The sequence below is a fragment of the Streptomyces pseudoechinosporeus genome (genome assembly GCF_054783935.1).
This window is the reverse complement of the sequence record NZ_BAAGPS010000024.1, coordinates 201762-258091: the sequence shown is the minus strand read 5'-3', so window position 1 is coordinate 258091 and position 56330 is coordinate 201762. Positions and strand designations below refer to the sequence as shown.

Genomic DNA, 56330 nt, shown 5'->3' with positions numbered 1-56330 from the left:
CCGTCAGCTACCAGAGGTGTGCGTCAGCGGCGGACGGTGGCGCGCGCCGCGACCAGCTCCAGCACGGTGCGCCAGTCCTCCAGAACGCCGGCGTTCAGCCCGGCGACCTTGCCCGCCTCGTCCGCCTGCCGCAGGGACAGCACGTCGTCGTCGAACGGGCCGTCGTCCCACGGGGCGGCATGCAGGCGTACGAGACGGGCCACCCGCTCGCCGAGCAGGGACCGCACGGCGTCCGCCGCGTGGTCCGCGTGACCGGCCTCGTCGCCAGGGTGCAGCAGCTGCCCTATGCCGTGCACCAGGCCGGCCACCTGGAGCTCCTTGTCACTGGGATGACCGCGCCGCAACAGGGCGGCGGTCTGCAGTGCGTGATCGTGCAGATCGAGCGAGCTCCCGGTGGGGAACCCTCCGCTGGGGCGTGGCCTCGAGTGGGGGAGGTCCGGGGTGCCCCAGGCCCCCCGGCAGGCGTGCAGCAGATCCATCAGCTCATCGACACTGCGCAGCTCCATGCGCCAGTCCTCCCTGCCCGCGAGAAAGGCCGTTGTCCCGCGCCAGCAGATCATGGCCAGCTTTCAACCGAACCAACAGGATCTGAATAGAGAACCGAGTACGCCCCACGGCCTTCCCAAGCGAGCGCCGCCTCAGTGGCCCCGGTCTATCCACTCCTTCAGGTGCGGGGCCTCGGCGCCGATCGTCGTGGAGTCGCCGTGGCCCGTGCGGACCTCCGTCTCGGGCGGCAGGGTCAGCAGCCGGTCCCGGATCGAGTCGATGATCGTCGGGAAGTGGGAGAAGGAACGTCCCGTCGCGCCCGGCCCGCCCTGGAAGAGCGTGTCGCCCGTGAAGACGGTGCCCAGCTGCGGGGCGTACAGGCAGACGGCGCCCGGGGCGTGACCTGGGGTGTGCAGCACGGTCAGCTCGGTGCCGGCCACCGACAGCCGCTGCCCGTCGGTCAGTTCACCGTCCGGTAGACGGTTCGGGTGGGTCTGCTTCCACAGCGGAAGGTCGTCGGTCTGGAGGAGGATCGGGGCGCCGGTGCGGGCGGCCAGGGCCGGGGCCGCGTCGATGTGGTCGTTGTGCGCGTGCGTACAGATGATGGCCACGAGCCGACGGTCGCCGAGTGCTTCGGCGATGGCGTCGGCGTCATGGGCGGCGTCGATCACCACGGCCTCGGAGTCGTCGCCCACGACCCATACGTTGTTGTCGACGTCCCACGTACCGCCGTCCAGGCTGAACGTGCCGGAGGTGACCAGGTGCTCGATACGGGCGCTCATCACAGCACCACCACCGAACGCAGCACATCGCCCTCATGCATCCGGTCGAAGGCCTGCTCCACCGCGCCCAGCTCGATCGTCTCGGTGACGAACGCCGCCAGGTCCAGACGCCCCTGCTGGTGCAGATCGATCAGCATCGGGAAGTCACGCGAGGGCAGACAGTCCCCGTACCAGGACGACTTGAGCGCGCCGCCCCGGCCGAAGACGTCCAGCAGCGGCAACTCCAGCTTCATGTCCGGTGTCGGGACGCCGACCAGGACCACCGTGCCCGCCAGATCGCGGGCGTAGAAGGCCTGCTTGTACGTCTCCGGGCGGCCCACCGCCTCGATGACCACGTCCGCCCCGAAGCCGCCGGTCAACTCGCGGATCGCCTCGACCGGGTCGGTCTCCTTCGAGTTCACCGTGTGGGTGGCGCCCATCGTGCGGGCCGTGGCCAGCTTCCGGTCGTCGATGTCGACGGCGATGATGCGCGCCGCGCCGGCCAGATTGGCCCCGGCGATCGCCGCGTCGCCCACGCCGCCGCAGCCGATGACGGCCACCGAGTCGCCACGTGTCACCGAACCGGTGTTGATGGCCGCGCCGATCCCGGCCATCACCCCGCAGCCGAGCAGACCCGCGACCGCGGGGGACACGGCCGGGTCCACCTTCGTGCACTGCCCGGCCGCGACCAGGGTCTTGTCCGCGAACGCGCCGATCCCGAGGGCGGGCGAGAGCTCTGTGCCGTCCTCCAGGGTCATCTTCTGCTTGGCGTTGTGCGTGTCGAAGCAATACCAGGGCCGCCCGCGCAGACAGGCGCGGCAACGGCCGCACACCGCACGCCAGTTGAGGATCACGAAGTCGCCGGGCGCCACCTCGGTCACGCCCTCGCCGACCGACTCCACGATCCCGGCGGCCTCGTGGCCGAGCAGGAACGGATACTCGTCGCTGATGCCGCCCTGCTTGTAGTGCAGGTCCGTGTGGCAGACCCCGCAGGCCTGCACCTGGACCACGGCCTCGCCCGGACCCGGATCCGGGATCAGGATCGTGCGGACCTCAACCGGCTCGTTCTTGCCGGGGGCGATAACCCCGCGTACCTGCTGGGCGGCCATGTCGGGCTCCTTTGCGTAAAAGTGGCGCGTTTGATCATGTTGGCACAGGGGCGGACGACTGGCTCCGTGCCTGTGGACAACCACGGGAAACCGGCGTACTCCAGGGCCGGTTTGTCGCGGAACGACTCGAGATAGTTACCTCGAGTTTTCAGCCCCATCGAGCGGACCTCCGCTCATCTGTGTACCCTGTACCGGACGGACAGCATATTTGGGTCCCACCCACACCCACCGTCCGTCCCGGGACAAGCCGGTCACCACGGCCTGCTCTCACTTGAGTTACCGGCGCCACCGCGTCCGTACTGCCTGTAATCCAGACCCGAGCGGGCGTCAGGCGACCGGTAGTAGACCGGCCTGCATGCCCTGAGGGTGATCCGACACATAAGGAGTGCGCGGTGACACCGGAGACGAAGAACAGCGATCAGCGCCCCAAGGAACGCACAGAGCGCGAAGGCAGCGGGCCCGAGGAGGCGCTCGGCAGTCTCGATGTGTGGTCCAGGTCTGCACCGATCCGCCTGGCGGGTTACGAGGACGATCTCGCGGAGCCGCACATCCTGCCCAGCGTGGACTGAGACGTTCACCGAGGAAACAGCGTGATCGCTGACGGCATGGGCGTGCCAGACTCACGCCCATGCTGATCAGAGAAGCCGCGGCCGACGACTGGCCGCGGATCTGGCCTTTCTGGCACCGCATCGTCGCTGCCGCCGAGACCTACGCCTGGGACCCGGACACCTCCGAAGAGGACGCCCGCGCCCTGTGGATGGCACCGGGCAAGCGCGTGTACGTCGCCGAGGACGCCACCGGAGCGGTCGTCGGCTCGGCCTACGTCACGCCCAACTACGGTGGGCCCGCGGCCCGTGTCGCCAACGCCGGGTTCATGGTCGACCCGGACCACGGGGGTCGCGGCATCGGCCGCCGCCTCGCCGAACATGTCCTGAGCACGGCGAAGGCCGAGGGGTACCGGGCCATGGTGTTCAACGCCGTTGTGGAGACGAATCCCGCTGTGCAGCTGTGGACGTCACTCGGCTTTACCATCCTGGGCACCGTTCCGGAGGCGTACGAGCATCCGCGGCACGGGCTGGTGGGGCTGCACATCATGTACCGGGCGCTGGACGCTCCGCTGGGTGCGGTTTGAAGCGGGTTCGCTCCGCTGGGGTGCGGTTTGAAGCTGCGGGTGCGTCGGGGCTGGTCGCGCCGTTCCCCGCGCCCCTGGGTGCGTGGTGGGTCGGGGCCGTGGGCCGGTGCGTCAGCCCGTCGCAGGGTGGGCATACGACCCGGAGCTGGTACAAGGTCCTGGTTCTCCGAGACAGAACCTACGCGACGGGCATACGACGCACCGGCCCACGGCCCCTCCCGCCGGTGGCAGGGTGCGGGTAGTTGGGGGTGCGGGCTTCTTGGTTAACCGTGGGGCCGGGCGAGGAACGTACCGACGGTCTCTGCGAAGTCATCCGCGTCGTCGAGCCACGGGAAGTGGCCGGCGCCCGGCTGGACGGTCACCTCGGCATTGGGGAACAGCCGTGCGATGGCGGTGGCGATTCGGGGGCGCGGACCGCTGTCCAGCTCACCGGCCATGAGTAGGACCGGTGCGCGCAACGCGGCGATGGCGGCGCGCGTGGTCGCGGGGTCGAAGGCGCCGGGCGAGGCGTAGATCTCCCCGGCCTTCTCGTTGCTCTGCGCCACGTCCAGCGCGGCATGTGCCTGAGCCGCCGCGTCCCAACGCCCGTAGAAGTACGGCGCGATGGCGTCCCAGTCGGCGTCGGTCGCGGTGCCGGTCAGGGCCGCCTCGAAGGAGTCGCGGGTGGCGGCGAACCACGGCTCGGCCGAGCGCAGGGCGGCAGCCTCCCGCCGGTGCTCCTCGGTGAAGTCGACACCGAGGGCGCGGGCACGGGCGGTGATCAGCGTGAGGGTCCGTACGTGCTCGGGGTGCCCGGCCGCGTAGAGCAGGGCGAGGTCTCCGGCCGCCGAGTGCGCGAGCACGTTGATGTGTTCCAGGCCGAGGTGGCGGCGCAGGGTCTCGACATCGGGTACCTGCCGGTCGCAGCGGTACGTGGACGGGTCGGCGGGGAGCGCGGAGTCACCCGTGCCCCGCAGGTCGAGCAGGACCAGTTGCCGATGCCTCGAAAGACCGCCGAGATCGCCCAGGTAGGCGGAGGCACGCATCGGGCCGCCGGGCAGGCAGAGCAGCGGTTCGCCCTCGCCCACGATGTGATAGGCGAGTTCGGTTCCGTCATCGGCGGCGAAGGCAGGCATGGCGTCATCCTGATCGGCAGGAGAGGACCACAGCAAGCCGTTAAGGCCCCCTTTCTATGCCACCGGCGCCGTACGCCGCCACGGCCGCAGCTCCTCCAACTGCCCCGCCAGCTCCAGGAGTTCGGCCTCCGAGCCGGGCAGCCCCACCAGCTGTACGGCGCACGGGGCACCCGAGGACAGGGTCCCGAACGGCACCGCCATCGCCGGCCAACCCGTCAGGTTCCACGGCGGAGTCAGCGGCGAGTAGTTCGTGTTGGCCAGCAGATTGCGCAGCCAGCCGCGCTCGTGCCAGTCCGCGGCGGCGGGCCCCCGCCGGGCCAGAGCCGGAGTGAGCAGTACATCGTGCTCCGCGAAGAACGGCTCCATGCGTGTGCGCAACTGCTCCCTGCGCGCACCCTCGCGCACCGAGCTCACGAAGCGGCGCCCCACAGCCGCGTGCACGCGCGTGCGTCGCGTGAGCTGTCGCGGGTCGAGGCCCTCCGCGTCCACCGCCGTCCCCGCCGTCCAGTGCGCGAGCGAGGTCGTGCCCAGCCACAGGGGGTACGGCGGGTCGGCCCGCCGTACCTGATGACCTGCCTCGGCCAGCAGTTGAGCCGCCTCTCTGGCCGCGGTCGCGTAGGGACGGCTGACCGTGACGCCGACCAGTGGGCTGCGTACGGAGACGGCGACCTTGCGCGTGACGGGCTCGGCCGCGCGTACGACATCGGTGGCGGCCAGCACCGAGAACATCAGCCGGGCGTCCTCGACCGTCGTCGCCAGCGGACCGTTCTCCGACATGCCGAACCAGTCGCCGTGGCCGATGCCCGCCGGGACCGTGCCGAAGCCCGGCTTGAGGCCTATCAGCCCGCAGTTGGCGGCCGGTATCCGCAGCGACCCCATCCCGTCGTTGCCCAGCGCGAGCGGCACCATCCCGGCGGCGACCGCGGCGGCGCTGCCGCCGGACGAGCCGCCCGCCGTGCGCGTGGTGTCCCAGGGATTGCGGGCGGTGCCGTGGACGCCCTCCGTGGTGCCGAAGACGCAGAGTTCCGGCACGTTCGTCAGACCCACGACGACCGCGCCCGCCGCACGCAGCCGGGCCACCGTGACATGGTCGTGGTCGGCCGGGGTCTCGTCAGTCGCGGCGGAACCGAGGCGTGTGGACTCGCCGCGTACGGCCAGGTTGTCCTTGACCGCCACCGGCACGCCCGCCAGCGGGAGTTCGGCCAGATCGGCGCGCGCCGCCACCTCGTCGGCCTCGGCGAGCGCCGCCGCCGCGCGCAGCTGACGGAAGGCGCTCACGCGGGCGTCGAGCAACTCGATCCGCGCGAGATGCTCGGCCACCACCTCACGCGGCGAGGCCCGCTTCTCGCGTACGGCTGCGGCGATCTCGGTGGCGGTCCGGCCGGCCCAGGGGGTCACGGGGGCTCCTTGTCGGTGGGTCAGTAGTACGGGTGACGCGTGAACTTACTCACTGGTATGAGGAGCACTGTGCCTGGGGCGGGGCTTCACGTCGAGGGGCTGTAGGCCCTGGACAGCCCAAGGCGTCGAGCAGTTGACCTGCGTCTACTTCCGGGGCTCGGTGCTGTCGGCAGGTGGAGGGGTCGTCATTGAGGCTCACAGCTGCGGCACTTGGCGGGGGTGGCGCCGGGGCCGCTGATTACGCCGTAGCGCGGGGCCATGCGTATCGTGCGGTTCGCGCTGTATCGCTCATAGGTCTTAAACGCGTGTGGCATGAATCACACGGCGGACGGCAAAATTTACTGGGTGCAATGATCGCTGTGCCTGGTTCGTCCGTACCTTCTGGCGTCAGCGCCAGTCACGCCAGGAGGATGTATGCGCATATCACGAAACGTAGCGGGAACTGTCTTCGTGGTCGGCGGCATGACGATGACGATCGCCGCACTCGCCTACCCGGCGATGCTGGGAATCGAGAACACGTCCACGAACACGGAGCGTGTCATCGCCAACACCCGCTACGGGCCGATAACCGAGGCGGACCGCGACTTCGTGGTGAAGGTGCGCGCGGCAGGCCTGTGGGAGTACCCCCTGGGCGAGTTGGCCATGGAGCGAGGCACGACCGCGGCGATGAAGGAGGCGGGCAAGCATCTGGTCGTCGGGCACGGCAACCTCGACGTGATGTGCCGCCAGATCGCCCCGGAGCTGGGCATCACGCTGCCCAACCAGGCGTCCCCGCAGCAGCAGCAGTTCGTGGCGTCCGTGGACGGGAGCAGCGGCAAGCAATTCGACTCCACCGCGGTCAGCATCATGCGCGTGACGCATGGTCAGATCTTCCCGGTCATCGCCAAGATCCGCGCCTCCACCCAGAACAGTCTGATTCGTCAGCTCGCCGACCTGGCCAATGCCACGGTCCTCGACCACATGACAATTCTGGAGAAGACCGAGCTGGTGAACTTCGAGCAGAACAACTTCCAGCAGACCGCCCCGCCGAAGCTCCCCAAGGACGACACCACCCCGCCCCCGCCGCAGCCGGGAGCGCCGGTTCTGGTCCTCAAGCCGCGTCCGGACCTGAACATCAAGACGCCTGGCCCGCCGACGCCCGGGACGTCGGCCAACTCGACGTCCAACCCGGCACTGGGGTAAGGCTGTTGGCCCGACCTCGGCCCGTACGGGGTCGGCCGCACACCGGCGGCACGGAGATCAGGCTCCGCGTTCCAGCTCGGCGTCCGCCCAGCCCAGCGGATGGCGCTCGGGATCGTCCGCCGGGCTGGGAGGTTCTCCACCGGCCTCGTTGAAGGCGGTGAGCGCCTCGATGAGCTCCACCCGCTGCCCGGGGTCGAGCCGTTTGACGATCTCGGCGAGGTCGGCGCGGCGCCGGGCCATGACCTCCCGCACCGTGCGCCGGCCCTCGCTGGTGAGCCGCAGCAGTGTCTCCCGGCGGTCGGCGGGATTGGTCTGCCGGTCGGCGAGACCGGCCGCGATCAGCCGGTCCACCATGCGCATGGCCGTCGACGGCGCCACATGGAGCAGTTCGGCCAGGGCGACCAGCTTGGTGGCGCCCCTCGTCGACAGCACCACCAGCATCCGGAACTGCGGGAGCGTCACCCGCTCCTCGACCACGGACAGTGAACGGGCGGACACCGCGACCAGCAACCGCGACGCGGTCAGCACCGCGCGGGTCACCGCGTCGACGTCGTCCCCACCCGACACGGGTGCCTCAGGCTCGGGCATGGGTCCTTTCTACCGCGTCGATCCACTTGAGTCCCGGGCGAGGCGAAACGATTTTCGTCTCCCTTGACCATCAAGGCCGCCGCAGCGCCACAGTCGTACCGCATCCGCAGCCCGGCTACTGGCTGAGCTGGGTCCGCAGCCACTCCTCCACCTCGCCCACATGCGCGGCGGCAGCCGCCCGGGCCGCCTCCGGATCATGGGCGACCAGTGCGCGATGGATGGCCACGTGCTCGCGGCGGGTGCGCGCGAAGGCGCCCTCCTCCTGATAGCCCCGCCAGACCCGGGCGCGGAACGTACGCGAGGACAGGCCTTCCAGGATCGCCGCCATCGTGTCGTTGCCCGCCGCCGCCACGATCGCGCGGTGGAACGCCAGGTCGTGGGAGAGGATCTCCTCCGGGTCGTCCGTCGCGTGCATGGCGGTCAAGTGCTTCTCGACCTCGGCGAGTTCACCGGGGGTGATCCGCGCGGCGGCCAGTGCGGTCGCCGTCGACTCCAGGATCCGACGCACCTCCAGCAGCTCCACCAGCTGGGGGCCGCGCGAGAGATCGGCGACCACACCGAAGGTCTCCAGCAGGTCACCGGCTTCCAACTGCGTGACGTAGATACCCGACCCGTGCCGGGCCTCCAGCACACCCAGGACGGTCAGCGCACGGATCGCCTCACGCATCGAGCTGCGCGAGATGCCCAGCTGGACCGCCAGCTCACGCTCGGTCGGCAGCCGCGCACCCGGCTCCAGCCGCCCCTCGCCGATCATCGCCTTGATCTGCTCGATGGCGCGCTGCGTCACGGTGCCCTTCTGCGGTGCGGGCTCCGTCTGCCTGGGCAGGGCCTCGTCCACGCCACTCCTCCTGTCACCGGGTGCGCCCGCAGTCTAATCAGCAGAGTGGTCCGACCACTACGCTCAAAACGGCGAGATATTGATGCTCGAGGGTGTTCTCAGGGGGAAGTGGTCTGATAAATATGCGGGCATCAGCTCGATCTCGCTCGATGAGGAGCCGACGGATGAGTCGACAGACAGCCGGTACGAGACTGCGGAAGAGGCGGATCCCCCTGCGAGCGGCGGCTGCGGCGGCCTGTGCCGGCCTCGTGCTCGCGGCATGCGGCAGCACCGAGGACAGCGTCGCCTCCGGTGGCGAGGGCGGCGGCGAAGGCAAGGTCGGGGTGATCCTGCCCCTGCTGACCTCGCCGTTCTGGCAGTCGTACAACGACTACGTGCCGAAGATGGCGAAGTCCGAGGACGTGGACGCCCTCAAGACCGTCAACTCCAACAGCGACCCCTCGCAGCAGATCACCGACATCAACAACCAGCTCAACCAGGGTGTGAAGGGCCTCGTCGTGGCCCCCTTGGACAGCGCGGCGATCTCCGCCGGGCTCGACCAGGCCGAGCGCAAGGGCGTGCCCGTGGTCGCCGTGGACGTGGCGCCCGAGAAGGGCAAGGTCGCGATGGTCGTCCGCGCCAACAACGTCGCGTACGGCGAGAAGGCCTGCGAGTACCTCGGCAAGCAGATCCCCTCCGGCAAGGTCGTGCAGATCATGGGCGACCTCGCTTCGGTCAACGGTCGCGACCGCTCCGAGGCGTTCCGCTCCTGCGTCAAGAAGAACTACCCGAAGCTGAAGGTCCTGGAGATCCCCGCAAAGTGGGAGTCCGACACCGCGGCCTCCAAGCTGGACACCCTGCTGAACGCCAACCCCGACATCAAGGGCATCTACATGCAGGCGGGCGGCGTCTACCTCGCACCGACGCTGCAGACCCTCAAGTCCAAGGGGATGCTGAAGACGGCGGGCCAGTCGGGCCACATCACGATCGTCTCGAACGACGGCATCCCGCAGGAGTACGACGCCATCCGCAAGGGCCAGATCGACGCCACCGTCTCACAGCCCGCCGACCTGTACGCCAAGTACGGCATGTACTACATCAAGGCGGCGATGCAGGGGAAGACGTTCAAGCCGGGCCCGACCGACCACGGCTCCACGATCGTCGAGCTGCCGAGCGGGATCCTCGAGGACCAGCTGCCCGCGCCGCTGGTCACCAAGGAGAACGTCGACGACCCGAAGCTGTGGGGGAACACGGTCGGATGAGCACCCCACTCGTGGAGGCGCGGGGGATCACCAAGCGATACGGTCCCACCGTCGCCCTCCAAGACGGCTCGCTCACCGTCCTCCCCGGCGAGTCCCACGCCCTCGTGGGCCGCAACGGCGCGGGCAAGTCCACGCTCGTCACCATCCTCACCGGACTCCAGGCCCCCGACGAGGGCACCGTCCGCTTCGACGGCGAGCCCGCGCCCCCGCTCGCCGACCGGGACGCCTGGCGGCGCAAGGTGGCCTGCGTCTATCAACGGCCCACGGTGGTCCCGGAGTTGACGGTCGCCGAGAACCTCTTCATCAACCGGCAGCCGGCCGGCCGCGGCGGCTTCATCAGCTGGCGCCGGCTGAAGGACCAGGCGGCCGAGGTCCTTCAGACCTGGGACGTGCACGTCGACCCGGAGGCACGTACCGCCGATCTCAAGGTCGAGGACCGTCAAATGGTCGAGATCGCCCGGGCGTTGAGCTTCGGCGCCCGGTTCATCGTCCTCGACGAGCCCACCGCGCAACTCGACAACCGGGAGATCGAGCGCCTCTTCACACGCATGCGCGCGCTCCAGGAGTCCGGCGTCACCTTCCTGTTCATCTCGCATCACCTCCAGGAGGTGTACGAGGTGTGCCAGACCGTCACGGTCCTGCGCGACGCCCGCTGGATCATCACGGCGCCGGTCGCCGAACTGCCGCGGGCCGCGCTGGTGGAGGCCATGGCGGGGGAGTCGATCACCGCCGAGGAGTCGTCCGCGCGTGCGGCGGTGCACCAGGAGGGACCCGTCGTCCTCGAAGCCGAGGGGCTCACGTCCCCGGCGTACGAGAAGGTGGACCTGACCGTCCGGCGCGGCGAGGTCGTCGGTCTCGCCGGATCAAGTGGCAGCGGCAAGATCGAGCTCGCCGAGTCCTTCACCGGACTGCATGCGCCGACCGGTGGCGCGGCCCGGATCGACGGCCGGCCGCTGCCGTTCGGCGATGTGAGTGCGGCCCTGCGGGCCGGAGTCGGCTGCGTCCCCCGCGACCGGCACGACCAGGGCCTGGTCTTCGGGATGACCATCGGTGACAACGCCACCATGAGCGTCCTGGACCGCCTCGGCCGGTACGGGTTCGTCGGCACCGAACGCAGACGCGGCGTGGCCACCGAGCTGATCGAACGCCTCGACATCCACACCGAGGGCCCCGACCAGCCCGTCTCCGACCTCTCTGGAGGCAACGCCCAGAAGGTCGTGATGGCCCGGGCCCTCGCCTCCGACCCACGGCTTCTCGTCCTCATCAACCCCACCGCGGGCGTCGACGTGAAGTCCAAGGAGTCCCTGCTCGCGCGCATGGACTCGGCCCGTGACGACGGGACCGCCGTCCTCGTCGTCTCCGACGAACTCGACGACCTGCGCCGCTGCGACCGCGTCCTCGTCCTCTTCCACGGCCGAGTGGTGGCCGAGCACGCGGCGGGCTGGGACGACCACGAGCTCATCGCTTCCATCGAAGGAGTGGACCAGGACCATGGCTGACACGAAGGCCCCGTCGGCCTCGCCCGCCACCTCCAAGCAGCCGTTGAAGAGCAGCGTCAACGCCAAGTCCGTACTTCTGCGACGGGCCCGCGAACTCGCCCTCGTACCGGCGCTGTTGCTGCTCCTCGTACTCGGCGCGTTCGTCAACGACTCGTTCCTCACCGAGCGCAACCTGATCTCGATCCTCGGGGCCTCCGCGGCGCTCGCGATGGTCGTGCTCGCCGAGTCGCTGGTCCTGATCACCGGGAAGTTCGACCTGTCGCTGGAGTCGGTGGTCGGCATCGCGCCCGCCGTCGGCGCGCTGCTCGTGCTGCCCGCCGCGGCCTCCGGCTGGGGCACGGACCTCCCGGCCGGGCTCGCCCTGCTGGCGATCCTTCTCGTGGGCGCGGTCATCGGCGCCTTCAACGGCGTACTCGTGGTGAAGTTCAAGCTCAACGCGTTCATCGTGACGCTCGCGATGCTGATCGTCCTGCGCGGTCTGCTGGTCGGCGCGACCAAGGGCAAGACGCTGTTCGGCATGCCCGACGCCTTCTACACGCTGGCCACCACCACCTTCCTGACGGTGCCCATCTCGGTGTGGCTGGCGGCGGCCGCGTTCGGTGCCGCGGGCCTCATGCTCAGGTACCACCGCTGGGGACGCGCCCTGTACGCGATCGGCGGCAACGCGGACGCGGCGCGCGCGGCCGGCATCCGGGTCGAGCGCGTGATGCTCGGCGTGTTCATCATCGCCGGGGCACTCGCCGCGGTCGGCGGGCTGATGCAGACCGGCTACGTCGGCGCGATCAACGCCAACCAGGGCCAGAACATGATCTTCACGGTGTTCGCCGCCGCGGTCATCGGCGGCATCAGCCTCGATGGCGGCAAAGGCACCATGTTCGGCGCCCTCACCGGCGTCCTGCTCCTGGGTGTCGTACAGAACCTGCTCACCCTCGCCCAGGTCCCGTCCTTCTGGATCCAGGCCATTTACGGAGGAATCATCCTGGTAGCCCTCATGATCGCCCGCGTGACGACCGGCCGTGCGCAGGACTAGAGCTCAGGACCAGAAGCACCCTGGCCGCCGCCGTTCCCGTACGACGCTGACGCACGACCTCTGTCCCGGACCGAAAGGCACTTCTGTGGCCTCACCTGCCGCCCCCCGCATCACCGCGGTCGACACCTTCGACATCCGCTTTCCCACCTCGCGCGAGCTCGACGGCTCCGACGCGATGAACCCGGACCCCGACTACTCGGCCGCGTACGTCGTGCTCCGCACGGACAGCGACGACGCAGCCGACGGCCTGGAGGGGCACGGGTTCACCTTCACCATCGGGCGGGGCAACGAGGTCCAGGTCGCCGCGATCGACGCGCTGCGCGCGCATGTCCTCGGGCGGCCGGTGGACGAACTGTGCGCGGATCCAGGGTCCTTGGCCCGGGAGCTGACCGGGGACAGTCAACTGCGCTGGCTCGGACCCGAGAAGGGTGTGATGCACATGGCGATCGGCGCCGTCCTGAACGCCGTCTGGGACCTCGCCGCCAAGCGCGCCCACAAGCCGCTGTGGCAGCTGCTCGCCGACGCCACCCCCGAGTTCCTCGTCTCCCAGGTCGACTTCCGCTACATCGCGGACGTCCTCACCCCCGAGGACGCGCTCCACCTGCTCAGACGCGGCAGAGAGGGGGCCGCGGAACGCACCGAACTGCTCAAGGAACGCGGCTTCCCCGGCTACACCACGTCGCCCGGCTGGCTGGGCTACTCCGACGAGAAGCTCACCCGGCTGGCCCGCCAGGCCGTCGACGACGGCTTCACCCAGATCAAGCTCAAGGTCGGCGCGGACCTTGCCGACGACGTACGCCGCTGCCGCGTGGCCCGCTCCGTCGTCGGCCCCGGCATCCGTATGGCCATCGACGCCAACCAGCGCTGGAACGTCGATGAGGCCATCGAGTGGACCAAGGCGCTCGCCGAGTTCGACCCGTACTGGATCGAGGAACCCACCAGCCCAGACGACATCCTCGGCCATGCCAAGATCCGCGAGGCCGTCGCACCGGTCAAGGTCGCCACCGGCGAGCACGTGCAGAACCGGATCATCTTCAAGCAGCTGCTCCAGGCCGGGGGCATCGACGTCCTGCAGATCGACGCGGCCCGCGTCGGCGGCGTCAACGAGAACCTCGCGATCCTGCTCCTCGCCGCCAAGTTCGGCGTCCCCGTCTGCCCGCACGCGGGCGGCGTCGGCCTGTGCGAACTCGTCCAGCACCTCTCGATGTTCGACTACGTGGCCCTCTCCGGCACCACCGAGGACCGCGTCATCGAATACGTGGACCATCTGCACGACCACTTCCTCGATCCGGTGGTGATCCGGGAGGGTCACTACATGGCACCCACCGCGCCGGGCTTCTCGGCCACCATGCGACCCGAGTCCCTGGCCGAGTTCACGTTCCCCGGCGGCACGTTCTGGGCCGCCGACCTCGCCCAGCAGGCATCCACCGATCAGAAGCTCACCGGCCAGAAGGGGGCAGCGGCATGACCGACACCCGGGACTTTGCGGGGCTCAAGGCGCTGGTGACGGGCGGCGCGTCCGGCATCGGCCGGGCCACCGCGGAACTCCTGGCCGCCCGCGGCGCCCAGGTCGCCGTCCTCGACCTGGACCCGTCGAGCGTCGACAAGCCCCTGCTCGGATACCAGGCGGACGTCACCGACGACACCTCCGTACGCCAGGCCGTCGCCGCCGCCGTCGCGGACCTGGGCGGACTGGACGTACTGGTCAACAACGCGGGCATCGGCGCCCAGGGCACCGTCGAGGACAACGACGACGCCCAGTGGCATCGCGTCCTGGACGTCAACGTCCTCGGCATGGTCCGTACGAGCCGCGCGGCCCTGCCCCATCTGCGCGCGTCCGCGCACGCGGCCATCGTGAACACCTGCTCCATCGCCGCCACCGCGGGCCTGCCGCAGCGCGCCCTGTACTCCGCTTCCAAGGGCGCCGTGCTGTCGCTGACCCTCGCCATGGCCGCCGACCACGTCCGCGAGGGCATCCGTGTCAACTGCGTGAACCCCGGCACCGTGGACACCCCGTGGGTCGGCCGCCTCCTGGACGCTGCGGCGGATCCCGCCGCCGAACGAGCCGCCCTGGAAGCCCGCCAGCCCACCGGGCGGCTCGTCTCCGCGCCCGAAGTCGCGGGCGCCATCGCCTACTTGGCGAGCCCGTTGTCCGGCGCGACCACCGGCACGGCACTCGCCGTGGACGGCGGCATGCAAGGGCTGCGACTACGCCCTGCGGGGCAGTGATGCGCACGCCGATGCGGTCCCGGGGCCTAGGGCGATCCGGCGTCCAGGTCACCGAGCTGGCCTTCGGCGCCGCGGGCATCGCGGGTCTGTTCACGCCGGTGAGCGACGAGCAGGCGTACGCCGCCCTGGACGCCGCCTGGGACGCGGGGATCCGCTACTTCGACACGGCGCCGCACTACGGGCTCGGGCTGTCCGAGCGGCGCGTCGGCGCGATGCTGCGCGGGCGGTCCGGGTACACGGTCTCCACCAAGGTCGGGCGACGTCTGGAGCGGGCTGACGAGGCGAACGGCGACGACCTCGCCAACGGCTTCGCCGTGCCCGCCACCCACCGCCGCGTCTGGGACTTCAGCGCCGACGGCGTACGCCGGGGCCTGGAGGAGAGCCTGGAGCGGCTTGGCCTCGACCGCGTCGACGTCGTCTACCTCCACGACCCGGACGACCACGCGGACGAAGCCTTCGGCCAGGCCTATCCTGCCCTGGAACGGCTGCGCTCCGAAGGCGTCGTCGGCGCGATCGGCGCCGGTATGAACCAGGCCGAGATGCTCACCCGCTTCGTCCGCGACACCGACGTCGACGTGGTGCTGTGCGCGGGCCGCTACACGCTCCTCGACCAGCGGGCCCTCACCGAACTGCTGCCGTTCGCCGCACAACGCGGCACGTCCGTCGTCATCGGCGGCGCCTTCAACTCCGGGCTCCTGGCGGACCCGAAGCCAGGAGCGACGTACAACTATGCTTCCGCGCCACAGGAGTTGCTGGACCAGGCCCTGGCGATCAAGGCGATCGCCGAACGCCACGGCACCACCCTGCGCGCCGCCGCCCTCGCCTTCCCGCTCGCCCACCCCGCCGTCGCGAGCGTCCTCGTCGGCACCCGCTCGGCGGACGAAGTCCGCGACACCGTACGGCAGTTCACCACGGACGTACCCGCCCAGTTCTGGCAGGAACTGCGGGCGGCCAAGCTGCTGCCCGAGGAAGCACCCGTCCCTGGAGAGGAGCCCGCGTGAGAATCGCCCTGCACACCAAGGTCCGCGCCGACCGCATCGCCGAGTACGAGGCCGCCCACCGCGAGGTGCCGGTCGAGCTCACGGACGCGATCCGCGCGGCCGACGCCACCTCCTGGACGATCTGGCGCAGCGGCACCGATCTCTTCCACGTCCTGGAGTGCGAGGACTACGGGCGGCTCCTCGCCGAGCTGGAGAAACTGCCGGTCAACATCGCCTGGCAGGCACGGATGGCCCAGCTCCTGGACGTGGTGCACGACTACTCGTCCGAGGGTGCGGAGGCGGGCCTGCCGGTCGTCTGGGAGCTGCCGTGACGGAACGTACGATCGTCGATGCGCATCACCACGTATGGGACCTCTCCGTACGCGACCAGGACTGGATCACCGGCCCCGAACTCCAGCCGCTCCGGCGGAACTTCACCCTCGCGGACCTCGAACCCGAGACGCGGGCCGCCGGAGTCGACCGCACCGTCCTCGTGCAGACGATCACCGTGCCCGAGGAGACCCCGGAGTTCCTGACCCTTGCGGCGGAGACCGAGCTGATCGGAGGAGTGGTCGGCTGGACCGACCTGACCCGGCCGGACGTGGCCGACGAGCTGGCACGGCTGGCGGAACTCCGGGGCGGCGCGTATCTGCGGGGCATCCGCCACCAGGTCCAGGGCGAGCCCGACCCCGAGTGGCTGCTGCGTCCGGACGTACGCCGAGGACTCACCGCCGTCGCCGCGGCGGGCCTCGTCTACGACCTGGTCGTCCTGCCGCACCAGCTACCCGCCTGCGTCAAGGCGGCCGAAACCCACCCCGAACTCACCTTCGTGCTCGACCACTTGGGCAAACCGCCCATCGCCTTGGGCGAGCTCGAACCCTGGGCCACCCAGGTCCGCGCGCTCGCCGCACAGCCCAACACCGTCTGCAAGCTGTCCGGCCTGGTGACGGAGGCGGACCCGAAGGGCTGGACGGCGAGCGATCTGGCACCCTACGCGAACACGGTGCTGGAGGCGTTCGGGCCGTCCCGGCTGATGTTCGGCTCGGACTGGCCGGTGTGCACACTGGCCGCGTCGTACGCCCAAGTCCTGGGCACCGCCGAGGAGTTGACGGCCGGGCTGAGCGACAGCGAGCGCGCCGAGGTCTTCTCGGGCACCGCGAGCCGCGTCTACGCCCTCTGAACGGAGACCTCAAGCCGTGTGGGCGGCAGGAACTCCCGTACGTACGTCCGCTGCCAGCAGGCACCCGTCTCCCGCAGCTCGCGCCAGGTCGTGTACCGGTAGCGGTAGAAGCTGGCGCGTACGTACCTGGGCGGCTCGTCGGCCGGGAACGGGGAGCGGCGCAGCAGCCGCAGGGTGTCCCGGTCGTTCTCCAGCAGCCGCTCCACCAGGGCACCGAACCAGGAGCCGGCGTACGCGGGGGAGAGCCCCACGAACCACATCAGCCAGTCGAGCCGCAGATGGTACGGGGCGAACTGGCGCGGCCAGCGCCGCGGATCACCCGGCTTGCCCTTGAACTCGTACTCCCGCCAGTCGGAGTCCGCGCGCGGCACCTCGTCCAGCGTGCCCTCGAGGACCACCTCGTACCTCAGGCGGCTGACGCTGCCGAACGCCCCGTAGGTGTTCACCAGGTGGAGCGGGTCGAAGGAGCGGTTCATGACCTGGCGGCGGGAGACCAGATTGCGGGCCGGACGGTAGCTGAGGGCGACCAGTCCGGCGGCGACGGCCAGGACCACGATCTCGTACCAGAGCGGAGCAGCCGACGGTCCCCGCGTCACTCCGTAGTCCACGGCCGACAGCGCGAGAACGATCGTGATCCAGTTCAGCCAGGCGAAGTTGCCCGACAGGACCAGCCATAGCTGGGTGACGATCATCAGGGACGCGGCGGTCGTCGCGATGGGCTGCGGGGCGAAGAGGAGAACGGGGACGACGAGCTGGGTGAAGTGGTTGGCCGCCACCTCCGCCCGATGGAAGGGCTTCGGGAGACGGTGGAAGAACCAGCTCAGCGGGCCTGGCATCGGCTGGGTCTCGTGGTGGTAGTCGAGGCAGGTCAGCTTCCGCCAGCAGGCGTCGCCGCGCATCTTGATCAGACCGGCCCCGAACTCGACGCGGAACAGGATCCAGCGCAGCAGGAAGAGCATCACGATCGGCGGGGCGACCTCGTCGTTGCCCAGGAAGACGGCGAGGAAGCCGGCCTCCAGGAGCAGGGACTCCCAGCCGAAGGAGTACCAGGTCTGCCCGACGTTCACGATCGACAGATACATCACCCAAGGGACGAGCCACAGCAACATGCCGCCCCAGAGCGGCAGTTGACCGTCCAGGCCCGCGATGAGCGCAACGGAGACCGCGCAGCCGGTCCAGGCCCAGGCCGCGAAGAAACGGTCGGAGTAGTGGAGGTGGAACACGCTCGGTGCCCGCCGGAACGGCACCTGCGCGACGAAACGGGGCACGGGCAGCATGCCGCGCTCGCCGATCAGCGCGCGGAACTGCAGCGCCGCGCTCAGGAAGGCGAAGAGATACACGACGGCCAGCGCCCGCTGGAAGACCAGCCGGCTCATCCAGTACTCGGGGGCGGTGAACCACTCCACGTCGCCTGCTCCCTTCTTTGCGCCTAAACCGGCGCCGCTCTCGCGGACCTGGTTGATCGCCGTCGTGGTTCCTCAATTGATGGTTGCGCTCTTCATCGCTTTCATCGTGGCTCCTTCCCCGGGGTGCGAGTCGAATCCGCTCAGATCTCGGTGGTGACAAGAAGTCGAAGATTTGGCCAATCCCTGGCAAGGTATGGCCCATGGTTGATCGGGGAGCGAGCGCCCTGTCACTCCCGGACGACTGGCCCGCCCACCCGGACCCGATCCTGGCGCTCAACCGTATGGGCAGCTTCGACTGGGACCTGGACACCGGGATCATGCAAATGGACCCCCAGGCCCACGAGATCTTCGACATGCCCCCCGGTGAGTACGACGGCCGTCTCGAGACCCTGTCCCCGCGGGTGCCACCGACTGAGGCCCACCGCCTGGACACCCATGTCTCCCAGGCCATCAAGGACGGCAGCGAGAACTACGGGGCGTACTTCCGCATCCGCCGCCGCGACGGCACGTTGCGCTGGACCCACACCCAGGGCTACATCCGGCGCGACGAGACGGGCCGGCCGCGCCGCGTCATCGGCATCATCCGTGACGCCACCCAGGAGCTGATCGAGAGCGAGGCCCAGCGCGAGCAGGCGGCCCTCGACGAGTTCCGCCGCCGGCAGACGAACGTCGTGCAGATCGCCACCGCCGCACTCGCGCACGCCCGCACCGTCCAGGACGTCATCGACGTCCTCACCGACACCCACGGACTGACCCACCTCGGTGCGACAAGCCTGGTCATGGGCCTGGTGGAGGCCGGCCGGATCCGCCTCGTCGCGGAGGGTCCCACGGGCAGCTTCGTACCCGGTACCCGGGTCACGCGCATAGACGAGCAGTACCCGATGAGCGAGGTCGTTCGCACCCTCACCCCGCGCTTCATCGAGTCCCCGGAGGACTTCGCCGAGTCGTACCCCCTGCTGTGGCCGCACATAACCGGCCTTCACATCACCTCGGCCGCCTATCTGCCGCTGATCGCGCAGGCCCGCCCCATCGGCGCACTCGGCCTGCTCTACCACGACAAGCGGGGCTTCACCGCAGAGGACCGTAACGTCCTCGTCGCCCTGGGCAGCAGCATCGCGCAGAGCCTCCAGCGGGCCATGCTCTACGAGCAGGAGAAGGACCTCGCCCAGGGCCTCCAGCAGGCCATGCTGCCGCGCTCCATTCCCAGCGTCCCCGGCGCCGACATCGCCGTCCGCTACCGTTCGGCCTCGCTCGGCCGCGACATCGGCGGCGACTGGTACGACGTCATCCCGCTGCCCGGCGGCCGGGTCGGCGCCGTCATCGGTGACGTGCAGGGCCACGACACCCATGCGGCGGCCGTCATGGGCCAGCTGCGCATCGTGCTGCGCGCCTACGCCGCCGAGGGGCACACGCCCGCCACCGTCATGGCGCGCGCCTCGGTGTTCCTCGACGAACTCGACACCGAACGCTTCGCGACCTGCACCTACGCGGAGGCCGACCTGTCCACCGGAGTGGTCCAGATCGTGCGGGCCGGCCATATCGACCCACTGATACGCGACCCGGACGGCAGCTGCCACCGGCTGACCGTCGAAGGGGGACTGCCGCTCGGTCTGTCCGCCGAGTTCGGGCGGCTGCACTACCAGGTCGACACCTTCGAACTCGACCCGGGCCAGACCCTGCTGCTGTACACCGACGGGCTTGTCGAACAGCCGGGAGTGGATCTCGACGAGGGGATGAAGACGCTCCAGGCACTCGTGCACACGGGCCCCGACGACGTACGCGACCTCGCCGACCGGCTCATCGACGTGGCCGAGGAACGCGGCGGCGACGACGATGTCGCGCTGCTCCTGCTGCGCCGCCTCGGCCATGATGTCGCGCAGCAGTCCGGCGGACGGCTCCAGCAGCACGTCGGGCCGGGCGATCCGGAGGCGCTCGCGGGCGCCCGGCACATGATCCGCGCCGCGGTGGCGGCCTGGGGTGCCGAGGACCGCGCCGACGAGGTCGAGCTGGTTGCCGACGAGCTGATCACCAACGCCCTGATGCACACCGAGGGCTCCGCGATCGTCACCCTGAGGGCCCTCACCGGCTCCGACCGCCGCCTGCGCGTCGAGGTCGAGGACGCCTCCAGCGCGCTGCCGCGCCGCCGCGAGGCGGGGGAGTGCGGAGTCTCGGGGCGCGGACTGCTGCTGGTGGACCGGCTCGCGGACGTGTGGGGCGTGGAGGCGCGCGGCGGCGGCAAATGCGTATGGTGCGAGTTCATCGTGCCGGAACGGAACTGACAACTGCCGCGCACGGCACCGTCGGCACCGGATGGCACTCTGGACGTATGCCGGAACTTCCCGAGGTCGAAGCGCTCAAAGGCTTCCTGACCGAGCATCTCGTCGGCCATGAGATCGTGCGCGTGCTGCCCGTCGCGATCAGCGTCCTGAAGACGTACGATCCGCCGCTCGCCGCCCTCGAGGGCCGTGAGGTCACGGCCGTGCACCGGCATGGCAAGTTCCTGGACCTCTCGACGGACGGCGGCCCGCACTTCGTGACGCATCTGGCCCGCGCGGGCTGGCTCCAGTGGAAGGACCGCCTGCCCGACGGCGCGCCCCGGCCGGGCAAGGGCCCGCTCGCGATACGCGTCGCCCTGGAGACGGGCGAAGGCTTCGACCTCACCGAGGCGGGCACGCAGAAGCGGCTGGCCGTGTACGTCGTACGGGAGGCCGGCGAGGTCCCGGGAGTCGCCCGGCTCGGCCCGGATCCGCTGTCCGACGACTTCGACGAGAGACGCTTCGCCAAACTGCTCGAGGGGGAGCGCCGCCAGCTCAAGGGCGCGCTGCGCGACCAGAGCCTGATCGCGGGCATCGGGAACGCCTACAGCGACGAGATCCTGCACGCGGCCCGGATGTCCCCCTTCAAACTGGCCGCCTCACTGACCGCCGAGGAGACCCACCGCCTGTACGAGGCGCTGCGCACCACCCTCACCGAGGCCGTCGAGCGCTCGCACGGGGTGGCCGCCGGGCGGCTGAAGAAGGAGAAGAAGAGCGGGCTGCGGGTGCACGGCCGCACCGGTCAGCCGTGCCCGGTGTGCGGCGACACCATCCGCGAGGTCTCCTTCAGCGACTCGTCCCTGCAGTACTGCCCGACCTGCCAGACGGGCGGCAAGCTCCTCGCGGACCGCAGGTTGTCCAAGTTCCTGAAGTAGCCCCGGGGACCAGGAGTGCCCCGAGGGATCAGGGGGCCTTGAGCTTCACCAGCGTCTCGTCGCCGGTGCGCACCTCGTACTGGACGATCTCGTCGGTGTGCATCGACGCGGAGGCCTGCATCGGGCTGGGTGTGCCGCCGCCCGCCTGCCAGTTCATCAGGGTCTCCTCCGAGCCGTCGCTGCCGATGGCGACGAACTGGCAGGGCTGGGGCTCGGAGATGCCCTTGACCATGAAATCCACCTCGCTGCCATAGGCCCGGTCATGGGTGGTGACCTCGGCCCACACACCCGTACCGGGGTCGGTCGCGGCGACCCGCTGTCCGTCCGCGTCGGATCCGCCGGACAGCACCGCCACCGCCGGCCCGCCCACCGCGATCACCACCGCGGCGGCGACGGCGAACAGCCAGCGCGTACGCCCTTTCCGGCGTGACTTGACCACATCCTCCAGCAGCCGGTCAAGGAGCGCCGGGCCGGGCCTGGTCATGGGATTGATCGTGCGCGGAGTCGCCTCAGCGTACGCCCGCAGGGACCGTGTCGTGGGGGCGAGTTCGCGTATCTGCATCGCGCACTGAGGGCACTCCATGAGGTGGTCCTCGAAGCGGAATGCATCCGCGGCGTCCAGCACGCCGAGCGCATAGGCGCCGACGTCGCGATGGCGTTCCAGGGACCTCATACCTCATCCTCGTGGCGATGGTGAGAGCTAGGAGTAGCTGCTTGCCCACCGGTACGCAGGAGAACGCCGAATCACTCAAGCCCCGTCGGAAACCAATCAGGGGATTCGGAGCCGGAGCGCCCGCGGATTGGTCGCGAACCAAAAAAGTCGCGGATCAGAAAAGGTCGGAGAACGGAAAGGTCACGGAGGTCACGGATCAGAAAAGGTGGATCGCGAGATGCCCCAGCGGCAGTCCCAGCCGCCAGGCCGGCGTCCACACCTTCGGGCCGTCGTCCTCGCCGGGCACCGGACCGCCGCCCGGCACCGCGTCCAGGTCCGGCGCGAGGAGTTCGGTCTCCTCCAGCCAGCGCCAGGCCGCCGTCGCCAGATCCAGGTCCGGTGCAGGACTGCCCGATTCGACCGCCTCGGCCGCCAGCCCCGCAAGCCGCTCACGCACCCAGTCCTGCCACGGCTGGTCGTACGCCGTCAGCGAAAGCCAGGTCTCCAGCTGCGAGACGACGCGGATGCCGGAAAGCTCACCGCTCGTGTCCGACAGGAAGATGGTCAGCGCCAGCGCATCGCGCCCGGCGCGGAACTCGAATGACGTCGGTGGCATCAGGTCCCCGGTACGCAACAGCTCATCGGCGATGTACTCGGCGTACAACCACGCCATGGGTACGACGAGTTCACCGCCGCCGGTGCCGTCCGTGCTCTCGTGGCCTCTGTGCAGCATCCCTTCCTGCCTTCCTCCGGTACATGCGCGTCGCCCGACCCCGGGCCCCATTCCGGAACACGGATGAGGACAGCCGATTACTCAACAGAGGGTCTCGGCAAGGCGCTTTACGGAGGTTTGACTCGACCATTGGTTTCACCGCAGGTCGGGTGCGTATCCCGGAAGTACCCGGCGCAGGGCGCGCAGCGCGTAGTACGCGCGGGACTTCACCGTACCGGGCGGGATACCGAGCTCCGCGGCGGCTTCCGCCACACTCGCACCGCGGAAATACACTTGCACCAGGACTTCCCTGTGCTCGGGAGTGAGTGTCTTCACAGCCTCGCGCACATCGAGGGTGGCCGCTGACCTTTCCGCGTGATCGGCACAGACCCGCGCGCTCTCCAGTACGGCGTCCCCGACCTCGGCGGGCCGCGCCTGACGGGCCCTGCGCGCGTCGATGGCGAGCCGTCGCCCCACGGTCAGCAGCCAGGGCCGTACGGAGTCGAAGTCGTCGGCCCGCAGCGCCTCGGGGTGCTGCCAGGCGCGTACCAGTGTTTCCTGCACCAGATCCTCGGCGCGCTGCCGGTCTCCGTCCGAGAGCCTCAGCAACAGGGCGAAGAGCGGTGCGCCGTGCTCCCGCTGCAACTCGGCCAGCTCGTGCTCGGCGGTCGTCCTGCTCGTGATGGTCGTGGCGGCCGTCATGGCCGTATGTCAGCGCAGGTCGCTCCGCCGGGACAGGCCATGCGCGCGGCTCGTCGGCGGACGGTCGAACCTGTCGACGAACGGTGCGATGAACGGTCGATCGGGGGTGGCCGGTGGCTGACGCCGGCAGTCTCCGACTGGCCGGAACGGCTCGTTCGCCAGGCCGGATGGGCCGGTGGGGTCCGTCTGAGCTACCTGGCCGGTATGGCTCCTTGACCCCTGTGTCGCCTCTGGGTGGATTCGTAGCTATTAATACTTAAATACGACCACACCGGAGCGGACTTGAAGACTTCACACAGGCGACCCACGACCCTGGCAGTCCTGCTCCTCACGGCGGCAGCCGTCGGCTGTCAGCAGGCGCAGGAGCCGCCCACACGGACCGGAGATCCCGCGCCGCACGCCCGAGACGCCCGCTTCACGCTCGTCGCCTCCGGCGACGTCCTGCCGCACAGCTCGATCATCCGCCAGGCGAACGCGGACGCGGGCGGCAGCGGATACGACTTCCGGCCTATGCTCGCGGGCGTCAAATCCGTGGTGGCCCGGGCCGATCTGGCGATCTGCCACATGGAGACGGTGTACGGCGCGGACGGCGACTACAGCGGCTACCCCCTCTTCAAGTCCCCGCCCGAGGTGGCTGCGGGCCTCGCCGCCACCGGCTACGACGCCTGCTCGACCGCCTCGAACCACACGCTCGACGACGGCCCCGCGGGCATCCACCGGACCCTCGACGCACTCGACCGGGCAGGCGTACGGCACGCCGGATCCGCCCGCACCGCCGCCGAAGCGAACACGCCCACCCTCCTGCAGGCGGGCCCCGCGAAGGTCGCCCACCTCGCGTACACGTACGGTACGAACGGCATCCCGCTCCCCGAGGGCAGGCCCTGGGCGGTGAACCTGATCGACCGCGACAAGATCCTCGCGGACGCCCGGGCCGCCCGGAAGGCGGGCGCCGACGTCGTGGTCCTCTCCCTGCACTGGGGCACCGAATGGCAGGACGCCCCCGACGCACAGCAGCTGCGGCTGAGCAAGGAGCTCACCGAAGCCCGCACGGACGGCCGCCCCGCCGTCGATCTGATCCTCGGCACCCACGCCCATGTCCCGCAGGCGTACGAGAAGGTCAATGGCACCTGGGTCATCTACGGCATGGGCGACCAGATCGCCGGAGCGATGGTCAACCACAGCGGTGCCCACGACCCGCGCGGCAACGAGAGCACCATCGGCCGCTTCACCTTCGCCCCGCCCGCCGAACCCGGCGGCCGGTGGAAGATCGAGAAGGCCGAGTTCGTACCGCAGTGGTTCGACACCGGCTCCCACCGCGTGGTGAACCTGAACGAGGCGTCGGCCCAGAGCGCCGTACGTGACCGGATCCGCCAGGTCGTCCTCAGCCGGGGTGCGGCCGAGGACGGGCTCGTCATGGGGAAGTAGGCCCAGTCGTCTGCGAATTCCCCTCCGCTTCCGCCTTGGCCAGCTCCGAGCGCCGGTACGAGTACGCGAAGTAGACGACGAGCCCGAGCAGGAACCACACGGCGAACCGCGCCCACGTCTGCCACTGCAGGAACGTGATCAGCCAGATCGAGAAGACGACGCCTACCGCGGACACGAACGGCATCCACAGGATGGCCCGGTGGCAGCCGTGCCGGAAAGGGCTACGCGTCGGTTACGGCACAACCGTCACGGGCCATCGCCCGGCCTTCACAAGGCGTACGGCCACGGAGCCGATGAAGCGGTGCCCCGCCTGCTCGGACGCTCCCACCACGACGGCGTCCGCCTTGAGTTCGTCCGCCGCGGTGACCAGACCGCTGTACGCGTCGCCGCGAAAGGTGTGGAACTCCCAGCGGACCTCGAATATGTCCTTGACCTGCTCAGCCGCCTCGCGCATGTCCCGGACGAGCCCCTGGGCGATCTCGTCGGTCGTATCGGCGACCGGAGCCCCGGCCGCGGTGCCCGCCGCCAGCACCGGCTGGACGTACACCACGGCGAGCAGCGCCCGCTGCCGCCGGGCCAGACCGGCGGCGTAGGCCACGGCACGCAGCGAGGAGTCGGAGCCGTCCACACCGGCCACGATGACCTTCGGCCCGTCCGTGCCCCGCTCGAAGCCCTGTGATTGCCCTGGTGAGTGCTGTTCCGTCACGGCGCCGAGGCTATCGGAACGCGCAGGTCCCGCCGCGGGCGGGGAACCGGCCGGGTGCACACGCTGACGGTGAGTGAGACGCGCTACCGTCCGTGCTTGTACATCGCGCCGAGCTGGTCCCAACGGGTGTTTTCGTGCGGCCGGACCGGTGGCGGTGCGCGTCTCAAGGCCTCGGCCGGGCGACTGATTAATCATGAAAAAGGATCAAATGCTCTCCCGGCGCGGGGCATTGCTCATCGGCGCCGCCGTCCTGGGAGCGGCCGGTACGGCACGCCTCCTCGCCGCCGATCCGGCCCAGCCACCGAGCCGACCTTCCACGGACCCCGCCGCGGGCTCCCCGCAGGGCCGCGCCCGGCGGGCCTCCGCCTACCGGCTCCAGCCCATCGCCGGATACGGCTCCGTGCCCAGGACGCCGGGGCGGACCCTCGTACGGCACGAACCGTTCCTGCGTATCGCGGGGCGCGGCCCCAGCATGGTGCTGACCTTCGACGACGGCCCCGACCCTCGCTACACCCCCCACGTCCTGCGCACCCTCAAGGCCCACGATGTGCGCGCGATGTTCTTCGTGTGCGGCTCGATGGTCGTCGAGAACAAGGACATGCTCCGGGAGATGGCCGACGAGGGACACATCGTCGGCAACCACACCTGGTCCCACCCGCTGCTGACCCGGCTGACCCGGTCCGCGATCCGCTCCGAGATGGAACGCACCAGCGAGATCATCGAGAAGGCGTACGGGGAACGGCCGGGCTGGTTCCGCGCACCGTACGGGGCTTGGAACCGGGCCGTCTTCGAGCTCGGCGCCGAACTCGGCATGGAACCGCTCGCCTGGACCGTCGACACCCTCGACTGGCAGTCACCCGGTGCCCGCACCATCGAACGCCGGGTCATGAACGGCGCGGCTCCGGGTGTCGTGGTCCTCGCGCACGACGCGGGCGGCGACCGTTCGCAGAGCGTCCGCGCGTTGCGCGACTATCTGCCGCGACTGCTGGACTCGGGCTATCACCTCACCGTGCCCCGGCGGCAGTTCACGTAGGCCGACGAGAATCCGCCGACTCAACGGGGGGCCGGCGGAATTCCACGGGACTTTCGCCCGCCTGGTCGGGGGAACGCTCAGCGAACCTCGATCAGGCGGGTGAACACGACGACGTTCCCGTCGTAGCCGTTCTGCTGGGAGAAACCGCCTCCGCAGGTGATGACGCGCAATTCGGGAACTCCGGTGTCGCCGTAGACGCGGTCGCCGGGGAAGTTGTTCTTCTCGAACACCTCGATGCCGTAGATCTCGAATACGGCGAGCTTTCCGTCCTTGCGCATGACCTCCACGCGCTGTCCCTTTTTCAGGGCCCCGAGAGCGTAGAAGACGGCGGGGCCCTGCTTGTTGTCCACATGACCGACCATGACGGCCGTGCCCTTTTCGCCGGGCGAGACCGCGCCGGTGAACCAGCCCGCGAGATTCGGGTCCTCCGGCGGGGGCGCGTCCACCCAGCCCGCCATGTCGAGCCCCACCGGCATGACGGGGGCATCGACCTGGATCGCGGGGATGCTGATGCGGTCGACCTCGGAGAACGGCAGCGGAGCCGGTCCGCTCAAGCGGGCCTTCGCGGGCGCGCGGCTCTCCGCGGCTGCGGCCGTCGCGGGCTGCGGAGGACCCACGTCGAACTCCCCCGAACCATTGCGAATAAGTGCGAGACCGGTCAGCAGAACAAGCGCCAGCACGCCCCAGGGAGCACGCTTCCTCTGCCGCTCCTCCTCTTCGGCCAGCTCGGACGCAGACATTCGCAAACCCCTCTCGACGCGGCCGTCGCCACGTCACTCGCGCATACGAGAACGCTAAGTCCAAGGCTCCCGGCAGGCGACGGTAGACGCGCGAACGGGTGGCTCTCCCAGAGGCCGTGCGCCATCCGAGTCGCCGCGGTCAGAGAAATTTCTGACAGTCGTGACCTGCGGCAATATCCGATTGTGATCCTTATCCGCGGCGTGTCCACTCACCAGGACGGAGCATTCTCGAAATGCGGCCCCGTGCACGGCATCTGAGAGTCTGTCTGGGAGGTGTTTTCTCGCCGATTCGACCCGGGGACGGTTCCCGGGGCGCCTTCCGCGGAGGATCACATGCGTATCACTCGTGCCCTGGCGGTCTCTGCGACAGTTGCCCTCACCCTCGGTCTCGCTGCCCCCTCGGCCGCGGCCCGGGATGCCTTTGACCACCCGAGCAACATCGTCGCCACACCCAGCGCCGTCGCCCCGGGTGGGCAATTGACGGTCACAGTCGACGGGTGCCCCAAGGGCGGCCACATGACGTCGGACGCGTTCCCGCGGACGGAACTCAGGCCGATCCACCACAGCAGCGACAGGTCCAAGGGGGTTGCGACCATCCACCGGAACGCCAGGCCCGGTGCCCACCACATCACGGTCGACTGCGACGGAAAGACGCTCACCAAGGACAACGCGTTCACCGTCATCGGTGGCGCCCAGGGCGGTATCGGCGGCAGCAGCTCCAGCGGTGCCACGCCCACCGACATGGCGATCGGCGGCGGACTGATGGGCCTCGCGCTCGTCGGCGGCGCGGTGTTCTGGATGCGCCGCCGCTCCGAGAGCAGGGCCTGATGAAGCAAGGCCTGACGACTTCCAGCCCTTCGCCCCGGACCGCGCGGTCCGGGGCGAAGGGCTGGAAGGTGACGGGCTGGAAGATGAGCCGTCAGTTGTGCTCGTCGGCGGTGCGGCGGTTCGACCAGTGGTACGCCGCGCCGACCGAGCCCGCAACGAGTGCGAGGCCGAGGCCGATGTCGCCCAGGTCGAAGCCGGCGATGGTGCCGCCGACACCGGCCTGGACGCCCTTGTTGGCGTACATGTACGACTGGCCCGGCTGCTGCCCGGCCGTGATGGTGAGGTCCTTGTGGCCGTACTCCTTCCCGCACTGGAAGGCCACCTGTTCCCCGGAGCCGGGCTCGGCGCCCCAGCCGACGGTGGCCGTGGCCGAGTGCTGCCCCTTGGGGATCACCACCGGGTCGAAGACACCCGAGAACACCTTGACCTCGGTCTCGCAGCCTCAGACGGACAGCGTGACGCGGTCACCCGCGGCGGCAGTCGTGGGGGAGACATCGAAACCGAACGAGGCGGTCCCGCGATGGCCACCATCCGCGGCGACGACCGCCGGCGCGGCCAGGGCCAGGGCGCCGGCGCCCAGCAGTGCGGCCGAAGCGAGGTGTGTCGCGCGCATGGTGAAACCTCCGGGTCCCGAGGAGCAGCCGCGGACCTTTTCCGCTTGCGCCGCACATGCACCTCGATGGTCGAAACGCCAAAAAGGTCCGGGACCGGGCGCGATCGCAGGAGTCCGAATGGGGCACCGGCTGCCCTCGCGACGCGGCCAGGGGCGAGAACAAGCCATTCCGGGGATGCCGAGTCACAGCCGAGTCACATACGGCGCAGGTTTCACGGGCGTTACTCAAAGAATCTTGCGAGCCGCTTGAACGCTCCCGGCCTTCTCGCCCGTACCTAGGGCCATACGCGGCGCGGTGGTGCGCCGCAACATCTGAGTGATTAGCGGGGAGTTACCCAAAATGAAGACCTCCTGGCGGAGCGCCTCCCTCGTAGCGGCCGCTGCGGCCCTGGCGCTGACGACTGCGTGCGGCTCGGACACCCCCCAGTCCACGGGAAGCCAGAACGTGGGGGCGGCGCCCGCCGCCAATGGGGTAGGCAATGACTACGGGGCCGGTACGAGCACGCCCACTGCAGGTGCGGGGCAGGCCGGTGCCGGTGCGCAGGCGCAGACCGCCGGCCAGCTTGCCGTGTCGAAGAACAAGGCCCTCGGCGAAGTGGTCACGGACGGCGCCGGTATGACGCTCTACCGTTTCGACAAGGACACCGCCTCACCGCCGAAGACGAACTGTGAAGGCGACTGCGCCACGGCCTGGCCCCCGGTCCCGGCCTCGGACGCCACCGCTGCGGCGGGCATGGACAAGACGCTGCTCGGTGAGGTCACCCGTGCCGACGGTACGAAGCAGCTGACCCTCGACGGCTGGCCGCTTTACCGGTACGCGAAGGACACGAAGGCCGGTGACACCAAGGGCCAGGGTGTGCAAGGTACTTGGTACGCATCGGCGCCCGACGGCAAGAAGGCGGCGGCGGACGCCGCAGAGGCCGGAGCCGGTGAAGACGCCGGGGCGGAGGCCGCCGACCTGCCCGGCCTTTCGACCCGACAGGACCCTGAGCTGGGCGAGGTCGTCGTCGACAAGAACGGCTACACGGTCTACCGCTTCGAGAAGGACGTCCCGTGGCCGATGAAGTCGAACTGCGTCGGTGAGTGCCTGGAGAAGTGGCCGGTCGTCGAGCCGGTCGACGCCGCCGACACCAAGGGCATCGACAACAAGGTCGACGGCCGCCGCGGCTACGTCGTCCTGAACCGCCCGGACGGACTCAAGCAGCAGAGCATCGACTGCTGGCCGATGTACACCTTCGCGGGCGACAAGAAGCCCGGCGACACCAACGGCCAAGGCGTGGGCGGCACTTGGTACGCCATGGCGCCCGACGGCAGCGCGATCAAGAAGTAGACATCACCCGAGCACGACGGACCACGCAACACACAACCCACGGAAGGGAGTGGTCGCCAGAAAGCAGACAACTGACACGCCGCAAGGACTGAGCAACCGCTCAACCCCCGGTCCACCCCCTCCGCACCGCACGGAGGGGGTTGGCCGTTTTTCACCGCTCTCAGGGCTTCAGAGCGATTTCGTACGACGTCAATTCCGCATGTGCCCCGGGCAGTGACCGGGAACGGATGGTCAATTTCCGTTTCCGCTCGCCTCGTTGGCAGGCGATCAGTAGCCTCAGCTCGAACACCGGATCGCCTACGGTTGGAGAGATAGATGGAGCGTCCCGCCTGGGCCCCACGTGGCATCGACATCTCGGTGCCGAGCGTGAGCCGCATCTACGACTACTACCTGGGCGGATCGCACAACTTCGACGTCGACCGGGAAGCAGCCCGCAAGGCGATGGAGTTCATGCCGGGCCTTCCGAAGATCATGCAGGCGAACCGCGCTTTCCTGCGCCGAGCCGTCCGTTTTGCGGTGGACGAGGGCATCACCCAGTTCCTGGACATCGGCTCCGGCATCCCCACCTTCGGCAATGTCCACGAGGTGGCCCAGAGCGCCAGTCCCTCAGCACGCGTCCTGTACGTCGACAACGACCCGGTCGCCGTCGCGCACAGCCAGGCCGTACTGGAGGGCAACGAGGACGCTGACGTCGTCGCCGCCGATCTGCGCAAGCCCCAGGAGATCCTGGCGAGTTCCCAATTTCAGCGCCTGATCGACCAGAATCGGCCAGTCGCCCTCCTTCTCGTTGCCATACTTCATTTCGTGGAGGACGAGGACGACCCGTACGAGGCGGTGGCGCAGCTGCGCGACGCGCTCGCGCCGGGCAGCCTGCTCGTCGTCACGCATGCCTCGTACGAGGGCATCCCGCTTCCCCCAGAGCGGGCTGAAGGTGCGGTCGACGTCTACAAGAACATTCGCAATCCGCTGATCATGCGCTCGCGCGACGACATAGCGCGGTTCTTCGAGGGGTACGACATGGTGGAACCCGGACTGGTGCCGATGCCGGAATGGCGGCCCGACACGGCACTCGAGGACGAGGATCCGTATGCCTATTCCGGGTTCGCCGGCGTGGGGCGCACGGCGTGACCGCGGAGCCGGACGGGCCGGAGGACAGACTCCGCAGGTTCGCGACGATCTGGAGCCGGGCTGTCTTCCCGGTCACGGCGACGTCGTTGACCCGCCCCGAGTTCGAGCTGGAACTGCTGCCGCTCGCCCGGCGGTTGAGCGAGGCGCTGCGGGCCAGGACGTTCGACGCGGCCGAAGGCCAGGCGGTCGGCGCCGCGCTGATCGACGCCCACTGCACCGAACCGGAGGCGCTCAGCCGCGCACTGGACTGCGTGGACGCCTACTTGGTGCTCTACTGCGGCGGAGATGGACCGCAGGAGGACCTGCGCAGCCGCTCGGCGCGGTTGCAGCACGCCATGGCCGCCGGGTTCGCGCAGGCGCTGCGGGAGCGGACGCTGGCCGAACAGGAAGCCATCGCGCGAGCGGCCCTCCAGGCTCAGGGGGTGGTCGCTCAGGCGCTGCACGACAGCGAGGCGCGGTTCCGCGCGGTGTTCGAGGGCGCGGCCATAGGAATCGGCATCGCGGACCTCGACGGCAACGTCCTGCAGGTGAACAAGGCACTGCTGCGGATGTTCGGCGGCACCGAGGAAGCCGTGCGCGGCCGCAGCGTGGTCGACTGGACGCACCCCGACGACGCTCCTCAAGTCTGGCGCCTGTACGAGGAGTTGGTGCGCGGTGATCGTGAGCACTACCACGTGGAGAAGGCCTTCTACCGACCCGACGGAACGGTTCTGTGGACCAATCTGACGGTCTCTCTGCTGCGTGATGCCGACGGCCGGCCCCAGTACCAGCTCGCCCTCATGGAGGACACCACCGAACGCCGGCTGCTCAATCTGCGGCTGCGGTACGAGGCGACCCATGACGCCCTCACCGGACTGCCCAACCGCACCCTGTTCTTCGAGCGGCTCGAAAAGGCGCTGTCCGCGGGTGAGGGCATGCGCTTCGGGCTCTGCTATCTCGACATCGACGGCTTCAAGACCATCAACGACAGCCTCGGGCACGCCGCCGGTGACCGGCTGCTCGTCGAGGTCGCCGACCGGCTGCAGTCCTGCGCGACCGCGCCAGGCGAGATGGTCGCCCGGCTCGGCGGCGACGAGTTCGTGGCGCTGACCACCGGGCCCGACACCGAGACCGAGGTCGACGCGCTCGCCGACCGCATCATGAACGCGCTCGTCACCCCGGTCCGTATCGACGGCCGGGAACTGACCGTCCGCGGCAGTATCGGCATCGTCGAGGGCCCGGCCGGCGAACGCGGCCCGGCGGAGGTGCTGCGCAGCGCCGACATCACGATGTACCGAGCAAAGTCGGCGGGCGGCAACCGCTACGAGCTCGCCGACCCCGAGGCCGACGCCCGCGCCATCACCCGCCACGGACTCACCACGGCACTGCCCGCGGCTCTGGACCGCAGCGAGTTCTTCATCGAGTACCAGCCGCTCGTCCATCTCGGCGACGGCAGCGTACGCGGCGCCGAGGCACTCGTCCGCTGGCTGCACCCGCAGCACGGTGTGCTCGGCCCCGACCGGTTCATCCCGCTCGCCGAGCACACCGGCCTCATCGTCCCGCTGGGCCGCTGGGTGCTGGAGCAGTCGGTCCGCCAGGCCTGCGCCTGGCAGGAACGTCACGGCGGACAGGTGGCCGCGGGCCCGTTCCGTATCAACGTGAACCTCTCGCCGTGCCAGCTGACCCACCCCGGTCTGGTCGCCGACACGGTCGACATCCTGGAGCGCGCCGGGCTCGAACCGAACTCCCTCTGCCTGGAAGTCACCGAGTCCGCCCTGATCGGCGCCGACGACGACCTCCTCAAGCCGCTGCGCCGCCTCGCCGAGATGGGCGTCGACATCGCCCTCGACGACTTCGGCACGGGCTACTCCAACCTCGCCAACCTGCGCCGCCTCCCGGTCAGCATCCTCAAGCTCGACCGCTCCTTCACCCAGAGCATGCAGCAGTTCCCGGCGGACCCGGTCGACCTGAAGATCGTCGAGGGCATCGTCTCCCTCGCCCACAGCCTCAATCTCACGGTCACGGTAGAGGGCGTGGAAACGGGCGCCCAGGCAGAGCAGCTGAGAATCCTGGGCTGCGACACGGCCCAGGGCTGGTACTACGCCCGCCCGGGTCCGCCGGACCGCCTGCACGAACTGGCACTGGTGGACGCGGCGGGCTGAACGGTACGAGGGGAGCGGCGGTCGCCGGGTGGCGTTGCGGCGACCGCAGCGCCCCGTCAGGGGCGCGGGGCTGTATCAATTTGCGGCTCCGCCGCGTGGGCGCGGCCAGCCACGACGGACCCGCAGACCTGGATGGCGCTTCAAACAACGGCGCTCCCAGGACCGGCTCCCCAGCGGAGCGGACCGTCACCGCTCAAGCAACATCCGCTGGAGTTCCCGAGCCGCCCGAGGCGGAGCCACGTCACTCCGGTGCGCCAGCGCGATCGTCCGATGCAGCCCCGGCCGTGCCAACGGAGTGACCCGTAGCCCGCGCCCCGCCCGAGTAGCCACCATCCGTGGCACCACAGCAACCCCGAGCCCCGCCCGCACAAAGCCCAACACCGCGTCCATCTCACCGCCCTCCACCGCGAAGTCAGGCTCGAACCCAGCGGAGCGACACGCGGCGACCGTCAGCTCCCGCAGGTCGTACCCGTGCCGGAACATGACCAGCCGCTCACCCTCCAGGTCCCCAATCCGCACCGTACGACCCCGCCCCGGCGCGGGTGCGTCCGGGGACGACACCACCACCAGGTCCTCCCGCAGCACCTCGACCGTGGTCAGCGCGGGTGACGGCGTGGGCAGGGGCAGGACAACGAGGGCGAGATCGAGCGCACCGCGAGCGAGTTCCCGTACGAGATCATGCGAACCGCCCTCCTCGATCAGCAGCTGGATGCCCGGATACCGGTCGTGGAAGGCGCGCAGCACGTCGGGCAGCAGCCCCGTGCACACGCTAGGAGTCGCACCGAGACGAACCCGCCCGCTGCGCAGCTGAACCAGTTCCCCCACCTCGTGCCGAGCCGTCTCCGCGTCGGCCAGGATGCGGCGGGCCAGCGGCAGCAGCGCCTCGCCCGCGTCCGTGAGCGTGATGTTGCCGCGTGCCCGCAGGAACAGATCCGCCCCCAACTCCCGCTCCAGTGCCTTGATCTGCTGGGAGAGGGACGGCTGCGCGACATGGACGAGGTCCGCGGCCCGGGTGAAGTGCCGGGTCTCGGCGACGGCCACGAAGTACTGGAGCTGCTGGAACTGCACCCCATCATCATAGGCTCTGGCTATCGAAACCAGCCAGACCATGTCTTGGACCGATCGGTGCTTCTGGTCCTACCGTGCGTGGCATGGCTCTGGCAACGCGGACGGACCGAAAACCGTCCATGACACGCACGATGTGGGACTCCTCCGTCGGCAAGAAGACGGTCATGGCCGTGAGCGGTCTGATCATGCTGGCGTACCTGGTCGTCCATATGCTGGGCAACCTGAAGATCTTCTTCGGATCCGACGAGTTCAACGAGTACGCGCACTGGCTGCGTACCCTCGGCGAGCCCTTCCTGCACTACGAATGGGCGCTGTGGATCATCCGCGTCGTCCTGGTCGCCGCCGTCGTCGCGCACGCCGTCTCCGCGTACCAGCTGAGCCGCCGCGACATCAAAGCGCGGCCGACCAAATACGTACACAAGAAGCCGCGGGCCGGCTACGCGACACGGACGATGCGCTGGGGCGGGATCATCCTCGGGCTGTTCATCGTCTGGCACATCCTCGACCTGACGACCGGCACCGTGCACCCGGACGGCTTCGAGGCCGGACACCCGTACCAGAACGTGATCGACACCTTTTCCACCTGGTACGGCAACGTCATCTATCTCGTCGCGGTGCTCGCGCTCGGCCTGCACATCCGGCACGGCTTCTGGAGCGCGGCGCAGACCCTCGGGGTCGGCAGCCGCACCCGCGACCGTGCCTTCAAGACCATCGCCAACATGCTCGCGCTGGTGCTGACGGTGGGCTTCGTCTCCGTACCCGTGGGCGTGATGACCGGAGTGGTGAGCTGACATGACCGCTGAGTACGCCGACTACACGACCGGGGAGCCGGTCGTCGACGCCAAGGCCCCCGAGGGGCCGGTGAACGAGCGCTGGGACACCCGCCGTTTCGAGGCCAAGCTGGTCAACCCCGCCAACCGCCGCAAGCACACGGTGATCGTCGTCGGCACCGGCCTCGCGGGCGGCTCCGCGGGGGCCACGCTCGCCGAACAGGGCTACCACGTCGTGCAGTTCTGCTATCAGGACTCGCCGCGCCGCGCCCACTCGATCGCCGCGCAGGGCGGCATCAACGCCGCCAAGAACTACCGCAACGACGGCGACTCCATCCACCGACTGTTCTACGACACCGTCAAGGGCGGCGACTTCAGGGCCCGCGAGTCCAACGTCCACCGCCTGGCGCAGATTTCGGTGGAGATCATCGACCAGTGCGTGGCCCAGGGCGTGCCCTTCGCCCGCGAGTACGGAGGCCTCCTCGACACCCGGTCCTTCGGCGGCGTACAGGTGTCCCGGACCTTCTACGCCCGCGGGCAGACGGGCCAGCAGCTGCTGCTCGGCGCGTACCAGGCGCTGTCCCGGCAGATCGCCGCCGGCAACATCGAGATGCATCCGCGGACCGAGATGCTGGACCTGATCGTCGTGGATGGCCGGGCGCGCGGGATCGTGGCCCGCGATCTGATCACGGGCCGTATCGACACCTACTTCGCGGACGCCGTCGTCCTGGCGAGCGGCGGCTACGGCAACGTCTTCTACCTGTCGACGAACGCCATGAACTCCAACGCCACCGCGATCTGGCGGGCGCACCGGCGCGGCGCGTACTTCGCGAACCCCTGCTTCACGCAGATCCACCCGACGTGCATTCCGCGCACCGGCGAACACCAGTCGAAGCTCACGCTGATGAGCGAGTCGCTGCGCAACGACGGCCGGATCTGGGTGCCGAAGGCGAAGGGCGACCAGCGGTCCGCGAACGAGATCCCCGAGGACGAGCGCGACTACTACCTGGAGCGCATCTACCCGTCCTTCGGCAACCTCGTGCCCCGCGACATCGCCTCCCGGGCCGCCAAGAACGTCTGCGACGAGGGCAGGGGGGTGGGCCCCGGCGGCCAGGGCGTGTACCTGGACTTCGCGGACGCCATCAGGCGCATGGGCCGCAAGGCCGTCGAGGCCAAGTACGGCAACCTCTTCGACATGTACCAGCGGATCACCGACGAGGATCCGTACGAGGTGCCGATGCGGATCTATCCCGCCGTCCACTACACGATGGGCGGACTGTGGGTCGACTACGACCTCCAGACCACCATCCCCGGCCTGTTCGCGATCGGCGAGGCCAACTTCTCGGACCACGGGGCGAACCGGCTCGGCGCCTCGGCGCTGATGCAGGGGCTGGCCGACGGCTATTTCGTACTGCCGTCGACGATCAACGACTACCTCGCCCGCAATCCGCACCACGAGAAGGTCTCGGCCGAACACCCCGTCGTCCAGGAGGTGCTGGCCGAGACCGAGGACCGGCTGAGCCTGCTCCTCGCCGTCGACGGCGACCGCACCCCCGACTCCTTCCACCGTGAACTCGGCGAACTTATGTGGGAGTTCTGCGGAATGGCGCGTACGGAGACGGGGCTGCGCAAGGCGCTGGAGCGTATCCCACAGATCCGTGAGGAGTTCTGGCGGCGCATCAAGGTCCCCGGCACCGGCGAGGAGTTCAACCAGTCGCTGGAGAAGGCGAACCGCGTCGTCGACTACCTGGAACTCGCCGAGCTGATGTGTCTCGACGCGCTGCACCGAAGCGAGTCCTGCGGCGGCCACTTCCGCGAGGAGTCCCAGACCCCGGACGGTGAGGCGGAGCGCAAGGACGAGGAGTTCTCGTACGCGGCGGCCTGGGAGTTCACCGCCACCGGCGATGCGCCGGTTCTCCACAAGGAAGACCTCGTCTTCGAGTACGTTCACCCCACTCAGCGGAGCTACGCATGAAGCTCACCCTGCGCGTCTGGCGGCAGCGGAACGCCGACGCCGACGGAGCGATGTCCACGTACGAAGTGGACGACATCTCGCCCGACATGTCCTTCCTGGAGATGCTCGACACCCTCAACGAGGAGCTCATCCTGGGTGGCGAGGACCCCGTCGCCTTCGACCACGACTGCCGTGAGGGCATCTGCGGCGCGTGCTCGCTCGTCATCAACGGCGACGCGCACGGTCCGGAGCGTACGACCACCTGTCAGTTGCACATGCGGTCCTTCAAGGACGGCGACACGATCGACATCGAGCCGTGGCGAGCCTCCGCCTTCCCAGTGGTGAAGGACCTGGTGGTCGACCGGTCGGCGTTCGACCGGATCATCCAGGCCGGCGGCTACATCACCGCGCCGACCGGCGCCGCGCCCGAGGCCCACGCCACACCCGTACCGAAGCCGGACGCGGACTTCGCGTTCGAGCACGCCGAGTGCATCGGCTGCGGGGCCTGCGTGGCGGCCTGCCCGAACGGGGCCGCGATGTTGTTCACCTCGGCGAAGATCAACCACCTGAACGTGCTGCCGCAGGGCGCTCCCGAGCGCGAGACCCGGGTGCTCGACATGGTGGCGCAGATGGACGAGGAGGGCTTCGGCGGCTGCACGCTCACCGGCGAATGCGCCACCGCCTGCCCGAAGGGCATCCCCCTGGTCTCCATCACCGGCATGAACAAGGAGTGGCTGCGCGCGACCCGTAAGTCGGGCAAGCGTTAGCCGTACGTCGTTCGCCGTCAAGGTGCGGACGGGCGGGGCCGGGAGTGGTGCTCCCCGGCCCCGCCAAGCCTTGTCAGGGCCGCCGCACCCGGGCATTCAACAAGCCCACATCCCACCTCTCTGCGTAGGTTACGCGCCGGTCAGCCGGCGTCGGGAGAACAGGAAGGAGCACGCCGTACCCAACCGGCCTGCTCACCCTCCGCTCCGCTCACCTCCCGCCGCACACCGGCCAACGTCCCCAGGAGAGAGCCAGCCATGACCGGCGTAACCACGCTCGCCAGCCCGCCGCAGGCGACCGCACCCACCCGCTACACCGTCACTCTGGCCCGCGACGAGGCGGACGTGCTGGCCGCGCAGCGGCTGCGCCACGACGTCTTCGCCGGGGAGATGGGCGCCCTGCTGTCCTCCCCGCAGCCGGGCCTCGACATCGACGCCTTCGACGCCTACTGCGACCACCTGCTCGTCCGCGACACGGTGAGCGGGCAGGTCGTCGGCACCTACCGGCTGCTGCCGCCGGAGCGCGCCGCGGTCGCCGGACGGTTGTACTCGGAGAGCGAGTTCGACCTCGGGCCGCTCGCCGGGATCCGCTCCGGGCTCGTCGAGGTCGGCCGCTCCTGCGTCCACCCCGACCACCGGGACGGCGCTGTCATCGGTCTCATCTGGGCCGGTATCGCCCGCTACATGGTGGAGGGCGGCCACGAGTGGCTCGCGGGCTGCTGCTCCATCCCGCTGGCCGACGGCGGCACGCTCGCCGCGGGCACCTGGGACCGCGTACAGGAGAAGTACCTGGCGCCCGAGGAGTACCGCGTACGCCCGCTGCTGCCCTGGAACCCGGAGGGCATCCAGCGCCCGGCCCGCACCGAACTCCCCGCGCTCCTGCGCGGCTACCTCCGCCTCGGCGCCTGGGTCTGCGCGGAACCCGCCCACGACCCCGACTTCGGCGTGGCCGACCTGTACGTGCTGCTCCCGATGCAGCGCGTCAACTCCCGCTATCTGCGGCACTTCCTGTCGCTCGTGCCGGCCTGATGAACGCCTCCCGTGTAAATGTGACGGGCGCGTTCCGCATCGGCGTGCTGCTTCGCCCGCGGCGCGGCGTGGCGGCCCTCGCGAGCCCAGGCGCGGGCACGGCCACGCTCCCGGGCCGCCGGCCGGTGCCCCGCGCACGCCGTGGCGGGACGCAGGTCGCGGACCGCCCCGGTGTGCCGTCCTCGGGCACCGCCCCGGCCAGTGCCTGGCTGCCCAGCGCCCCGTGCACCCCGCATGCCTGCGTGGAATCCATGGGGTCCCTGGCCGCCGTACCGCGGGCCGTGCTGCGGCTGACCGTGGTCGTGGCCGTGCTCCTCGTCGGGATCGTGCTGATCCCGGTCGTCGGACGGCTCGCGGATGTGCGGCGTGACCGTGCCATCCGGCTCTGGTGCCGGACGATCGTGCGCTCAGTGGGCGTACGCGTACAGACCACCGGAGCCGCCCCGCCCACCGGCGGGCTGCTGCTGGTCGCCAACCACATCTCCTGGCTGGACATTCCGCTGCTCGCGGCCGTCCGTCCCGGGCGGATGCTGGCCAAGGCCGAGATCCGGCAGTGGCCCGTGGCGGGCGCGCTGACCGCGAGCAGCGGTGCGCTGTTCATCGAGCGGGACCGGCTGCGCGCGCTGCCGACGACGGTCGCACGGATCGCGGACACCCTGCGCGGCGGCGCCGCGGTCGTGGTCTTCCCGGAAGGCAGCACCTGGTGCGGCCGGGCCCAGGGCCATTTCCGCAGGGCCGTCTTCCAGGCCGCACTGGACGCCGCCGTACCCGTCCAGCCGGTGCGCCTGCACTACCGGCTCGACGGGGGAGCGGCGACCACGGCACCCGCGTTCGTCGGGAGCGACTCGCTGCTCGCCTCGGTGTGGCGGGTCGTGTCGGCGCGCGGCCTCGTGGCCGAGGTACGCGTACAGCCGGTGCTCGCGCCGGGCAGCGCACCCGACCGGCGGACCCTGGCCCGCGCCGCCGAGACGGCCGCCACCCACCGGAACTGCGCGAACTCGGAGGAAGATCACAGACCTGTCGCTGCCTAGGTCATGCTTAGGCCCCGCCCGCGCCGCCCAGTCCTACGATCCGGGCCAGCCTCTCGTACGAGTCCAGGAGGGCGCCGCGGTCGTACGTACTGGTCGTGACCAGGACCTCGTCCGCGCCGGTCTCCTTGAGCACCGTCTCCAGCTCGTGGGCGACCTGCTCCTCGGTGCCGGCGATCTGACCCCTGAGCCCGGACTCGTACAAGCCGCGCTCCTTGTCGCTCATCCTCAGCGCCTCGACGCGCTCGGCGGGCGGCAGCGGCGGAAAGGTGCCGCGGGTGCGGGAGTGCGCCATCGACCAGGCCTCCGGGAGCAGCAGACGGCGGGCCTCCTCCGGTGTGCCCGCGACCGCGATCGTGCCGGAGATGACGACGTACGGCTCGCTCGCCCAGGCGGAGGGCCGGAACGTCGCGCGGTAGTGATCGATGCCGCGCCGCATCTTCTCGCGGCCGCGGAGGTCGCCGATGACCATCGGCAGGCCTGCCCGGGCGGCGATCGTGGCGCCCTCGCCCATGGCCAGCACGAACGGCGGCACGGTCAGACCCTCGGCCGGACGCGCGTGCACCCCCGTCGGGGAGGTGCCGCGGAACCAGCCCAGCAACTCGTCGAGCTGCCCCGCGAAATCGTCGGCGACGTCCTTGTCCCGGCCCAGCGCCTTCCGCACGCCGTCGGTGAAACCCACGGAGCGGCCCAGACCCATGTCGATACGTCCCGGGAACAGGGACTCGAGGACGCCGAACTGCTCGGCCACGACCAGGGGTTGGTGATTGGGCAGCATCACCCCGCCCGTGCCGACCCGGATCGTACGCGTCGCGGCGGCGACCGCGGCGGCCAGCACGGTCGGCGCGGAACCGGCGACTCCGGGCACGCCATGGTGTTCCGAAACCCATATCCGGTGGTAGCCGAGCCGCTCCAGCTCCTGGGCCAGCCGCACGGTGTCACGCAGCGCCTCGGGGCCGTCGTGCCCCTCCCGGGTGCGCGAGCGGTCGAGGACGGAGAAACGGGTCGCCGCGATCACTGAACTCACATGAACTTCAACGCCCGCGCCGCGCCAGGATTCCCGGCACGGGGAGGGCAGATGTCTCCGTAAGCCGCGTACCTGTCCCCGCGAGCCCGAGGAGAACAGGCGGTCCCGTTGAGTACGCCCTCCCATGGGGCCATGCTGAGGGCATGGCCGCGGGGTGTTCCCGTGGTGGGCGAGAGACGTGTTCATGGACCCAGACGTATTCGGCTCGGGGTGGGAAGCGACCGCCGTCGTGGACGGCGGGGGGCGGATTCTGGCCTGGAGCGAGGGCGCCCGGCGGCTGCTCGGTCACGACTCCGCGGACGCCGTGGGCCGTGACGCCCGGGAACTGCTGACCGCCGAGCTTCCGTACGCGGTCCGTGGCGCCTGCGCCTCCCGTACGGCGTGGAGCGGTGGCGCCGTGGTCCGCACCCGCGAGGGGCGGCGCCTCGAGCTGCTCGCCCACCTCCGCCCGCTGACCGGCGCCGACGACGACCCGCTGTGGATCGTCGCGGCCACCGCGGCCGACGAACCCGCCCCCGAGACCCTGAACCGCTGGGCGATCGAGCAGCTGCCCATCGCCGTGGTCGTGTGCGACGACGACGGCAGGATCGTACGCACCAATGAAGCCTTCACCGCCATGTCGGGAGCGACAGAGGACCAGCTTCGGGGCCGCGGCCTCGCCGAGCGGACCACCGGTGATCTCGTCGACGGCCTCGACGAGATCCCCCATCTGGCAGAAGAGGCCATGCGAACCGGAGACGTCGTCCGCCACCAGGCCTATGTGCGGACCCTGGGGACGAGACGCGAGCGCTCCTGGTCCTCCCTGCTGTTCCCGCTCAAGGACCCGCAGGGCCGCGCCCGGGGCGTTGCCGCCGCCGTGTACGACACCACCGAGCAGTACTGGGCGCGGCGACGGATGTCCGTGGTGAACGCGGCGAGCCTCAGCGTCGGAACCACCCTCGACGTCACGCGCACCGCCCAGGAACTCGCCGAGATCGGCATCGAGGGGTTCGCCGACTTCGTCCTCGTCGATCTGCTCGACGACCTCTTCCAGAACGTCGAGACGGACCTCACGCCGGGCGCGGGCCCGCTGGTCTTCCGCCGGTGCGCCCAGGCATCCGTACTGAGGGGCTGCCCGGAGGCCACCGTCGAGATCGGACAGCGGCACGTCTACGCCGCCGACTCACCACAGGCCAAAGCCCTCGCCGTCAGCCGTCCCTCCCAGCACCGGCTCGACAGCGCGAGCCTCCCGGCGTGGCTGACCGCGGATGCGGACCGTGCGCGCAGCGTCATCACCCAGGGGATCCATGCCCTGCTGGTCGTTCCGCTGCAGGCCCGGGGCGTGACGCTCGGGCTGGCCCAGTTCCATCGTCACCGCATTGCCGAGCCCTTCGACGACGAGGATCTGCTGCTGGCGCGGGAGATCGCGACCAGGGCGGCCCTGAGTATCGACAACGCCCGCCGCTACTCCCGTGAGCGGGCCACCGCGGTGACCCTCCAGCGCAGCCTGCTGCAGCGCGGCACGCCGGTGCAGTCCGCCGTGGACGTGGCCACCCGCTATCTGCCGGCCGGTACGCGCGCGGGGGTGGGCGGCGACTGGTTCGACGTGATCCCCCTGTCCGGTGCCCGGGTGGCGCTCGTGGTGGGCGACGTGGTCGGCCACGGGCTGCGGGCCTCGGCCACCATGGCGCAGTTGCGGACCGCGGTGCGTACGCTGGCCGATGTCGACCTGCGGCCGGACGAGTTGCTCACGCAGCTCGACGACGTGGTGATCCGGCTGGCCCGCGAGGAGCCCAGCGCACCCGGCTCCGTCGCCGAGGCCCGGCCGGTCGGGGAGTTGAGCGCCACCTGCCTGTACGCGGTGTACGACCCCGTGTCCCGGAGCTGCTCGCTCGCCAGCGCGGGGCATGTGCTGCCCGCCGTGGTGACGCCCGACGGCACGGTCGCCTTTCCGGACCTGCCCGTCGGCCCGCCGCTCGGCCTCGGCGGACTGCCCTTCGAGATCTCGGAGTTCGAGCTTGCGGAAGGCAGCCTGCTCGCCCTCTACACCGACGGACTGATCGAGGCGAGGGACCGGAACATCGACACCGGCCTCGCCCTCATGGGCCGGGTGCTCGGGCAACCCGTCCGCTCCTTGGAGAAGTTGTGCGACGACCTGCTGGACGAGCTGCTGTCCGGCCGTCCCGTGGACGACGTCGCCATCCTGCTGGCCAGGACCCGTGTCCTCGACACCACCCGAGTGGCGACCTGGGACCTGCCGAACAATCCGCAGATCGTCGCCGAGGCCCGCAAGTTCGCGTCCGCTCAACTCGCCGCCTGGGGACTGGAAGAGGCCGTGTTCACCACGGAACTGGTGGTCAGCGAACTCGTCACCAACGCCATCCGCTACGGCGGCGACCCCATAAGGCTCCGCCTGATCCGGGATGCGGTCCTCATCTGCGAGGTCTCCGACGGCAGCAACACCGCACCCCATCTGCGCCGTGCCCGCGTCTTCGACGAGGGCGGCCGGGGCCTCCTTCTTGTTGCGCAGCTCACCGAAAGCTGGGGCACCCGCCAGACGCCGTTCGGCAAGATCATCTGGGCGGAGTTGAGCGTGGCCCCTGAGCTTTGAGGGGACTCCTAGGGGCTGCGCCCCTGAGCCCCCCAAGGGGGGCGGGGGTAACAGGTCGTGTTTTGACTGCGGCGTCGTCGTGGCTGGTCGCGCCGTTCCCCGCGGGGTGCCTCCGGCGGTGGGGCGGCTGCGGGTTCGTGGTGGTTGCTCGCGCCGTTCCCCGCGCCCCTGGGTGCGTGGTGGGTGCGGGGCCGTGGGCCGGTGCGTCAGCCCGTCGCAGGCCGGGCATACGACCCTGGGCTGGTAGACGGTCCTGGTTCTCCGAGACCGAACCTACGCGACGGGCATACGACGCACCGGCCCACGACCCCTCCCGCCGGTGGGAGGGTGCGGGCACGTTGGGGCCGGCGGCTCCGGGTGCGCCCCTTCAGGGGCGCGGGGAACTGCGCGACCAGCCATACAGCCCGCAGCTTTGAACCGGCATTTCCAGCCGAGCTCTAGTCTTGTCGGCGTGACAGACAACAACCGCAGGCCTCCCACCGGTTCGGGCCAGGCGCAGCCACTCGCCGTGTTCGACCTCGACAACACGCTCTCCGACACCGCGCACCGGCAGCGCTTCCTGGAGCGCAGGCCGCGGGACTGGGACGCCTTCTTCGCGGCGGCGCCGCATGATCCGCCGCTCGCGGAAGGGGTGGCGTTGGTGCTGGCGCACGCCGAGGAGTGCGAGGTCGTCTATCTGACCGGGCGGCCCGAGCGGTGCCGGGTGGACACGGCGGACTGGCTCGCCACGCAGGGACTGCCCGAGGGCCGTATCTGGATGCGGCGCGACAACGACCGCCGGCCCGCCCGGCGTACCAAGCTGGAGATCCTCCGCGGGCTCGCCCGGAACCGCGAGGTCCGGGTGCTTGTGGACGACGACGAGTTGGTGTGCGAGGACGCCGAGCGGGTCGGCTTCACGGTCGTACGGGCGCGCTGGGCGACCCCGTCCGCGGCGCTGAAAGTGGCGCAGGAGCGAGAGGGACGCACCTGAGCCGGTCCGGCTGCTGAAGGAGGGCGGGACCGGGAGGGGTCACTCCCAGGTCACTCCCCCTCCTCCAGCCGGAAGCCCACCTTCAGACCGACCTGGTAGTGCTCGATCTGCCCGTTCTCGATCTGGCCGCGGACCTCCGTGACCTCGAACCAGTCCAGGTGGCGCAGGGTTTGGGAGGCCCTGGCGATCCCGTTGCGGATCGCCTGGTCGACGCCGTCGGGTGAGGTGCCGACGATCTCGGTGACCCGGTACGTGTGATCAGTCATGCGGGTGCTCCTCTCCGCGGTGGCGGGTGTGCCACGCGTCATTCCCACCGTGCCGTACGAGGCGGAGGACCGCGACCCGTCACCGGGCCATGCTCAGCGACAGCGCGAACCGTCCCTCCTCGTCCGTCCACCAGTGCGTCATCTCCAGCCCGGCCGCGGCCATTTCACCGCGTACGCCCTCCTCGCGGAACTTCGCCGACACCTCGGTCCGCAGCTCCTCACCGGCCGCGAAGTCGACGGCGAGATCGAGCACGGGGATCTTCACGGTCAGCGGTGAACGCGCGCGCAGCCGCATCTCGATCCACTCCTGCTCGGCGTCCCAGAGGGCGACATGGGCGAAGTCGGCGGGGTCGAAGTCGGCGCCGAGTTCGCGATTGACGACGGAGAGGACGTTCTTGTTGAACGCCGCCGTCACTCCCGCCGCGTCGTCGTAAGCGTCGACCAGTACGGACTCGTCCTTCACCAGGTCGGTGCCGAGCAGCAGGGCGTCGCCGGGGGAGAGGAGGGCGCGTACGGATGCCAGGAATGTGGCCCGTTCGGCGGGCAGCAAGTTGCCGATCGTGCCGCCCAGGAACGCGACGAGCCGCGGCCCGGGTGTGCCGGGCAAGGTGAGGCCGCCGGTGAAGTCGGCGATCAGCGCGTGGACGGCAAGCGACGGGTGCTCGGCGATCAGCGCCTGTCCGGCCTGCGTGAGCGCGCTCTCGCTCACGTCGACCGGCACGTACGTGTGCAGACCGGGCAGCGCGTCGAGCAGATGCCGGGTCTTGTCGGAGGAACCGGAACCCAGCTCGACCAGGGTGCGCGCCCCGGTCGCGTCGGCGATCTCGGCAGCGCGGGCGACGAGGATCTCGCGCTCCGCGCGCGTGGGGTAGTACTCGGGCAGTTCGGTGATCTTCTCGAAGAGCTCGCTGCCATGGGCGTCGTAGAACCACTTCGGCGGCAGGGTCTTGGGCGTACGGGTCAGGCCGTGCAGGACGTCGGCGCGCAGTGCGGCTTCGGTGGCGTCCTCGGGCAGGGTGCGGGTGACCAGGAACGGGCTCACGTACTGGGCTCCTTGTGCGATGGGGGTCCCCCCGCTCGAGCGGAGCCGAGAGTGGGGGAGGATGCCAGGCGTTCTGCCATGGGTTCGTCGACGTCCTTGAGTGGTGTGAGCAGGACATCGGTGCGGCTCGCGGCCAGCAGGGTGCGGTCGGGCACTTCCTGCCAGTGCGGATCGTCGTCGTACGGCTCGGAGGCCACGACGGTGCGTCGGCCGGGTTCGGTGAGATACCAGAGGGTGTCGCCCCAGGCGGTCGCGGCGATCGTCTCGCCATTGGTGAGCAGGAGGTTGAGCCGCGAGCCGGGGGCGGCGGCCGCGATGTCCAGGACCGTGTCGGCGAGCGCCTGCCCCGCCTCGAGTTGTTTGGTTCGCCTCCGGGGCGCTACAGCCGGTGTCGAGGCCGCGACCGTGCTCAGCCTTTCGGGCCTCCACGCTCCCCCACTCTCGGCTTCTCCCCCACTCTCGGCTTCGCTCGAGCGGGGGGACCCCCATGCGCGGGGGGACCCCCATGCGCGGGGAGACCCCCATGCCCCCTCGACACCGGCGCGCCCCTCCGGCTCACTAGCGTCGCCGGCGCGCAGCCGGTTCAGGATCAGGGCCCAGACGAGGGCCGAGTCGCAGCGTGCCTCCAGTGACAGCAGTTCGGCGGGCGGCAGGGTCTGCGCGAGCGGGGCCAGGGAGCGCGGCCAGCCGCTGATCGCGCCGTTGTGGCTGAACAGCCAGGGGCCCGCGGAGTACGGGGCCGCCGCGGCCTCCCCGTCGGCGCCCGCCACGGTCGCGTCGCGCACCGCGGCGAGCAGCGCGCCCGAGCGCACCACCCGCGCCAGGTCGGCGAAGGACTGGTCGCCCCAGATGGGGCCCGTACGCCGGTAGCGCCCGGGCACCGGATCCCCTTCGGCGTACCAACCGACCCCGAAACCATCGGCGTTGACGGTCCCGTGCCGCTGCCTGCGCGGTGCCCACGACTGGCGGAACAGACTGTGCGCCGGTTCCACGAGGAGTCGGCCGAGCGGCTCCTCGGGTCCCAGGTAGGCGAGGTGACGGCACATCAGGCGGTCTCCGCGGCGGCGTCGCGTGCGGTACGGAACCCGGAGAAGATCTGCCGCCGGATCGGATAGTCCCAGTTGCGGAACGTCCCCCGGCAGGCCACCGGGTCGACCGCGAACGAGCCGCCGCGCAGCACCTTGTGCTCCGGCCCGAAGAACACCTCCGAGTACTCCTTGTACGGGAAGGCCGTGAACCCCGGATACGGCAGGAAGTCGCTCGCCGTCCACTCCCACACGTCACCGATCAACTGCCGTACGCCTAGCGGTGATTCACCCGCCGGATAGCTCCCGGCGGGGGCGGGCCGCAGATGTCGCTGGCCGAGGTTGGCGTGCTCGGGCGTCGGGTCGGCGTCGCCCCACGGGTAGCGCGTGGAGCGGTCGGCCGCCGGGTCGTGCCGGGCCGCCTTCTCCCACTCGGTCTCGGTGGGCAGCCGCCGCCCGGCCCAGCGTGCGTAGGCGTCCGCCTCGTACCAGCTGACGTGCAGCACCGGCTCGTCGGGCGGTACGACCTCGGTGACGCCGAAGCGCCGGCGCAGCCACTGACCACCCTCGCGGTGCCAGAACAGCGGCGCCTCGATGGAGTGCGTACGGATGTGGGTCCAGCCGTCGGGGGCCCACCAGCGCGGGTCGCCGTAGCCGCCGTCCGCGATGAACGCCTGGTACGCGGCGTTCGTCACCGGCGTGGTGTCGATGAAGAACGGCGGTACGAGACGCTGGTGCGCGGGCCGCTCGTTGTCCAGCGCCCAGGGCTCGGCCGAGGTGCCCATCGTGAACGGGCCGCCGGGGACCAGGACTTCGGCCGGTCCGGTGAACGGCGGCGCGGGCGCGGGATCCGGCGCCGTGAGAGCTGCGGGCCCCTTGCGCAGCTGATGGGTGATCAGCATGGTCTCGTCGTGCTGCTGTTCGTGCTGCGCGATCATGCCGAAGGCGAAGCCCGCCTCGGTCAGCGGCGTACCGCGGAAGCGAGAGCTCTCCAGGACGTCCAGCGCCCGACCGCGCACCTCGGCGGCATAGCGGCGTGCCTCGTCCGGCGGCAGCAGCGGTAGGGAGGGCCGTTCGGCGCGCGGGTGCTCGAACGCGTCGTACAGTCCGTCGATCTCGGGGCGCATCGCGTCACGTCCCGCGACCTCCCGCAGCAGCCACATCTCCTCCTGGTTGCCGATGTGTGCGAGGTCCCAGACCAGCGGGGACATCAACGGCGAGTGCTGCGCGGTGAGATCGGGATCCTCCACGCACGAGGTCAGCAGCGCGGTGCGGTCGCGGGCCGTGGTCAGCGCCGCCAGGGCGCGCTCCCTGAGCGTCTCCGGGTCGGTGAGGTCGGGGGCGGTCATGTGCGGATGTCCTTCCCGTGGTGCGGGTGTTGCGTGCCGTGGGCGCGGTCGATCAGGGCGGTGGCGTCCAGGTCGATGGTCTCCAGTTCGGTGGCGTGTAAGTCGGCGGCGTCGAGCAGGTCGTCGGCCGGGCAGCGGCCCCGGGCCACGTAGCGGTCGGTGAACTGCGCGACGGCTTCCTGGACTTCGGCGGTGGCACCGAGCCGGGGCAGGGCCTCGGCCGCCGCCGCGAAACAGGTGACCGCCGCCTCGCGCAGCTCCGGATCGGCAAGGCCCGACCGGGCTGCCGCGACCCACAGCGGATTGCGCGGAGCGGCCAGCGAATCGGCCCGCTCCGCAAGGGGTTTGACAGTCCGATAGGCGGTCTCGGCGGCCTCCGCGTCGTCGAACAGCGCCGCCGCCACGGCGAGTGGCACGATCCATCCGTCGTCGCCCGGCTGCGCGTCGATCATGCGGAGCTCCAGATGGCCACGCGGACGGACCGGCGGGAACAGGGTCGTCAGGTGGTAGTCGAGATCCTCCCGGCCCGGCGGCGCGCCGGACCGGGTCCACGCCCGGAAACTCAGGCCGTCCGGTACGTCCCAGGCGTCGCCGTCCCGTCCCCGTACGCACATCACCGGCGCGTCGAGCACATGCCGTGCCCAGGCCGTCCGCGGATCGCCGTCGAGGGGCGGAGCACTCGAGCGCCCCGGCTCCATCGCGGTCCACAGGGACTGCCGGGACGAGCGCCAGCCGGTGTGCCGCCCCCGGGCCAGCGGCGAGTGGGCGAAGGCGGCCACCAGGACCGCGCCCAACTGGTGCGCAAGCCACCAGCGCCGTCCGTGCCCGAGGGGGCCCGGCTCCTCGTACCCGGCGTCCAGACACACCTGGACGGAGGCCGAGCTGCACATCATGGCGCGGCCCTCGGGGCCCGTACGGTCGAGGTATCTCTCCATGGCGTCATAGCGCGGCTCATGGAGGAAACGGGTGGGCGGGTGCCAGGGATCCTGGCCTACTCCGGTGAGGCCGAGGCCGGCCTCACGCAGTACCGCGCGTACGGCGTCGAGGTCGGCGGAGACGGACCCGATGCACTCCATCAGGGAGGCGGCGGCGGGGGAGCTGAGCTCCAGCTGGCCGCCGGGTTCGACGGTGAGCGTCGACCGTAAGGGCAGGGTCCGCAGTGCGGCGTACGCCGCTTCGAGTCGTTCGGGTCTTACGGGGAGCCGCGGGAGGTGCAGCTCGCGGATGAACCATTCCACTTCGACACCGAGGAAACGGGGTGGCCCGGTCTTGAAGCAGATGCCCCGGACCAGGGCCTCCACTTCGGCCTCGGTGACGGCGGAGCGGCGCTCCGCACAGTCACTTTCCGAATCGGACATGTCGGGATCCTCCTGAGATTCCACCATGCCGCCGGCCCGGTGTCGGATGGGCCGGCCCGGCAATCACACCCGTCCACCCAAGACGCTCACGCCGCTTCGCACAAGAGTGCGTATCGACGTTCTTGGGGCCGGGTAACTCTGTTGCGACGCAGTACAAGGATCGCTCACGATGCGTTCATGAGCACGACGGGGGAGATCTCGGGGGCGTGGTCATGGCGCGTACAGGGGTGGCGCCATGGGCGCGCCTGCGTGGCGTCCCCCGCGGCGCGTAGAGGTTGCGCGGGGGCGAGAAAACGACCGAGCCCTCGCGCCCGCGCCCGGCGCGCTACGGGAGCCGAGAGTCGAGAGCCGAGCTCAGCGCCAGCCGTAGCGCTCCCGCAACCGGTGCACCACGGAGTTGAAGCGCATCCGGTCCAGCGCGCACGCCTCGCGGCGCATCCCCTTCTCGTGCAGCCGCAGCACCCGGTCCACGGCCACCCACGAGTCGCGCCCCGAGCGGTCCCACGGCCCGCTGCCGATCGGCACCCACTCCCGGTCCCCGTCGTGCCGCTTGCTCGACAGCTGTACGGCGAGGAACGTACCGGCGGCCTCGCGGGCGACCACGAGCACGGGGCGGTCCTTGCCCCGGCCGTCGTTCTCCTCGAAGGGCACCCACGTCCAGACGATCTCGCCGGGGTCCGGGTCGCCGTCGTGCGCGGGCGAGTACTCCGTACGGACCCGGCCCACCTCGCGGGGCTCGGCCTCGGTGGTCGCCGACGGACCGTAGCGGCCCGGGACGTCGGAAGCTTGGGCGTCATCGGTGAAGGCAGTCATCCGGGTCACGGTAGAGGCTGCCCGTCCCCACCCGCCGAGCGGGGCGCCTACGAAGCGGCGGGCGGCCTGAACTCCCGTACAGCGCCGTCGAATTCAAGTGTCGGCCACTGCTCGTACCACCGCAGGTCCGCCTCCAGCTGCGCGGCCAGCGACACGAGGAGCGGTTCGCTGTTCGCCGGGCCGAGGAGCTGCGCGCCCACGGGCAGAGCGTTGTCGACGAAGCCCGCGGGGACGTTCACGCCGGGCCAGCCCAGCACGTTCCACGGCCAGGCGTAGGGGCAGGCGGCGATCATGGCGCGGTCGGTGCCCAGGCCGTTCAGCTGCGCGAGGGCACCGATCCGAGGCGGGGGAGCGGCTGTCGTCGGCGCGAGGACCACGTCGTACGTCTCGAAGAGCGCGCCGATACGCCGGTGCAGCATCGCTTCCGCACGCCGCGCCAGCCGCAGCGGAGCCCCGCCGAGCAGCCGGCCCACGCGGGCCGCCTCGCGCGTGCGCCGGTCGAGCAGATGGGGGTGGGGTGCCTCGCGGACCCGCTCGGCGATCCCGGCGGTGGCGCGCGGGACGAACGTCAACCCGATCTGCCCGTACGGCGGATCGGCCTCCTCGACCTCGTGCCCGAGCGCGGCCAGCCGCTCCGCGAGCGCGACGACCCGCGCCCGTACGTCGGGCCGCAGCCGCGCGGGCAACGCCGTGAACGGCGGCTTCAGCGAGAGCGCGATCCGCAGCCGGCCCGGCTCCCGGCCCAGCGCCTCCGACACGGACAGCGCGGGCGGCCGGTGCAGATCGCGTGCGTGACTGCCGCTCGCCGCGTCCAGGAGCAGCGCGGCGTCCTCGACGGTGCGGGCCAGCGTCCCGTTCACAGTGATCCCCTGGAAGGACTCCGCGCGCGGCCAGGTCGAGATCCGGCCCCGCTGCGGCTTGATCCCGATCAGGTGTGTCCACGAGGCCGGGATCCGTACCGAACCCGCGCCGTCCGAGCCCAGCGCGGCCGGCACCAGTCCCGCCGCGACCGCCGCCGCCGAACCGCCGGACGAGCCGCCCGGCGTGTGCCCGGTGTGCCACGGGTTGCGGGTCTCACCGAAGGCGGGCCCTTCGGTGAACGGCCACTGCCCGAACTCGCAGGTGTTCGTCTTGCCCACGACGATCGCCCCGGCCGCCCGCAGCCTGCGTACCGCCTCGCCGTCCTCGGCCACCGGCTCGAACTCCCCGCGGCAGCCGAACGCCGTCGGCTCGCCCGCCACGTCCATGTCGTCCTTCACCGCCACCGGCACCCCGAGCAACGGCCGCCGCACCCCCGCCGCCAGCTCCTTGTCCGCCGCCTCCGCCTCGGCGAGCGCCGCCTCGGCCCGCACCAGCCGGAACGCGTTCAACGTGCCCTGCGTCGCCTCGATCCTGGCCAGCGCCTCCTCGACCAGCACCCGCGACGACACCTCGCCCTCGGCAAGGGCACGAGCGCACTGAGCCAGCCCTGGGGCACGGTCGGGAGCCATAACCTGACACCTCCGGAAGCACATTGATTACCGAACGGTAACCTCCGGGCGTGCTTTCCGGTACAGGATGCGCAACTTCCCTCGTACACCAGCGGATTCCGTACGCGCTGCCGCGCCCCAGAGGCGAACCGAGACCCACAACAGGCGCCACGGAGGGCTTCTGGAAAGATGCGATACGTCATGGTGCAGATACCGGAACAGCCCGCCCCGCCCCTGCCCGCGCAGCGCTCCGTGCCGACGAGCGCCGACGTTGCCCGCCTGGCGGGAGTCTCACGCGCGACCGTCTCCTACGTCCTCAACAATGCGAGCGCCGTACGGATCAGCGAGCCCACGCGCCGCCGCGTCCACCAGGCGGCCAGGGACCTCGGATACGTCCCGCACGCCGCTGCCCGTAGCCTGCGCGCCGGGCACAGCCGCATGGTGCTGATGCCCGCGCCGACCGTGCCGGCGGGCCCGCTCTACAGCCAGTTCTTCAACGAACTCCAGTGGGCGCTCAGCCGCCTCGACTACACCGTCGTGCAGTACGGCAGTGTCGGCCTCCAGGGCGACGAGGCGGCCCGCGCCTGGGCGGAGCTGCGACCGGTCGCCGTCCTGGTGCCCGGCAGCGGACTCGGCCCGCAGGGCGTCGCCGTCCTCAAACGCTCCGGCGCCCGCGCCGTCCTCACGCTCGGACCCGAGCGCGTCGAGGGCGCCCACGCGCTGCTCATGGACCACAGCGTCGTCGGCCGCTGCGCGGGAGCACATCTGCTGGCCCGGGGCCGCCGCCGCGTCGGCGTCCTGATGCCCGAGGACCCCGGCCTGGAGCTCTTCGCCAAGCCCCGGCTCGAAGGCGTACGCCAGGCGCTGCACGGGAAGGACGCCACGGTGACCGAGGTGCCGCTGGCCTACGAGGAGGAGGCCGCGGCCCAACTCGCCAAGGGCTGGAGCTCCCTGGGCCTGGACGCCGTGTTCGCGTACAACGACGAGTACGCCATGCTCCTGATGAGCGCCCTGAAGGACGAGGGCATCCGCATCCCGGACGACACGGCCGTCATCGGCGCCGACGACCTGATGCTCGGCCGGCTGCTGCGTCCGCGCCTGAGCACCGTCCATATCGAGCTTCCGTCCGGACAGGAGCTCGCCGAACTGGTCGACCGCGCGGTGCGTGACGCCGGCGTCACGCCCGAAACGCACGAGGTACTGGGAGCGACCGTCGTACACCGTGCATCCACCTGACAACTCGCGTACGTGGGAGGCGTGTTCATGCGGACCACGATCGGCATCATCGGCGGCGGCCCCGCCGGCCTGCTGCTCGCCCGGCTGCTGCACCGGGCAGGTCTTGACTGTGTCGTCCTGGAGAGCAGAACACGCGCGTACGTCGAGCAGCGCCAGCGGGCCGGAATGCTGGAGCAGGGCACGGTGGACGCGCTGCGCGAGTGCGGCGCCGCCGACCGGCTGGAGGTCGACGGCCTGGTCCACAACGGCATCGAGCTGCGCTTCGACCGCGAGCGGCACCACATCGACTTCCCGGTCCTCACCGGCGGCCGCACCGTCACGATCTACGCCCAGACGGAGATCGTGAAGGACCTCATCGCGCTCCAACTCGCCGACGGCCCCCAGCTGTTGTTCGAGGCGGAGGCGGTCGCGGTCGAGGGGCCGGAGAGCGACACACCCGTCGTACGCTTCGTACGTCAGGGCCGTGAACAGACGCTCACCTGCGACTGGGTGATCGGCTGCGACGGCTTCCACGGCATCTCTCGCGACACGTTCCCGCCCGCCGTGAGCCGCACGTACGAGCACGACTACCCGTACTCCTGGCTCGGCGTCCTGGCCGATGTGCCGCCCTCCTGCGAGGAGTTGATCTACGCGCGCGGCGAGGGAGGCTTCGCGCTGCACAGCATGCGCTCGCCCTCCCTCTCGCGGCTGTATCTCCAGGTCCCCAACGGCACGTCTCCGGACGACTGGCCGGACGAGCGCATCTGGGACGAGCTGTCCGCCCGCTTCGCGATCGACGCCGACTGGCACCTGGAGCGCGGGCCGATCACCTCCAAGTCCGTTACTTCGATGAGGAGTTACGTCCACGAGCCGATGCGCCACGGACGGCTGCTGCTCGCCGGGGACGCCGCCCACATCGTGCCGCCGACCGGTGCGAAGGGGCTCAACCTCGCGGTGTCCGACGTACGCGTCCTCGCCCGCGCCCTGATCGAGCTGCACCGCACCGGCTCGGCTCAACTCCTCGACCGCTACTCGGAGTTGTGCCTGGACCGGGTATGGCAGGCGACACGTTTCTCGTACGACATGACCCGGATGCTGCACGCCGACCCGGACGGGGACGCCTTCGAACACCGGCTGCAACTCGCAAGGTTGCGCCGGATCACGGCGTCCCGCCCCGCGGCCGCGGAACTGGCCGCGAACTACACGGGGCTGCCGCTGCCTCTGCCGCTGTGAGCCGGCCCGGTCACTGCTCCGGCTGGGCCTGCTGCTCCTCGATGGACTTGCGGACCTCGTCCATGTCCAGCTTCCGGGCCTGGCCGATGACGTCCGTCAGCGCGGCCTCGGGCAGCGCCCCGGGCTGGGCGAAGATCGCCACCTGGTCGCGGACGATCATCAGCGTCGGAATCGACTGGATGTTGAAGGCCTGGGCCAGTTCCGGCTGCGCCTCGGTGTCCACCTTGCCGAAGACCAGGTCGGGGTTGGCCTCCGCGGCCTTCTCGTAGACGGGCGCGAACTGCCGGCAGGGCCCGCACCAGGACGCCCAGAAGTCGATCAGGACGAATTCGTTGTCCGTGACCATCTGGTCGAAGTTGTCCTTGGTGAGCTCCACGGTGCTGCTCATGGCGTTGATTCCCACTTCCTGGTTTCGGGGCGTGGCCGCTGTGCACAACGGTGCCTGTCGGTGACGTATTCCGCGCGCGTACCCGTGTGGCTTCAGCGCACACCACCCACCAGACTGAGTCCATGAACCAGACTGGGCCCATGACGGAAACGGAAACCATCGCGTACGACGTCGTGGTGCTCGGGGCCGGCCCCGTGGGGGAGAACGTCGCCGACCGCACGCGCGCGGCCGGTCTCTCCACGGCGGTCGTGGAGAGCGAACTGGTCGGCGGCGAATGCTCGTACTGGGCCTGCATGCCCAGCAAGGCCCTGCTGCGCCCGGTGATCGCCCGGGCCGACGCGCGCAGGGTGCCCGGCCTGCGGCAGTCCGTGCAGGGCCCCCTCGACGCCGCCGCGGTCCTCGCCCACCGGGACTACTACACCTCCCACTGGAAGGACGACGGCCAGATCGCATGGCTGGACAGCATCGGCGCCGACTTCTACCGCGGGCACGGGCGGCTCGCCGGGCCGCGCCGGGTCACGGTCACCGGACCCGGGGGTGAGCAGCATGTGCTCACCGCCCGGCACGCCGTGGCCGTCTGCACCGGCAGCCGTGCCGTCGTGCCCGAACTGCCGGGAATCGCCGGGGTGAAGCCGTGGACGAGCCGTGAGGCGACCAGTGCGCAGGCGGTGCCGGGCCGTCTTGTGGTCGTCGGCGGCGGTGTCGTCGGCGTCGAGATGGCCACCGCCTGGCAGGCACTCGGCTCCCAGGTCACGGTCCTCGTCCGCGGCAAGGGCCTGCTGCCCCGTATGGAGCCCTTCGCCGGTGAACTCGTCGCCGAGGCGCTGATCGAGGCGGGCGCGGATGTACGGACCGGCACGTCGGTGGAGTCGGTGACGCGGGACGGCATGACGGTCGTGGTCGTGACGGACAAGGGCGACCGTATCGAGGCCGACGAGATCCTCTTCGCCACCGGCCGCGCTCCGCGCACCGACGACGTCGGCCTGGACACGGTCGGTCTGGAGCCCGGCTCCTGGCTCCCGGTCGACGACAGCTGCCGGGTGACGGGCAGCGAGTGGCTGTACGGGGTGGGTGACGTCAACCGCCGTGCGCTGCTGACCCATCAGGGCAAGTACCAGGCCCGTATCGCGGGCGCCGCGATCGCCGCGCGTGCCGCCGGTGTCCCCCTCCTGGAGTCCGACTCCTGGGGCGCCCACGCGGCGACCGCCGACCACGCCGCCGTCCCCCAGGTCGTCTTCACCGACCCGGAGGCAGCCGCGGTCGGCCTCTCCCTCGCCGAGGCCGAACAGGCCGGTCACCGCGTCCGCGCGGTCGACATCGACCTCGCATCCGTAGCGGGCGCCGGCCTCTACGCCGACGGCTACCGCGGCCGGGCCCGCATGATCGTCGACCTCGACACCGAAACTCTCCGCGGTGTCACCTTCGTCGGTCCCGGCGTCGGCGAACTCCTCCACTCGGCGACGATCGCGGTGGCCGGAGAGGTACCGGTGGACCGGCTCTGGCACGCGGTGCCGGCTTACCCGACGGTGAGCGAGGTGTGGCTGCGGTTGCTGGAGGCGTATCGGGACGCGTAGTCGCGCCAGGGGGGTGCCGCCGGT

General features: G+C 70.4%; 54 protein-coding genes and 1 pseudogene. 29 read left to right on the top strand and 26 right to left on the bottom strand.

Translation table 11 applies throughout. From position 1 onward, the window contains the following. Positions 1-23: 23 nt before the first annotated feature. The 3 genes from ACYVO6_RS26585 to ACYVO6_RS26575 all read right to left on the bottom strand — a co-directional run bounded on the left by ACYVO6_RS26585 (position 24) and on the right by ACYVO6_RS26575 (position 2356). Complete coding sequence (locus ACYVO6_RS26585; protein WP_461065326.1) at positions 24-506, bottom strand: hypothetical protein; 483 nt, start codon at positions 504-506, stop codon at positions 24-26. Between the two features lie 132 nt (positions 507-638). Continuing rightward, complete coding sequence (locus ACYVO6_RS26580; protein ID WP_461065324.1) at positions 639-1268, bottom strand: MBL fold metallo-hydrolase; 630 nt, start codon at positions 1266-1268, stop codon at positions 639-641. Further along, entirely contained in the window at positions 1268-2356 is a 1089-nt protein-coding gene (locus ACYVO6_RS26575) for an S-(hydroxymethyl)mycothiol dehydrogenase (protein WP_461065322.1), read from the bottom strand. The genes ACYVO6_RS26580 and ACYVO6_RS26575 overlap by 1 nt, the downstream gene beginning before the upstream one ends. 392 nt (positions 2357-2748) lie before the next feature. Here ACYVO6_RS26575 and ACYVO6_RS26570 point away from each other — a divergent pair, with 392 nt between their 5' ends. After that, positions 2749-2925: a hypothetical protein gene (locus tag ACYVO6_RS26570; protein ID WP_461065320.1), complete on the top strand. Its 177-nt coding sequence runs from the start codon at positions 2749-2751 to the stop codon at positions 2923-2925. 59 nt (positions 2926-2984) lie between these two features. Continuing rightward, on the top strand, positions 2985-3488 hold the full coding sequence (locus tag ACYVO6_RS26565) for a GNAT family N-acetyltransferase (protein WP_461065318.1): 504 nt from the start codon (positions 2985-2987) through the stop codon (positions 3486-3488). Positions 3489-3751: 263 nt separating this feature from the next. Here the strand turns inward: ACYVO6_RS26565 and ACYVO6_RS26560 are convergent, their stop codons facing one another. Beyond that, positions 3752-4603 (bottom strand): alpha/beta fold hydrolase, encoded by an 852-nt coding sequence (locus ACYVO6_RS26560; protein ID WP_461065316.1) that lies wholly within the window; start codon positions 4601-4603, stop codon positions 3752-3754. A 54-nt stretch (positions 4604-4657) separates the two neighbouring features. After that, the gene (locus ACYVO6_RS26555) at positions 4658-6001 is read right to left on the bottom strand and encodes an amidase (protein ID WP_461065314.1); all 1344 of its coding nucleotides are present in this window, start codon (positions 5999-6001) and stop codon (positions 4658-4660) included. Positions 6002-6415: 414 nt separating this feature from the next. Between ACYVO6_RS26555 and ACYVO6_RS26550 the strand changes: the two genes are divergently transcribed. Then, positions 6416-7183, top strand: a complete 768-nt coding sequence (locus ACYVO6_RS26550; protein ID WP_461065312.1) for a DUF4142 domain-containing protein — start codon at positions 6416-6418, stop codon at positions 7181-7183. Between the two features lie 57 nt (positions 7184-7240). On the opposite strand, the gene ACYVO6_RS26545 is transcribed toward ACYVO6_RS26550, so the two are convergent. Together ACYVO6_RS26545 and ACYVO6_RS26540 are read right to left on the bottom strand one after the other, a co-directional pair. Further along, positions 7241-7771 carry a MarR family winged helix-turn-helix transcriptional regulator gene (locus ACYVO6_RS26545; RefSeq protein ID WP_461065310.1) on the bottom strand — a complete coding sequence of 177 codons (531 nt, stop codon included), beginning with the start codon at positions 7769-7771 and terminating at the stop codon, positions 7241-7243. 115 nt (positions 7772-7886) lie between these two features. Then, positions 7887-8609, bottom strand: a complete 723-nt coding sequence (locus ACYVO6_RS26540; protein WP_461065308.1) for a FadR/GntR family transcriptional regulator — start codon at positions 8607-8609, stop codon at positions 7887-7889. Between the two features lie 164 nt (positions 8610-8773). On the opposite strand from ACYVO6_RS26540, the gene ACYVO6_RS26535 reads away from it, so the two are divergent. The 8 genes from ACYVO6_RS26535 to ACYVO6_RS26500 all read left to right on the top strand — a co-directional run bounded on the left by ACYVO6_RS26535 (position 8774) and on the right by ACYVO6_RS26500 (position 16768). Next, the gene (locus ACYVO6_RS26535; protein WP_461065306.1) at positions 8774-9850 is read left to right on the top strand and encodes a sugar ABC transporter substrate-binding protein; all 1077 of its coding nucleotides are present in this window, start codon (positions 8774-8776) and stop codon (positions 9848-9850) included. Continuing rightward, positions 9847-11349: a sugar ABC transporter ATP-binding protein gene (locus ACYVO6_RS26530; protein WP_461065304.1), complete on the top strand. Its 1503-nt coding sequence runs from the start codon at positions 9847-9849 to the stop codon at positions 11347-11349. The genes ACYVO6_RS26535 and ACYVO6_RS26530 overlap by 4 nt, the downstream gene beginning before the upstream one ends. Beyond that, positions 11342-12379 carry an ABC transporter permease gene (locus ACYVO6_RS26525; protein WP_461065302.1) on the top strand — a complete coding sequence of 346 codons (1038 nt, stop codon included), beginning with the start codon at positions 11342-11344 and terminating at the stop codon, positions 12377-12379. Before ACYVO6_RS26530 ends, ACYVO6_RS26525 begins: the two co-directional genes overlap by 8 nt. An 85-nt stretch (positions 12380-12464) precedes the next feature. Further along, a complete protein-coding gene (locus ACYVO6_RS26520) occupies positions 12465-13847 on the top strand; it encodes an L-fuconate dehydratase (RefSeq protein WP_461065300.1) in 1383 nt (460 codons plus the stop codon). Further along, positions 13844-14608, top strand: a complete 765-nt coding sequence (locus tag ACYVO6_RS26515; protein ID WP_461065298.1) for an SDR family NAD(P)-dependent oxidoreductase — start codon at positions 13844-13846, stop codon at positions 14606-14608. Before ACYVO6_RS26520 ends, ACYVO6_RS26515 begins: the two co-directional genes overlap by 4 nt. Next, complete coding sequence (locus ACYVO6_RS26510; RefSeq protein WP_461065296.1) at positions 14608-15609, top strand: aldo/keto reductase; 1002 nt, start codon at positions 14608-14610, stop codon at positions 15607-15609. Before ACYVO6_RS26515 ends, ACYVO6_RS26510 begins: the two co-directional genes overlap by 1 nt. Next, positions 15606-15920: an L-rhamnose mutarotase gene (locus ACYVO6_RS26505; protein WP_461065294.1), complete on the top strand. Its 315-nt coding sequence runs from the start codon at positions 15606-15608 to the stop codon at positions 15918-15920. Before ACYVO6_RS26510 ends, ACYVO6_RS26505 begins: the two co-directional genes overlap by 4 nt. After that, positions 15917-16768 carry an amidohydrolase family protein gene (locus ACYVO6_RS26500; protein ID WP_461065292.1) on the top strand — a complete coding sequence of 284 codons (852 nt, stop codon included), beginning with the start codon at positions 15917-15919 and terminating at the stop codon, positions 16766-16768. Before ACYVO6_RS26505 ends, ACYVO6_RS26500 begins: the two co-directional genes overlap by 4 nt. Here the strand turns inward: ACYVO6_RS26500 and ACYVO6_RS26495 are convergent. Next, positions 16756-18174, bottom strand: coding sequence for a lipase maturation factor family protein (locus tag ACYVO6_RS26495; RefSeq protein ID WP_461065290.1), 1419 nt, complete (start codon positions 18172-18174; stop codon positions 16756-16758). The two genes, ACYVO6_RS26500 and ACYVO6_RS26495, sit on opposite strands and share 13 nt — an antisense overlap. 200 nt (positions 18175-18374) lie before the next feature. Here ACYVO6_RS26495 and ACYVO6_RS26490 point away from each other — a divergent pair, with 200 nt between their 5' ends. Further along, a complete protein-coding gene (locus ACYVO6_RS26490; RefSeq protein ID WP_461065288.1) occupies positions 18375-20453 on the top strand; it encodes a SpoIIE family protein phosphatase in 2079 nt (692 codons plus the stop codon). A 47-nt stretch (positions 20454-20500) separates the two neighbouring features. Beyond that, the gene (locus tag ACYVO6_RS26485; protein ID WP_461065286.1) at positions 20501-21364 is read left to right on the top strand and encodes an Fpg/Nei family DNA glycosylase; all 864 of its coding nucleotides are present in this window, start codon (positions 20501-20503) and stop codon (positions 21362-21364) included. Between the two features lie 28 nt (positions 21365-21392). On the opposite strand, the gene ACYVO6_RS26480 is transcribed toward ACYVO6_RS26485, so the two are convergent. From ACYVO6_RS26480 to ACYVO6_RS26470, 3 genes are all read right to left on the bottom strand, one after another. Continuing rightward, positions 21393-22037 carry an anti-sigma factor family protein gene (locus ACYVO6_RS26480; protein WP_461065284.1) on the bottom strand — a complete coding sequence of 215 codons (645 nt, stop codon included), beginning with the start codon at positions 22035-22037 and terminating at the stop codon, positions 21393-21395. Between the two features lie 196 nt (positions 22038-22233). Further along, the gene (locus tag ACYVO6_RS26475) at positions 22234-22749 is read right to left on the bottom strand and encodes a hypothetical protein (protein WP_461065282.1); all 516 of its coding nucleotides are present in this window, start codon (positions 22747-22749) and stop codon (positions 22234-22236) included. A gap of 135 nt (positions 22750-22884) precedes the next feature. Beyond that, positions 22885-23430 (bottom strand): sigma-70 family RNA polymerase sigma factor, encoded by a 546-nt coding sequence (locus ACYVO6_RS26470; protein ID WP_461065280.1) that lies wholly within the window; start codon positions 23428-23430, stop codon positions 22885-22887. 282 nt (positions 23431-23712) lie between these two features. Between ACYVO6_RS26470 and ACYVO6_RS26465 the strand changes: the two genes are divergently transcribed. After that, positions 23713-24855: a CapA family protein gene (locus tag ACYVO6_RS26465; protein ID WP_461065278.1), complete on the top strand. Its 1143-nt coding sequence runs from the start codon at positions 23713-23715 to the stop codon at positions 24853-24855. On the opposite strand, the pseudogene ACYVO6_RS26460 reads toward ACYVO6_RS26465, so the two are convergent. Both ACYVO6_RS26460 and ACYVO6_RS26455 read right to left on the bottom strand, forming a co-directional pair. Next, positions 24842-25042 (bottom strand): annotated as a pseudogene (locus tag ACYVO6_RS26460) (amino acid permease C-terminal domain-containing protein); the annotation flags it as partial. The gene ACYVO6_RS26465 and the pseudogene ACYVO6_RS26460 sit on opposite strands and share 14 nt — an antisense overlap. 45 nt (positions 25043-25087) lie before the next feature. Beyond that, on the bottom strand, positions 25088-25561 hold the full coding sequence (locus ACYVO6_RS26455; protein ID WP_461065276.1) for a universal stress protein: 474 nt from the start codon (positions 25559-25561) through the stop codon (positions 25088-25090). 193 nt (positions 25562-25754) lie between these two features. On the opposite strand from ACYVO6_RS26455, the gene ACYVO6_RS26450 reads away from it, so the two are divergent. Continuing rightward, positions 25755-26594, top strand: coding sequence for a polysaccharide deacetylase family protein (locus tag ACYVO6_RS26450; protein WP_461065274.1), 840 nt, complete (start codon positions 25755-25757; stop codon positions 26592-26594). Positions 26595-26671: 77 nt separating this feature from the next. Here the strand turns inward: ACYVO6_RS26450 and ACYVO6_RS26445 are convergent, their stop codons facing one another. After that, positions 26672-27334: a class F sortase gene (locus tag ACYVO6_RS26445; protein ID WP_461065272.1), complete on the bottom strand. Its 663-nt coding sequence runs from the start codon at positions 27332-27334 to the stop codon at positions 26672-26674. A gap of 333 nt (positions 27335-27667) precedes the next feature. Here ACYVO6_RS26445 and ACYVO6_RS26440 point away from each other — a divergent pair, with 333 nt between their 5' ends. Then, positions 27668-28162 (top strand): hypothetical protein, encoded by a 495-nt coding sequence (locus tag ACYVO6_RS26440; protein WP_461065270.1) that lies wholly within the window; start codon positions 27668-27670, stop codon positions 28160-28162. Positions 28163-28253: 91 nt separating this feature from the next. On the opposite strand, the gene ACYVO6_RS26435 is transcribed toward ACYVO6_RS26440, so the two are convergent. Continuing rightward, entirely contained in the window at positions 28254-28583 is a 330-nt protein-coding gene (locus ACYVO6_RS26435) for a hypothetical protein (protein ID WP_461065268.1), read from the bottom strand. A gap of 21 nt (positions 28584-28604) precedes the next feature. Continuing rightward, positions 28605-28775, bottom strand: coding sequence for a hypothetical protein (locus ACYVO6_RS26430; protein WP_461065266.1), 171 nt, complete (start codon positions 28773-28775; stop codon positions 28605-28607). Positions 28776-29115: 340 nt separating this feature from the next. Between ACYVO6_RS26430 and ACYVO6_RS26425 the strand changes: the two genes are divergently transcribed. The 3 genes from ACYVO6_RS26425 to ACYVO6_RS26415 all read left to right on the top strand — a co-directional run bounded on the left by ACYVO6_RS26425 (position 29116) and on the right by ACYVO6_RS26415 (position 33374). Continuing rightward, the gene (locus tag ACYVO6_RS26425) at positions 29116-30105 is read left to right on the top strand and encodes an SCO0930 family lipoprotein (RefSeq protein WP_461065264.1); all 990 of its coding nucleotides are present in this window, start codon (positions 29116-29118) and stop codon (positions 30103-30105) included. A 315-nt stretch (positions 30106-30420) separates the two neighbouring features. After that, the gene (locus tag ACYVO6_RS26420; RefSeq protein WP_461065262.1) at positions 30421-31233 is read left to right on the top strand and encodes an SAM-dependent methyltransferase; all 813 of its coding nucleotides are present in this window, start codon (positions 30421-30423) and stop codon (positions 31231-31233) included. Next, entirely contained in the window at positions 31230-33374 is a 2145-nt protein-coding gene (locus ACYVO6_RS26415) for a putative bifunctional diguanylate cyclase/phosphodiesterase (protein WP_461065260.1), read from the top strand. The genes ACYVO6_RS26420 and ACYVO6_RS26415 overlap by 4 nt, the downstream gene beginning before the upstream one ends. A gap of 186 nt (positions 33375-33560) precedes the next feature. Here ACYVO6_RS26415 and ACYVO6_RS26410 read toward each other — a convergent pair whose 3' ends face one another. Beyond that, positions 33561-34442 (bottom strand): LysR family transcriptional regulator, encoded by an 882-nt coding sequence (locus ACYVO6_RS26410; protein ID WP_461065258.1) that lies wholly within the window; start codon positions 34440-34442, stop codon positions 33561-33563. Between the two features lie 83 nt (positions 34443-34525). Between ACYVO6_RS26410 and ACYVO6_RS26405 the strand changes: the two genes are divergently transcribed. The 5 genes from ACYVO6_RS26405 to ACYVO6_RS26385 all read left to right on the top strand — a co-directional run bounded on the left by ACYVO6_RS26405 (position 34526) and on the right by ACYVO6_RS26385 (position 39990). Beyond that, on the top strand, positions 34526-35233 hold the full coding sequence (locus ACYVO6_RS26405; protein ID WP_461065256.1) for a succinate dehydrogenase: 708 nt from the start codon (positions 34526-34528) through the stop codon (positions 35231-35233). 1 nt (position 35234) lies between these two features. Then, on the top strand, positions 35235-37187 hold the full coding sequence (locus ACYVO6_RS26400; RefSeq protein WP_461065255.1) for a fumarate reductase/succinate dehydrogenase flavoprotein subunit: 1953 nt from the start codon (positions 35235-35237) through the stop codon (positions 37185-37187). Next, the gene (locus ACYVO6_RS26395) at positions 37184-37933 is read left to right on the top strand and encodes a succinate dehydrogenase/fumarate reductase iron-sulfur subunit (RefSeq protein WP_189326134.1); all 750 of its coding nucleotides are present in this window, start codon (positions 37184-37186) and stop codon (positions 37931-37933) included. The genes ACYVO6_RS26400 and ACYVO6_RS26395 overlap by 4 nt, the downstream gene beginning before the upstream one ends. Before the next feature lie 255 nt (positions 37934-38188). Then, entirely contained in the window at positions 38189-38959 is a 771-nt protein-coding gene (locus ACYVO6_RS26390; RefSeq protein ID WP_461065252.1) for a GNAT family N-acetyltransferase, read from the top strand. Between the two features lie 251 nt (positions 38960-39210). After that, the gene (locus ACYVO6_RS26385) at positions 39211-39990 is read left to right on the top strand and encodes a lysophospholipid acyltransferase family protein (protein ID WP_461065485.1); all 780 of its coding nucleotides are present in this window, start codon (positions 39211-39213) and stop codon (positions 39988-39990) included. Positions 39991-39997: 7 nt separating this feature from the next. On the opposite strand, the gene ACYVO6_RS26380 is transcribed toward ACYVO6_RS26385, so the two are convergent. Then, positions 39998-41014 (bottom strand): LLM class flavin-dependent oxidoreductase, encoded by a 1017-nt coding sequence (locus ACYVO6_RS26380; protein ID WP_461065250.1) that lies wholly within the window; start codon positions 41012-41014, stop codon positions 39998-40000. A gap of 184 nt (positions 41015-41198) precedes the next feature. Here ACYVO6_RS26380 and ACYVO6_RS26375 point away from each other — a divergent pair, with 184 nt between their 5' ends. After that, complete coding sequence (locus tag ACYVO6_RS26375; RefSeq protein WP_461065248.1) at positions 41199-43604, top strand: SpoIIE family protein phosphatase; 2406 nt, start codon at positions 41199-41201, stop codon at positions 43602-43604. Between the two features lie 451 nt (positions 43605-44055). Further along, entirely contained in the window at positions 44056-44574 is a 519-nt protein-coding gene (locus ACYVO6_RS26370) for a phosphatase domain-containing protein (RefSeq protein WP_461065246.1), read from the top strand. A gap of 50 nt (positions 44575-44624) precedes the next feature. On the opposite strand, the gene ACYVO6_RS26365 is transcribed toward ACYVO6_RS26370, so the two are convergent. From ACYVO6_RS26365 to ACYVO6_RS26335, 7 genes are all read right to left on the bottom strand, one after another. Continuing rightward, complete coding sequence (locus ACYVO6_RS26365; RefSeq protein ID WP_461065244.1) at positions 44625-44840, bottom strand: dodecin; 216 nt, start codon at positions 44838-44840, stop codon at positions 44625-44627. A gap of 79 nt (positions 44841-44919) precedes the next feature. Further along, complete coding sequence (egtD, locus tag ACYVO6_RS26360) at positions 44920-45882, bottom strand: L-histidine N(alpha)-methyltransferase (RefSeq protein ID WP_461065242.1); 963 nt, start codon at positions 45880-45882, stop codon at positions 44920-44922. Continuing rightward, entirely contained in the window at positions 45879-46928 is a 1050-nt protein-coding gene (egtC, locus tag ACYVO6_RS26355) for an ergothioneine biosynthesis protein EgtC (protein ID WP_461065240.1), read from the bottom strand. Before egtC ends, egtD begins: the two co-directional genes overlap by 4 nt. After that, entirely contained in the window at positions 46928-48256 is a 1329-nt protein-coding gene (gene egtB / locus ACYVO6_RS26350; RefSeq protein ID WP_461065238.1) for an ergothioneine biosynthesis protein EgtB, read from the bottom strand. The genes egtC and egtB overlap by 1 nt, the downstream gene beginning before the upstream one ends. Next, positions 48253-49614: an ergothioneine biosynthesis glutamate--cysteine ligase EgtA gene (gene egtA, locus ACYVO6_RS26345; RefSeq protein ID WP_461065236.1), complete on the bottom strand. Its 1362-nt coding sequence runs from the start codon at positions 49612-49614 to the stop codon at positions 48253-48255. Before egtA ends, egtB begins: the two co-directional genes overlap by 4 nt. 354 nt (positions 49615-49968) lie before the next feature. After that, complete coding sequence (locus ACYVO6_RS26340; RefSeq protein WP_461065234.1) at positions 49969-50427, bottom strand: type II toxin-antitoxin system PemK/MazF family toxin; 459 nt, start codon at positions 50425-50427, stop codon at positions 49969-49971. A 47-nt stretch (positions 50428-50474) separates the two neighbouring features. After that, on the bottom strand, positions 50475-51917 hold the full coding sequence (locus tag ACYVO6_RS26335; protein ID WP_461065232.1) for an amidase: 1443 nt from the start codon (positions 51915-51917) through the stop codon (positions 50475-50477). A 180-nt stretch (positions 51918-52097) separates the two neighbouring features. On the opposite strand from ACYVO6_RS26335, the gene ACYVO6_RS26330 reads away from it, so the two are divergent. Both ACYVO6_RS26330 and ACYVO6_RS26325 read left to right on the top strand, forming a co-directional pair. Continuing rightward, the gene (locus ACYVO6_RS26330; protein WP_461065230.1) at positions 52098-53132 is read left to right on the top strand and encodes a LacI family DNA-binding transcriptional regulator; all 1035 of its coding nucleotides are present in this window, start codon (positions 52098-52100) and stop codon (positions 53130-53132) included. A 27-nt stretch (positions 53133-53159) separates the two neighbouring features. After that, a complete protein-coding gene (locus ACYVO6_RS26325; RefSeq protein WP_461065228.1) occupies positions 53160-54344 on the top strand; it encodes a 4-hydroxybenzoate 3-monooxygenase in 1185 nt (394 codons plus the stop codon). Between the two features lie 10 nt (positions 54345-54354). Here ACYVO6_RS26325 and trxA read toward each other — a convergent pair whose 3' ends face one another. Beyond that, positions 54355-54732, bottom strand: a complete 378-nt coding sequence (gene trxA / locus ACYVO6_RS26320; protein ID WP_461065226.1) for a thioredoxin — start codon at positions 54730-54732, stop codon at positions 54355-54357. A gap of 140 nt (positions 54733-54872) precedes the next feature. Here trxA and ACYVO6_RS26315 point away from each other — a divergent pair, with 140 nt between their 5' ends. Next, positions 54873-56306, top strand: a complete 1434-nt coding sequence (locus tag ACYVO6_RS26315) for a dihydrolipoyl dehydrogenase family protein (RefSeq protein ID WP_461065224.1) — start codon at positions 54873-54875, stop codon at positions 56304-56306. Positions 56307-56330 lie beyond the last annotated feature (24 nt).

Bases quoted from the DNA above. Each gene is read 5' to 3' on its own strand.
- ACYVO6_RS26585 (WP_461065326.1), bottom strand. From the start codon at position 506: ATGGAGCTGCGCAGTGTCGATGAGCTGATGGATCTGCTGCACGCCTGC.
- ACYVO6_RS26580 (WP_461065324.1), bottom strand. From the start codon at position 1,268: ATGAGCGCCCGTATCGAGCACCTGGTCACCTCCGGCACGTTCAGCCTG.
- ACYVO6_RS26575 (WP_461065322.1), bottom strand. From the start codon at position 2,356: ATGGCCGCCCAGCAGGTACGCGGGGTTATCGCCCCCGGCAAGAACGAG.
- ACYVO6_RS26565 (WP_461065318.1), top strand. From the start codon at position 2,985: ATGCTGATCAGAGAAGCCGCGGCCGACGACTGGCCGCGGATCTGGCCT.
- ACYVO6_RS26560 (WP_461065316.1), bottom strand. From the start codon at position 4,603: ATGCCTGCCTTCGCCGCCGATGACGGAACCGAACTCGCCTATCACATC.
- ACYVO6_RS26550 (WP_461065312.1), top strand. From the start codon at position 6,416: ATGCGCATATCACGAAACGTAGCGGGAACTGTCTTCGTGGTCGGCGGC.
- ACYVO6_RS26545 (WP_461065310.1), bottom strand. From the start codon at position 7,771: ATGCCCGAGCCTGAGGCACCCGTGTCGGGTGGGGACGACGTCGACGCG.
- ACYVO6_RS26535 (WP_461065306.1), top strand. From the start codon at position 8,774: ATGAGTCGACAGACAGCCGGTACGAGACTGCGGAAGAGGCGGATCCCC.
- ACYVO6_RS26530 (WP_461065304.1), top strand. From the start codon at position 9,847: ATGAGCACCCCACTCGTGGAGGCGCGGGGGATCACCAAGCGATACGGT.
- ACYVO6_RS26525 (WP_461065302.1), top strand. From the start codon at position 11,342: ATGGCTGACACGAAGGCCCCGTCGGCCTCGCCCGCCACCTCCAAGCAG.
- ACYVO6_RS26515 (WP_461065298.1), top strand. From the start codon at position 13,844: ATGACCGACACCCGGGACTTTGCGGGGCTCAAGGCGCTGGTGACGGGC.
- ACYVO6_RS26510 (WP_461065296.1), top strand. From the start codon at position 14,608: ATGCGCACGCCGATGCGGTCCCGGGGCCTAGGGCGATCCGGCGTCCAG.
- ACYVO6_RS26490 (WP_461065288.1), top strand. From the start codon at position 18,375: ATGGTTGATCGGGGAGCGAGCGCCCTGTCACTCCCGGACGACTGGCCC.
- ACYVO6_RS26485 (WP_461065286.1), top strand. From the start codon at position 20,501: ATGCCGGAACTTCCCGAGGTCGAAGCGCTCAAAGGCTTCCTGACCGAG.
- ACYVO6_RS26480 (WP_461065284.1), bottom strand. From the start codon at position 22,037: ATGAGGTCCCTGGAACGCCATCGCGACGTCGGCGCCTATGCGCTCGGC.
- ACYVO6_RS26475 (WP_461065282.1), bottom strand. From the start codon at position 22,749: ATGCTGCACAGAGGCCACGAGAGCACGGACGGCACCGGCGGCGGTGAA.
- ACYVO6_RS26470 (WP_461065280.1), bottom strand. From the start codon at position 23,430: ATGACGGCCGCCACGACCATCACGAGCAGGACGACCGCCGAGCACGAG.
- ACYVO6_RS26450 (WP_461065274.1), top strand. From the start codon at position 25,755: ATGAAAAAGGATCAAATGCTCTCCCGGCGCGGGGCATTGCTCATCGGC.
- ACYVO6_RS26445 (WP_461065272.1), bottom strand. From the start codon at position 27,334: ATGTCTGCGTCCGAGCTGGCCGAAGAGGAGGAGCGGCAGAGGAAGCGT.
- ACYVO6_RS26440 (WP_461065270.1), top strand. From the start codon at position 27,668: ATGCGTATCACTCGTGCCCTGGCGGTCTCTGCGACAGTTGCCCTCACC.
- ACYVO6_RS26430 (WP_461065266.1), bottom strand. From the start codon at position 28,775: ATGCGCGCGACACACCTCGCTTCGGCCGCACTGCTGGGCGCCGGCGCC.
- ACYVO6_RS26425 (WP_461065264.1), top strand. From the start codon at position 29,116: ATGAAGACCTCCTGGCGGAGCGCCTCCCTCGTAGCGGCCGCTGCGGCC.
- ACYVO6_RS26420 (WP_461065262.1), top strand. From the start codon at position 30,421: ATGGAGCGTCCCGCCTGGGCCCCACGTGGCATCGACATCTCGGTGCCG.
- ACYVO6_RS26405 (WP_461065256.1), top strand. From the start codon at position 34,526: ATGGCTCTGGCAACGCGGACGGACCGAAAACCGTCCATGACACGCACG.
- ACYVO6_RS26400 (WP_461065255.1), top strand. From the start codon at position 35,235: ATGACCGCTGAGTACGCCGACTACACGACCGGGGAGCCGGTCGTCGAC.
- ACYVO6_RS26395 (WP_189326134.1), top strand. From the start codon at position 37,184: ATGAAGCTCACCCTGCGCGTCTGGCGGCAGCGGAACGCCGACGCCGAC.
- ACYVO6_RS26390 (WP_461065252.1), top strand. From the start codon at position 38,189: ATGACCGGCGTAACCACGCTCGCCAGCCCGCCGCAGGCGACCGCACCC.
- ACYVO6_RS26385 (WP_461065485.1), top strand. From the start codon at position 39,211: ATGGGGTCCCTGGCCGCCGTACCGCGGGCCGTGCTGCGGCTGACCGTG.
- ACYVO6_RS26375 (WP_461065248.1), top strand. From the start codon at position 41,199: ATGGACCCAGACGTATTCGGCTCGGGGTGGGAAGCGACCGCCGTCGTG.
- ACYVO6_RS26365 (WP_461065244.1), bottom strand. From the start codon at position 44,840: ATGACTGATCACACGTACCGGGTCACCGAGATCGTCGGCACCTCACCC.
- egtC (WP_461065240.1), bottom strand. From the start codon at position 46,928: ATGTGCCGTCACCTCGCCTACCTGGGACCCGAGGAGCCGCTCGGCCGA.
- egtB (WP_461065238.1), bottom strand. From the start codon at position 48,256: ATGACCGCCCCCGACCTCACCGACCCGGAGACGCTCAGGGAGCGCGCC.
- egtA (WP_461065236.1), bottom strand. From the start codon at position 49,614: ATGTCCGATTCGGAAAGTGACTGTGCGGAGCGCCGCTCCGCCGTCACC.
- ACYVO6_RS26340 (WP_461065234.1), bottom strand. From the start codon at position 50,427: ATGACTGCCTTCACCGATGACGCCCAAGCTTCCGACGTCCCGGGCCGC.
- ACYVO6_RS26335 (WP_461065232.1), bottom strand. From the start codon at position 51,917: ATGGCTCCCGACCGTGCCCCAGGGCTGGCTCAGTGCGCTCGTGCCCTT.
- ACYVO6_RS26330 (WP_461065230.1), top strand. From the start codon at position 52,098: ATGGTGCAGATACCGGAACAGCCCGCCCCGCCCCTGCCCGCGCAGCGC.
- ACYVO6_RS26325 (WP_461065228.1), top strand. From the start codon at position 53,160: ATGCGGACCACGATCGGCATCATCGGCGGCGGCCCCGCCGGCCTGCTG.
- trxA (WP_461065226.1), bottom strand. From the start codon at position 54,732: ATGAGCAGCACCGTGGAGCTCACCAAGGACAACTTCGACCAGATGGTC.
- ACYVO6_RS26315 (WP_461065224.1), top strand. From the start codon at position 54,873: ATGACGGAAACGGAAACCATCGCGTACGACGTCGTGGTGCTCGGGGCC.